The 57,671-nt window shown below is 59.1% G+C and carries 46 protein-coding genes, 4 tRNA genes, 3 rRNA genes and 2 pseudogenes (1 of these 55 running past the window's edge); 24 read left to right on the forward strand and 31 right to left on the reverse strand.

Annotated elements, in window-relative coordinates; all coding sequences use genetic code 11:
* The 5 genes in view from murI to hemA are tightly spaced (each overlapping or abutting the next) and all read right to left on the reverse strand, a layout consistent with a single transcriptional unit that may run on beyond the window.
* Nucleotides 1–713, reverse strand: partial view of a glutamate racemase gene (gene murI, locus AB4N85_RS17080; RefSeq protein ID WP_122747842.1) — the 5' portion only. The gene continues 79 nt to the left of window position 1, outside the view; the window shows 713 of its 792 coding nt (coding positions 1–713); its start codon is at nucleotides 711–713; its stop codon lies beyond the left edge, outside the window.
* Complete coding sequence (locus tag AB4N85_RS17085) at nucleotides 706–1,461, reverse strand: molybdopterin-synthase adenylyltransferase MoeB (protein WP_095181653.1); 756 nt, start codon at nucleotides 1,459–1,461, stop codon at nucleotides 706–708. The genes murI and AB4N85_RS17085 overlap by 8 nt, the downstream gene beginning before the upstream one ends.
* Nucleotides 1,455–2,285 carry a peptide chain release factor N(5)-glutamine methyltransferase gene (gene prmC, locus AB4N85_RS17090; RefSeq protein ID WP_041480004.1) on the reverse strand — a complete coding sequence of 277 codons (831 nt, stop codon included), beginning with the start codon at nucleotides 2,283–2,285 and terminating at the stop codon, nucleotides 1,455–1,457. Before prmC ends, AB4N85_RS17085 begins: the two co-directional genes overlap by 7 nt.
* Complete coding sequence (gene prfA / locus AB4N85_RS17095) at nucleotides 2,286–3,368, reverse strand: peptide chain release factor 1 (RefSeq protein WP_016773210.1); 1,083 nt, start codon at nucleotides 3,366–3,368, stop codon at nucleotides 2,286–2,288.
* Complete coding sequence (gene hemA, locus AB4N85_RS17100) at nucleotides 3,365–4,651, reverse strand: glutamyl-tRNA reductase (protein WP_016773209.1); 1,287 nt, start codon at nucleotides 4,649–4,651, stop codon at nucleotides 3,365–3,367. The genes prfA and hemA overlap by 4 nt, the downstream gene beginning before the upstream one ends.
* A gap of 182 nt (nucleotides 4,652–4,833) precedes the next feature.
* Here hemA and AB4N85_RS17105 point away from each other — a divergent pair, with 182 nt between their 5' ends.
* The 8 genes from AB4N85_RS17105 to ychF all read left to right on the forward strand — a co-directional run bounded on the left by AB4N85_RS17105 (nucleotide 4,834) and on the right by ychF (nucleotide 11,756).
* On the forward strand, nucleotides 4,834–6,558 hold the full coding sequence (locus AB4N85_RS17105) for a tetratricopeptide repeat protein (protein WP_236168896.1): 1,725 nt from the start codon (nucleotides 4,834–4,836) through the stop codon (nucleotides 6,556–6,558).
* A gap of 3 nt (nucleotides 6,559–6,561) precedes the next feature.
* On the forward strand, nucleotides 6,562–7,179 hold the full coding sequence (lolB, locus tag AB4N85_RS17110) for a lipoprotein insertase outer membrane protein LolB (protein ID WP_016773207.1): 618 nt from the start codon (nucleotides 6,562–6,564) through the stop codon (nucleotides 7,177–7,179).
* Nucleotides 7,180–7,182: 3 nt separating this feature from the next.
* Nucleotides 7,183–8,034, forward strand: coding sequence for a 4-(cytidine 5'-diphospho)-2-C-methyl-D-erythritol kinase (gene ispE / locus AB4N85_RS17115; RefSeq protein ID WP_122706695.1), 852 nt, complete (start codon nucleotides 7,183–7,185; stop codon nucleotides 8,032–8,034).
* Nucleotides 8,035–8,071: 37 nt separating this feature from the next.
* Nucleotides 8,072–8,146 (forward strand) — tRNA-Gln (locus tag AB4N85_RS17120).
* A gap of 45 nt (nucleotides 8,147–8,191) precedes the next feature.
* Complete coding sequence (locus AB4N85_RS17125; RefSeq protein ID WP_003171603.1) at nucleotides 8,192–9,133, forward strand: ribose-phosphate pyrophosphokinase; 942 nt, start codon at nucleotides 8,192–8,194, stop codon at nucleotides 9,131–9,133.
* Nucleotides 9,134–9,274: 141 nt separating this feature from the next.
* Nucleotides 9,275–9,877, forward strand: a complete 603-nt coding sequence (locus AB4N85_RS17130) for a 50S ribosomal protein L25/general stress protein Ctc (RefSeq protein WP_056790308.1) — start codon at nucleotides 9,275–9,277, stop codon at nucleotides 9,875–9,877.
* Nucleotides 9,878–10,048: 171 nt separating this feature from the next.
* Nucleotides 10,049–10,633 carry an aminoacyl-tRNA hydrolase gene (pth, locus tag AB4N85_RS17135; protein ID WP_016773203.1) on the forward strand — a complete coding sequence of 195 codons (585 nt, stop codon included), beginning with the start codon at nucleotides 10,049–10,051 and terminating at the stop codon, nucleotides 10,631–10,633.
* 22 nt (nucleotides 10,634–10,655) lie between these two features.
* Nucleotides 10,656–11,756, forward strand: coding sequence for a redox-regulated ATPase YchF (gene ychF / locus AB4N85_RS17140; protein WP_016773202.1), 1,101 nt, complete (start codon nucleotides 10,656–10,658; stop codon nucleotides 11,754–11,756).
* Nucleotides 11,757–11,900: 144 nt separating this feature from the next.
* Here ychF and AB4N85_RS17145 read toward each other — a convergent pair whose 3' ends face one another.
* Nucleotides 11,901–13,118 carry an MFS transporter gene (locus AB4N85_RS17145; protein ID WP_252868284.1) on the reverse strand — a complete coding sequence of 406 codons (1,218 nt, stop codon included), beginning with the start codon at nucleotides 13,116–13,118 and terminating at the stop codon, nucleotides 11,901–11,903.
* Between the two features lie 432 nt (nucleotides 13,119–13,550).
* Between AB4N85_RS17145 and AB4N85_RS17150 the strand changes: the two genes are divergently transcribed.
* The 6 genes from AB4N85_RS17150 to ggt all read left to right on the forward strand — a co-directional run bounded on the left by AB4N85_RS17150 (nucleotide 13,551) and on the right by ggt (nucleotide 19,901).
* Nucleotides 13,551–15,608 carry a methyl-accepting chemotaxis protein gene (locus tag AB4N85_RS17150; protein ID WP_095181651.1) on the forward strand — a complete coding sequence of 686 codons (2,058 nt, stop codon included), beginning with the start codon at nucleotides 13,551–13,553 and terminating at the stop codon, nucleotides 15,606–15,608.
* Nucleotides 15,609–15,723: 115 nt separating this feature from the next.
* A tRNA-Met gene (locus AB4N85_RS17155) sits at nucleotides 15,724–15,800 on the forward strand.
* A gap of 226 nt (nucleotides 15,801–16,026) precedes the next feature.
* Nucleotides 16,027–17,274: an S-type pyocin domain-containing protein gene (locus AB4N85_RS17160; protein WP_460065185.1), complete on the forward strand. Its 1,248-nt coding sequence runs from the start codon at nucleotides 16,027–16,029 to the stop codon at nucleotides 17,272–17,274.
* Between the two features lie 9 nt (nucleotides 17,275–17,283).
* Nucleotides 17,284–17,553 carry a bacteriocin immunity protein gene (locus tag AB4N85_RS17165; protein ID WP_095181649.1) on the forward strand — a complete coding sequence of 90 codons (270 nt, stop codon included), beginning with the start codon at nucleotides 17,284–17,286 and terminating at the stop codon, nucleotides 17,551–17,553.
* Between the two features lie 50 nt (nucleotides 17,554–17,603).
* A complete protein-coding gene (locus AB4N85_RS17170) occupies nucleotides 17,604–17,852 on the forward strand; it encodes a bacteriocin immunity protein (protein ID WP_150638764.1) in 249 nt (82 codons plus the stop codon).
* 216 nt (nucleotides 17,853–18,068) lie between these two features.
* Nucleotides 18,069–19,901 carry a gamma-glutamyltransferase gene (gene ggt, locus AB4N85_RS17175; RefSeq protein ID WP_252868285.1) on the forward strand — a complete coding sequence of 611 codons (1,833 nt, stop codon included), beginning with the start codon at nucleotides 18,069–18,071 and terminating at the stop codon, nucleotides 19,899–19,901.
* 53 nt (nucleotides 19,902–19,954) lie between these two features.
* On the opposite strand, the gene AB4N85_RS17180 is transcribed toward ggt, so the two are convergent.
* The 4 genes and pseudogenes from AB4N85_RS17180 to AB4N85_RS17195 form a co-directional block, all read right to left on the reverse strand.
* Complete coding sequence (locus tag AB4N85_RS17180) at nucleotides 19,955–20,554, reverse strand: flavin reductase family protein (RefSeq protein ID WP_236168893.1); 600 nt, start codon at nucleotides 20,552–20,554, stop codon at nucleotides 19,955–19,957.
* Nucleotides 20,555–20,771: 217 nt separating this feature from the next.
* On the reverse strand, nucleotides 20,772–21,332 hold the full coding sequence (locus AB4N85_RS17185; protein ID WP_460068369.1) for a methyl-accepting chemotaxis protein: 561 nt from the start codon (nucleotides 21,330–21,332) through the stop codon (nucleotides 20,772–20,774).
* Nucleotides 21,312–22,088 (reverse strand): annotated as a pseudogene (locus tag AB4N85_RS17190) (PAS domain-containing protein); the annotation flags it as partial. The pseudogene AB4N85_RS17190 and the gene AB4N85_RS17185, both read right to left, overlap by 21 nt.
* A 114-nt stretch (nucleotides 22,089–22,202) precedes the next feature.
* Nucleotides 22,203–23,514 (reverse strand): annotated as a pseudogene (locus AB4N85_RS17195) (MFS transporter).
* A 342-nt stretch (nucleotides 23,515–23,856) separates the two neighbouring features.
* On the opposite strand from AB4N85_RS17195, the gene AB4N85_RS17200 reads away from it, so the two are divergent.
* A complete protein-coding gene (locus AB4N85_RS17200) occupies nucleotides 23,857–25,275 on the forward strand; it encodes a short-chain fatty acid transporter (RefSeq protein WP_016773194.1) in 1,419 nt (472 codons plus the stop codon).
* A 60-nt stretch (nucleotides 25,276–25,335) separates the two neighbouring features.
* Here the strand turns inward: AB4N85_RS17200 and AB4N85_RS17205 are convergent, their stop codons facing one another.
* Nucleotides 25,336–25,626: a nucleotidyltransferase family protein gene (locus AB4N85_RS17205; protein WP_042609686.1), complete on the reverse strand. Its 291-nt coding sequence runs from the start codon at nucleotides 25,624–25,626 to the stop codon at nucleotides 25,336–25,338.
* Nucleotides 25,627–25,843: 217 nt separating this feature from the next.
* Here AB4N85_RS17205 and AB4N85_RS17210 point away from each other — a divergent pair, with 217 nt between their 5' ends.
* Together AB4N85_RS17210 and AB4N85_RS17215 are read left to right on the forward strand one after the other, a co-directional pair.
* Nucleotides 25,844–27,016, forward strand: coding sequence for a hypothetical protein (locus AB4N85_RS17210; protein WP_236168890.1), 1,173 nt, complete (start codon nucleotides 25,844–25,846; stop codon nucleotides 27,014–27,016).
* A gap of 173 nt (nucleotides 27,017–27,189) precedes the next feature.
* Nucleotides 27,190–27,714 (forward strand): SET domain-containing protein, encoded by a 525-nt coding sequence (locus tag AB4N85_RS17215; RefSeq protein WP_110646141.1) that lies wholly within the window; start codon nucleotides 27,190–27,192, stop codon nucleotides 27,712–27,714.
* A gap of 9 nt (nucleotides 27,715–27,723) precedes the next feature.
* Here the strand turns inward: AB4N85_RS17215 and can are convergent, their stop codons facing one another.
* Nucleotides 27,724–28,368, reverse strand: coding sequence for a carbonate dehydratase (gene can / locus AB4N85_RS17220; protein ID WP_039761245.1), 645 nt, complete (start codon nucleotides 28,366–28,368; stop codon nucleotides 27,724–27,726).
* A 140-nt stretch (nucleotides 28,369–28,508) separates the two neighbouring features.
* On the opposite strand from can, the gene AB4N85_RS17225 reads away from it, so the two are divergent.
* Nucleotides 28,509–28,913 carry a serine kinase/phosphatase gene (locus AB4N85_RS17225; protein ID WP_236168889.1) on the forward strand — a complete coding sequence of 135 codons (405 nt, stop codon included), beginning with the start codon at nucleotides 28,509–28,511 and terminating at the stop codon, nucleotides 28,911–28,913.
* A 120-nt stretch (nucleotides 28,914–29,033) separates the two neighbouring features.
* Here AB4N85_RS17225 and rimI read toward each other — a convergent pair whose 3' ends face one another.
* Entirely contained in the window at nucleotides 29,034–29,486 is a 453-nt protein-coding gene (rimI, locus tag AB4N85_RS17230; RefSeq protein WP_039761243.1) for a ribosomal protein S18-alanine N-acetyltransferase, read from the reverse strand.
* Complete coding sequence (locus AB4N85_RS17235; RefSeq protein ID WP_056790344.1) at nucleotides 29,479–30,225, reverse strand: hypothetical protein; 747 nt, start codon at nucleotides 30,223–30,225, stop codon at nucleotides 29,479–29,481. Before AB4N85_RS17235 ends, rimI begins: the two co-directional genes overlap by 8 nt.
* 242 nt (nucleotides 30,226–30,467) lie before the next feature.
* Between AB4N85_RS17235 and mksB the strand changes: the two genes are divergently transcribed.
* From mksB to mksF, 3 genes are read left to right on the forward strand one after another with little or no spacing between them, the layout of a single operon-like run.
* Complete coding sequence (mksB, locus tag AB4N85_RS17240; protein WP_160768349.1) at nucleotides 30,468–31,748, forward strand: Mks condensin complex protein MksB; 1,281 nt, start codon at nucleotides 30,468–30,470, stop codon at nucleotides 31,746–31,748.
* On the forward strand, nucleotides 31,738–32,439 hold the full coding sequence (gene mksE, locus AB4N85_RS17245; RefSeq protein WP_016773189.1) for an Mks condensin complex protein MksE: 702 nt from the start codon (nucleotides 31,738–31,740) through the stop codon (nucleotides 32,437–32,439). The genes mksB and mksE overlap by 11 nt, the downstream gene beginning before the upstream one ends.
* On the forward strand, nucleotides 32,436–35,276 hold the full coding sequence (gene mksF / locus AB4N85_RS17250; protein WP_041480021.1) for an Mks condensin complex protein MksF: 2,841 nt from the start codon (nucleotides 32,436–32,438) through the stop codon (nucleotides 35,274–35,276). The genes mksE and mksF overlap by 4 nt, the downstream gene beginning before the upstream one ends.
* A gap of 176 nt (nucleotides 35,277–35,452) precedes the next feature.
* Here the strand turns inward: mksF and AB4N85_RS17255 are convergent, their stop codons facing one another.
* From AB4N85_RS17255 to AB4N85_RS17320, 14 genes are all read right to left on the reverse strand, one after another.
* The gene (locus tag AB4N85_RS17255) at nucleotides 35,453–37,756 is read right to left on the reverse strand and encodes a PqiB family protein (protein WP_041480022.1); all 2,304 of its coding nucleotides are present in this window, start codon (nucleotides 37,754–37,756) and stop codon (nucleotides 35,453–35,455) included.
* Nucleotides 37,749–38,372 (reverse strand): paraquat-inducible protein A, encoded by a 624-nt coding sequence (locus tag AB4N85_RS17260; protein ID WP_056790346.1) that lies wholly within the window; start codon nucleotides 38,370–38,372, stop codon nucleotides 37,749–37,751. The genes AB4N85_RS17255 and AB4N85_RS17260 overlap by 8 nt, the downstream gene beginning before the upstream one ends.
* A complete protein-coding gene (locus AB4N85_RS17265) occupies nucleotides 38,359–39,018 on the reverse strand; it encodes a paraquat-inducible protein A (protein ID WP_056790348.1) in 660 nt (219 codons plus the stop codon). The genes AB4N85_RS17260 and AB4N85_RS17265 overlap by 14 nt, the downstream gene beginning before the upstream one ends.
* Before the next feature lie 146 nt (nucleotides 39,019–39,164).
* A 5S ribosomal RNA gene (rrf, locus tag AB4N85_RS17270) occupies nucleotides 39,165–39,280 on the reverse strand.
* Nucleotides 39,281–39,433: 153 nt separating this feature from the next.
* A 23S ribosomal RNA gene (locus AB4N85_RS17275) occupies nucleotides 39,434–42,327 on the reverse strand.
* A gap of 238 nt (nucleotides 42,328–42,565) precedes the next feature.
* A tRNA-Ala gene (locus AB4N85_RS17280) sits at nucleotides 42,566–42,641 on the reverse strand.
* 10 nt (nucleotides 42,642–42,651) lie between these two features.
* A tRNA-Ile gene (locus AB4N85_RS17285) sits at nucleotides 42,652–42,728 on the reverse strand.
* A 123-nt stretch (nucleotides 42,729–42,851) separates the two neighbouring features.
* Nucleotides 42,852–44,388: ribosomal RNA gene (locus AB4N85_RS17290) — 16S ribosomal RNA — on the reverse strand.
* The 16S, 23S and 5S rRNA genes sit together here with 2 tRNA genes alongside, the layout of an rRNA operon.
* Before the next feature lie 541 nt (nucleotides 44,389–44,929).
* A complete protein-coding gene (gene msrQ / locus AB4N85_RS17295; protein ID WP_252868286.1) occupies nucleotides 44,930–45,553 on the reverse strand; it encodes a protein-methionine-sulfoxide reductase heme-binding subunit MsrQ in 624 nt (207 codons plus the stop codon).
* Nucleotides 45,553–46,566, reverse strand: coding sequence for a protein-methionine-sulfoxide reductase catalytic subunit MsrP (msrP, locus tag AB4N85_RS17300; RefSeq protein ID WP_024014317.1), 1,014 nt, complete (start codon nucleotides 46,564–46,566; stop codon nucleotides 45,553–45,555). Before msrP ends, msrQ begins: the two co-directional genes overlap by 1 nt.
* A gap of 63 nt (nucleotides 46,567–46,629) precedes the next feature.
* The gene (pssA, locus tag AB4N85_RS17305) at nucleotides 46,630–47,487 is read right to left on the reverse strand and encodes a CDP-diacylglycerol--serine O-phosphatidyltransferase (RefSeq protein ID WP_016773182.1); all 858 of its coding nucleotides are present in this window, start codon (nucleotides 47,485–47,487) and stop codon (nucleotides 46,630–46,632) included.
* Nucleotides 47,488–47,635: 148 nt separating this feature from the next.
* Nucleotides 47,636–48,652, reverse strand: coding sequence for a ketol-acid reductoisomerase (ilvC, locus tag AB4N85_RS17310; protein WP_003228216.1), 1,017 nt, complete (start codon nucleotides 48,650–48,652; stop codon nucleotides 47,636–47,638).
* Between the two features lie 46 nt (nucleotides 48,653–48,698).
* Nucleotides 48,699–49,190, reverse strand: a complete 492-nt coding sequence (gene ilvN / locus AB4N85_RS17315; RefSeq protein WP_003176102.1) for an acetolactate synthase small subunit — start codon at nucleotides 49,188–49,190, stop codon at nucleotides 48,699–48,701.
* A gap of 2 nt (nucleotides 49,191–49,192) precedes the next feature.
* On the reverse strand, nucleotides 49,193–50,917 hold the full coding sequence (locus tag AB4N85_RS17320) for an acetolactate synthase 3 large subunit (RefSeq protein WP_039761986.1): 1,725 nt from the start codon (nucleotides 50,915–50,917) through the stop codon (nucleotides 49,193–49,195).
* Nucleotides 50,918–51,316: 399 nt separating this feature from the next.
* On the opposite strand from AB4N85_RS17320, the gene AB4N85_RS17325 reads away from it, so the two are divergent.
* A complete protein-coding gene (locus AB4N85_RS17325) occupies nucleotides 51,317–51,733 on the forward strand; it encodes a DUF4124 domain-containing protein (protein WP_056790380.1) in 417 nt (138 codons plus the stop codon).
* Between the two features lie 124 nt (nucleotides 51,734–51,857).
* Here AB4N85_RS17325 and AB4N85_RS17330 read toward each other — a convergent pair whose 3' ends face one another.
* The 3 genes from AB4N85_RS17330 to mrcB are packed head-to-tail and all read right to left on the reverse strand — an operon-like array spanning nucleotide 51,858 to nucleotide 55,283.
* A complete protein-coding gene (locus tag AB4N85_RS17330) occupies nucleotides 51,858–52,193 on the reverse strand; it encodes a YqcC family protein (protein ID WP_041477845.1) in 336 nt (111 codons plus the stop codon).
* Nucleotides 52,193–52,942, reverse strand: a complete 750-nt coding sequence (locus tag AB4N85_RS17335) for a tetratricopeptide repeat protein (RefSeq protein ID WP_041477844.1) — start codon at nucleotides 52,940–52,942, stop codon at nucleotides 52,193–52,195. The genes AB4N85_RS17330 and AB4N85_RS17335 overlap by 1 nt, the downstream gene beginning before the upstream one ends.
* A gap of 16 nt (nucleotides 52,943–52,958) precedes the next feature.
* Nucleotides 52,959–55,283: a penicillin-binding protein 1B gene (gene mrcB, locus AB4N85_RS17340; RefSeq protein WP_095181816.1), complete on the reverse strand. Its 2,325-nt coding sequence runs from the start codon at nucleotides 55,281–55,283 to the stop codon at nucleotides 52,959–52,961.
* Nucleotides 55,284–55,399: 116 nt separating this feature from the next.
* Here mrcB and AB4N85_RS17345 point away from each other — a divergent pair, with 116 nt between their 5' ends.
* Nucleotides 55,400–56,956 carry a bifunctional aminoglycoside phosphotransferase/ATP-binding protein gene (locus AB4N85_RS17345; RefSeq protein WP_041477842.1) on the forward strand — a complete coding sequence of 519 codons (1,557 nt, stop codon included), beginning with the start codon at nucleotides 55,400–55,402 and terminating at the stop codon, nucleotides 56,954–56,956.
* Between the two features lie 91 nt (nucleotides 56,957–57,047).
* On the forward strand, nucleotides 57,048–57,392 hold the full coding sequence (locus tag AB4N85_RS17350) for a pentapeptide repeat-containing protein (protein ID WP_041477841.1): 345 nt from the start codon (nucleotides 57,048–57,050) through the stop codon (nucleotides 57,390–57,392).
* Nucleotides 57,393–57,671 lie beyond the last annotated feature (279 nt).

Genomic DNA, 57,671 nt, shown 5'->3' on the forward strand with positions numbered 1-57,671 from the left:
CTGGTCCAGAACTTCACCGGCTGGCTCGGACGTTGCGCCAGCAGATCACGCTCGGCGAGCAAGCGTTGCAACTGCCGGGCCACGGCATCTCCGGTATCGATCAAGCTGACATCGTCGGCGATCATCGACCTGAGTAGCGGCTTGAGGAAGGGATAATGGGTACAGCCAAGAATGATCGTGTCGCAGTTTTGCGCCAGCAATGGAGCGACGTAACCTTGCAATAAAGTGCGTAATTCGGCGCTGTGCAGATCACCCGTTTCGATCAGTTCGACCAGTCCCGGACAGGGCTGGGTGATGACTTTTATGTCAGCCGCGAAGCGATCGAGCAACGCGGCAAACTTCGCGCTCTGCAATGTGCCGGTCGTGGCCAGGACGCCAACCACGCCGCTTCGTGTGGCCGCTGCGGCCGGTTTGACCGCCGGTTCCATGCCGACAATCGGCCAGTCGGGGAAATCGCGACGCAGATCGGCAACCCCCGCCACGGTCGCGGTATTGCACGCCAGCACCAAAGCTTTGGCCCCCTGCTCGCGAAAAAACCCGGCCATCACGCTGCAACGCTCGCGGATGAATTCCGGGGTTTTCTCGCCGTAAGGAATGTTCCCGCAATCGGCGACATAAAGCAGCGATTCGTTGGGCAGCAAGCGCTGGATTTCGCCGAGGACCGACAAGCCGCCGACCCCGGAATCGAACACGCCGATCGGCGCTTCACGCATGGCGCGCGCCACAGACGCTGCAGCCCGGATCGCGCTTGACGCGAAGCTCACGGAATCGCGAGCCCAAGGCATCGATCAACAACAGTCGCCCCACCAAGGGTTCACCAAAGCCGACCAGCACCTTCAACGCTTCCAGCGCCTGCAAGCTGCCAACCAGACCGACCAATGGCCCGACCACGCCGGCCTCGCTGCAGGTCAGTTCGGCTTCACTGCCGTGACCGTACAGGCAGTGGTAGCAAGGGCTCTCGGCACGCCGAGGATCGAATACCGACAATTGCCCTTCCAGACGAATTGCCGCGCCACTGACCAGCGGCTTGCACGCGGCAACACAAGCGGCGTTAACCGACTCGCGCGTGGAAAAGTTGTCCGAACAATCGAGCACCAGATCCACCGCCGCCACCGCTGCACCGAGAGAATCCTCGTCCAGCGCCTGGCGATGGGCGACCAGTTGAATTTCCGGATTGATCGCGCCCAGGCGCTTGAGCGCCGAGTCGACCTTGGACATGCCGACACTGTCGGTGTCGTGAATGATCTGCCGTTGCAGATTGGTCAGATCGACCGTGTCGAAATCCGCCAGATGCAATTCGCCGACGCCCGCTGCTGCCAGATACAGCGCCACTGGCGCGCCGAGACCGCCGAGGCCGACGATCAGCACGCGGCTGGCCTTGAGCTTCAGCTGCCCGTCGATGTCGATGTGTTGCAGCAGAATCTGCCGGCTGTAGCGCAGCAATTCCTGATCATTCAGCACGGCAGGCGCCCCAGACTGATGCGTTGATGGCCGCCCAGATCGGTGCGGCTGTGGACTTCTTCAAAGCCACGGGTAAGCAGCAGATCACGCACGGCTTCGGCCTGATCATAGCCGTGTTCGAGCATCAGCCAGCCTCCGGTTTCAAGATGATCCGGCGCCTGCGCAACAATCAGGCGCAGATCATCGAGGCCATCTTCACCGGCGACCAGCGCACTGGCCGGTTCGAAGCGTACATCGCCCTCGACCAGATGCGGATCGGCGGCGGCAATGTACGGCGGGTTGCTGATGATCAGTTGAAAGCGCTGGCCTGCAAGTGCGCTGAACCAATGGCTGTTCAGCACCGTAGCGTTGTTCAGGTGCAGACGCTGGCGATTGCGTTCGGCCAGGGCCACGGCTTCAAGCACACGATCCACGGCAGTGACTTTCCACGCCGGCCGTTCGCTGGCCAAGGCCAAAGCAATCGCGCCACTGCCGGTGCCCAGATCAAGAACCTTGGCCGGAGTTGCCGGCAGCAGCTCAAGGGCTGCCTCCACCAGCAATTCGGTGTCAGGACGCGGAATCAGCGTGTGCGGCGCGACTTCCAGATCCAGCTTCCAGAAGCCCTGCTGGCCGAGAATATAAGCCACCGGCTCACCGCTACGCCGCCGTTGCAAATACTCGGCAAAGGTCAGCGCAGCCTCGCTCGGCACGATGCGCTCGGGCCAGGTGTGCAGGAAGCTGCGCGACTTGCCCAGTGCGGCGGCGAGAAGCAATTCAGCGTCCAGACGCGCAGTCGGCGAGTCCGGCAACTCGGCGGCGCGCAACAGGCTGGCGATGATGGTCATTTATTCACCTATCGCTGCGAGTTGGTCAGCCTGATATTCGGCCAGCAAGGGCTCGATCACAGCTTCGACGCCACCGGCGAGAATTTCATCCAGCGAATACAGGGTCAGGTTGACGCGATGGTCGGTGACCCGGCCCTGGGCGTAGTTGTAGGTGCGGATACGCTCGGATCGATCGCCGGAGCCGACCAGCAACTTGCGCTCACTGGCAATCGCGTTGGCTGCCGCTGCGTTTTGCTGATCGTTGAGCTTGGCCGACAGCCACGCCATCGCCCGGGCACGGTTCTTGTGCTGGGAGCGTTCTTCCTGACACTCGACGACGGTGCCAGTCGGAATGTGGGTGATGCGGATCGCCGAATCGGTGGTGTTGACGTGCTGACCACCAGCCCCGGAGGAACGGTAAGTGTCGACGCGCAGATCCGCCGGGTTGATCTCGATGGCTTCGCGCTCGTCCGGCTCGGGCAATACCGCCACGGTGCAGGCCGAGGTGTGGATCCGGCCCTGGGATTCGGTGGCCGGCACGCGCTGGACGCGGTGTGCGCCGGACTCGAATTTCAACTTGCCGTAAACGTTGTCGCCTTCAATGCGCGCGATGACTTCTTTATAGCCACCGTGTTCGCCTTCGTTTTCCGAGAGGATCTCTACGCGCCAGCCACGCCGCTCGGCATAACGCGAGTACATGCGGAACAGGTCGCCGGAGAAGATCGCCGCCTCGTCGCCACCGGTGCCGGCGCGAATTTCGAGGAAGACGTTGCGCCCGTCATTCGGATCTTTAGGCAGCAGCATGCGCTGCAGATCGGATTCCAGCGTGACCAGCAACTCCTTGGCTTCGCGAACTTCTTCCACGGCCATTTCGCGCATGTCCGGGTCGTTGTCCTTGAGCAGCGCCTGCGCGCCTTCAAGATCGCTTTGTACGCCGAGCAGCTTTTTATAGGCGGCCACTACCGGCTCGAGTTCGGCGTACTCCTTGGAATAGGCGCGGAACTTGGCCTGATCGGCAATGACTTCACCGTCGCCGAGCAGCGCGGTCAGTTCCTCGAAACGGTCCTGGAGAATGTCCAGCTTGTTGAGCAGTGACGCTTTCATTGCGGTTTTTTATCCGAAAAACTATCCGGTGAGCCCTCAAGGGCAAAGAGTTCCTGGGCCATGGCCAGCGCATCGAGGCGGCCTTCGGCAGACAGCTTTTTCAACTGCACGCTGGGCGCATGCAAGAGTTTGTTGGTCAGGCCACGGGCCAGTTGCCCGAGCACGTCTTCGGCGTTGCCGCCGTTGGCCAGCAGACGCAGGGCCTTCTGCAATTCCTCGTCCCGCAGGCGTTCGCTCTGTTGACGATAGGCCTTGAGCACATCGACTGCCGCCAGTTCGCGCAAGCGCACCATGAAATCGTCGGCGCCGACCGAGACCATCTCCTCCGCCGCTTGCGCAGCGCCCTGGCGGCTCTTGAGGTTCTCGGCGACCACTTCGTGGAGATCGTCGACGCTGTACAGATAAACGTCGTCGAGCTCGCCGACTTCCGGTTCGATATCCCGCGGTACGGCAATGTCGACCATGAAGATCGGCTTGTGCTTGCGCAGCTTCAGCGCACTTTCCACCGCGCCCTTGCCGAGGATCGGCAGCTGACTGGCGGTCGAACTGATGACGATGTCGCTGCGCACCAGCTCCGCCGGAATGTCCGAGAGCAGCACCGCGTGGGCGCCGAACTGTTCGGCCAGTTGACTGGCGCGCTCCAGCGTGCGGTTGGCAACGACGATGCGCTTGACCCCCAGCTCATGCAAATGGCGCGCGACCAGCGTAATCGTCTCGCCGGCACCGATCAGCAGCGCCTGGCTGCGTTGCAGATCGCTGAAAATCTGTTTCGCCAGGCTCACCGCAGCAAACGCCACCGACACCGGGTTCTCGCCGATCGCAGTATCGGTACGCACCTGCTTGGCGGCATTGAACGTCGCCTGAAACAGCCGCCCCAGCAGCGGGCCGATGGTGCCGGCCTCGCGGGCCACGGCGTAGGCCGATTTCATCTGGCCGAGAATCTGCGGTTCGCCCAGCACCAGCGAGTCGAGCCCGGAAGCGACGCGCATCATGTGACGAACAGCCGCATCGTCTTCATGCACATAGGCACTGGCGCGCAGCTCGTCCAGGCTCAGATGGTGATAATCGGCGAGCCAGCGCAGCACGACATCGGCCGAGAGCTGATCCTGTTCTATATAAAGCTCACTGCGATTGCAGGTGGAGAGGATCGCGGCTTCGCGGCTGTCGGTCAGTCGGCAGAGCTGCTGCAAGGCCTCCACCAGCTGCTCAGGGGTAAAGGCCACGCGCTCGCGGACGTCTACTGAAGCAGTCTTGTGGTTAATACCGAGTGCAAGGAAGGCCATTCAAGGTCGCTGGTGGTGACGTGAAGCCGGCAATTGTCCTACTTCGAAAGATTCAGAACAACTACCGCTGACTATTGTCCCAATCGTCAGCCCCTATAATGGCCACAATTGAGTCTCGGTTATGTTTGGCCGAAGGCTTGTGTCATGATGATCCGACCGCAGGTTAGTCGTCCTCTTCCTATATGAATAGATCCTCCGCGTTGCTCCTCGCTTTTGTCTTCCTCAGCGGCTGCCAGGCCATGGCGCCCGTTGCGCCGGACGGCACCCCGCCGGTCGAAGACACCACGCCCGCGCCTGAAAAGCCCAAGGTTTACGGCTCGTTCAGCGAGGAAACCGTGTTCAGTCTGCTGAGCGCCGAACTCGCCGGCCAGCGCAATCGTTTCGACATTGCCTTGGACAATTACGTGACCCAGGCCATCAACACCCAGGATCCGGGCGTTTCCGAGCGTGCGTTCCGCATCGCCGAATATCTGGGCGCCGATCAACCGGCCCTCGACACCGCGCTGATCTGGGCGCGCAACGCTCCGGATGATCTCGAAGCGCAACGCGCCGCTGCCGTGCAACTGGCCCGCGCCGGGCGTTACGACGACTCCATGGTCTACATGGAGAAAGTCCTGCAGGGCAAGGGCGACACCCATTTCGATTTCCTCGCGCTGTCGGCCGCCGACACCGATCAGGAAACCCGCAACGGCCTGATGAAAAGCTTCGACCGTTTGCTCCAGCGCCACCCGAACAATAATCAGCTGATTTTCGGCAAGGCTCTGCTGTTGCAGCAGGACGGCGACAATCAAGGCGCGCTGACTCTGCTCGAAGACAACCCACCGGAAGACGGCGAGATCGCACCGATCCTGCTGCGCGCGCGCCTGCTTCAATTGCTCAACCGTGGCGACGAAGCGCTGCCGCTGTTGCAGAAAAGCATCAGGAAATACCCGGAAGACAAACGCCTGCGCCTGACTTACGCGCGCATGCTGGTCGAACAGGACCGCATGGACGACGCCAAGGCCGAATTCTCCACGCTCGTTCAGCAATACCCGGAAGACGATGAACTGCGTTACTCGCTGGCACTGGTGTGCCTGGAAGCCAAGGCGTGGGATGAAGCCAAGGACTATCTGGAAGACCTGATCGCTCGCGAAAGCCACGTCGATTCAGCGCATCTGAATCTCGGCCGGATTGCCGAAGAACGCAATGACCCGCAAGGCGCGCTCATCGAATACGCCCAGGTCGGCCCGGGCAATGACTATCTGCCGGCACAGCTGCGTCAGGCCGATATCCTGATGAGCAACGGCAAAACCGTCGAAGCGCAGAGCAAGCTGGCGGCCGAGCGTGACGAGCAACCGGATTACGCGATCCAGCTGTATCTGATCGAGTCGGAAACCCTGTCGGCCAATAAACAGGACGACAAGGCCTGGAAAGTTCTGCAACAAGCGCTGCAGAAATACCCGGACGATCTCAATCTGCTCTACACCCGCGCCATGCTCGCGGAAAAACGCAATGATCTGGCGCAAATGGAGAAAGACCTGCGCCTGATCATCAAGCGCGACCCGGACAACGCCATGGCGCTGAATGCGCTGGGCTACACCTTGTCCGATCGCACCACCCGCTACGCTGAAGCAAAAACGCTGATCGAGCAGGCGCACCAGATCAATCCGGAAGACCCGGCGGTACTCGACAGCCTCGGCTGGGTGAACTATCGCCTGGGCAATCTGGACGACGCGGAGAAATACCTGCGCCAGGCGCTCGAGCGTTTCCCTGACCACGAAGTCGCCGCGCACCTGGGCGAAGTCCTCTGGGCCAAGGGCAATCAGCGCGAAGCCAAACAAGTGTGGGGCAAGTTCCTCAAGGATCAGCCCGACAGCACCATTCTGCGCAGCACCATCAAGCGCCTGACCGGATCCGAGAATCTTTAAACCATGCTTTTGCGCCACGTTATTGTTTTCAGCTTCATCGCCCTGCTCGCCGGCTGTTCGGGTTTCGGCACTCGCGAATCGGTCGAGGGCCACGGCAGCCCGGCCCAGTGGGCGGCGAATAAACAGCAACTGACCGGCCTCGATGGCTGGCAGATCGACGGCAAGATCGGCATCCGCGCGCCGAAAGATTCCGGCAGCGGCACGCTGTTCTGGCTGCAGCGTCAGGACTACTACGACATTCGCCTGTCCGGCCCGCTGGGTCGTGGTGCGGCACGCCTGACCGGGCGTCCGGGCAAAGTATCACTGGAAGTCGCCAACCAGGGCCGCTACGAATCGCAATCTCCTGAAGCCCTGCTCGAAGAACAGCTGGGCTGGAAACTGCCGGTGTCGAATCTGGCCTGGTGGGTTCGCGGCCTGCCAGCCCCGGAAAGCAAGAGTCGCTTGAATCTGGACGCCGACAGCCGTCTGGCCAGCCTTGAGCAGGACGGCTGGAAAGTCGAATACACCGCCTACACCGAACAGAATGGTTACTGGCTCCCCGAGCGCATCAAGCTGCACGGCACCGACCTCGACGTGACGCTGGTGATCAAAACCTGGCAACCGCGCAAGTTGGGGCAATAAAGCATGACCGCTGCACGCCTGACCCTGCCCTCGCCGGCCAAACTCAACTTGATGCTGCACATTCTCGGTCGCCGTGAAGACGGTTATCACGAATTGCAGACGCTGTTTCAGTTCCTCGATTATGGCGATGAAATCACTTTCGCCGTGCGCGATGACGGCGTGATTCAGCTGCACACCGAGTTCGCCGGCGTGCCCCACGACAGCAACCTGATCGTGCGCGCGGCGAAGATGTTGCAGCAACAGTCCGGCTGCGCGCTCGGCATCGACATCTGGATCGACAAGGTGCTGCCCATGGGCGGCGGCATCGGTGGCGGCAGTTCGAATGCGGCGACGACTTTGCTCGGCCTCAACCATCTCTGGCAGTTGGGCTGGGATGAAGATCGTCTGGCGCAACTGGGCCTGTCACTCGGTGCCGACGTACCAGTGTTCGTCCGTGGCCATGCGGCATTTGCCGAGGGCGTCGGCGAGAAACTGACCCCGGTCGACCCCGAAGAACCGTGGTATCTGGTGCTCGTGCCGCAAGTCGCTGTTAGTACGGCAGAAATTTTTTCCGATCCTTTGTTGACACGTAACACACCGCCCATTAAAGTGCGCCCCGTTCCCGAGGGAAACAGTCGAAATGACTGCTTGCCGGTGGTCGCAAGGCGTTATCCAGAGGTACGTAACGCATTGGATTTGTTAGGTAAATTTACCGAAGCAAAGCTCACCGGAACTGGAAGTTGTGTGTTTGGGGGCTTCCCAAGCAAAGCTGAAGCTGATAAAGTCTCGGCCCTTCTGACAGAGACCCTTACAGGGTTTGTAGCGAAAGGAAGCAACGTTTCGATGTTGCATCGCAAGCTGCAAAGTCTGCTCTAAAGGAATCAAGTGCCCGGCACTTGAAAGCAACAGATACAGGGGCGTCGCCAAGCGGTAAGGCAGCAGGTTTTGATCCTGCCATGCGTTGGTTCGAATCCAGCCGCCCCTGCCATTTTCTCTACTCATCCAGGTTACCCTCAGCCTCTAGGTACTGCGCGTGTCCAAGATGATGGTCTTTACGGGGAATGCCAACCCCGATCTGGCTCGGCGTGTCGTACGTCAGCTGCATATCCCTCTCGGTGACATCTCTGTCGGCAAGTTTTCCGACGGCGAAATCACAGCCGAGATCAATGAAAACGTTCGCGGTAAAGACGTCTTCATTATTCAGCCGACCTGCGCTCCGACCAACGATAACCTGATGGAACTGGTAGTGATGGCTGATGCCTTCCGCCGCTCCTCAGCTACTCGTATCACTGCTGTTATTCCTTATTTTGGTTATGCCCGTCAGGATCGCCGTCCGCGTTCCGCACGTGTGGCTATCAGCGCGAAAGTCGTTGCTGACATGCTTACCGTAGTCGGCATCGACCGTGTTCTCACGGTTGATCTGCATGCTGACCAGATTCAGGGCTTCTTCGATATTCCGGTAGATAACATCTACGGCTCCCCGGTTCTGGTGGATGACATCGAAGATCAGCGCTTCGAAAACCTGATGATCGTGTCCCCGGACATTGGTGGCGTCGTGCGTGCACGGGCTGTTGCCAAGTCGCTGGGCGTCGATCTCGGGATCATCGACAAACGCCGTGAGAAAGCCAATCACTCTGAAGTGATGCATATCATCGGTGATGTCGAAGGGCGTACCTGTATTCTGGTCGATGACATGGTCGATACCGCCGGCACCCTGTGCCACGCGGCCAAGGCCCTGAAAGAGCATGGCGCAGCCAAGGTCTTTGCCTACTGCACACACCCTGTGCTGTCGGGCCGGGCCATCGAGAATATCGAAAATTCCGTGCTGGACGAGCTGGTGGTCACTAACACCATCCCGCTGTCCGCTGCAGCACAAGCCTGTGCACGTATCCGTCAACTGGATATCGCACCGGTTGTTGCCGAAGCGGTTCGCCGCATCAGCAATGAAGAATCGATCAGCGCGATGTTCCGTTAAGGGCCCTGCCCTTCGCGAAATGTCTCGTTGACGAAAAGCGCCCCGCCCCGGCATTCCTGTCGGGGCGGGGCTTTTTTGCCCATACCGTGTTCGGCGCTGGTCGCAAACGCCACTCGGTCATGGCTATTTTGGAGATACAAAATGAACGATTTTACTCTGAATGCTGAAGTGCGTTCCGACCTGGGGAAAGGTGCGAGCCGCCGCCTGCGTCGTCTCGCCGCTCTGGTTCCAGCTGTTGTTTACGGTGGCGACAAAGCCCCTGAATCCATCAGCATGCTGGCCAAAGAAGTTGCCAAACTGCTCGAAAACGAAGCGGCTTACAGCCACATCATCGAGCTGAACGTTGGTGGCACCAAGCAGAACGTCATCATCAAGGCGCTGCAGCGTCACCCGGCCAAAGGCCACGTGATGCACGCTGACTTCGTACGCGTTGTTGCCGGCCAGAAACTGACCGCCATCGTGCCTGTACACTTTGTTGGCGAAGAAGCTCCAGTGAAGAAAGGCGGCGAAGTTTCGCACGTTGTTGCTGAAATCGAAGTGACCTGCCTGCCAAAAGATCTGCCTGAGTTCATCGAAGTCGATCTGTCGAAAGCAGAAATCGGCACCATCATTCACCTGTCGGACCTCAAAGCTCCTAAAGGTGTTGAGTTCGTTGCTCTGGCACACGGCGATGACAAGGCTGTTGCCAACGTCCACGCTCCACGTGTTGCTGCAGAACCTGCCGAAGAAGGCGAAGCAGAGTAATTCACTCTGTCATGCCGGAGTGAGCAAGTAACATCGCGGACTGGAACGTAGCGAGAAAGCGGGCGAGAACGCGGAGTTTACATCCATGGTAAATGAGCATTTTTCGTCCACTTTCGCCGCTTTCCCCGATCGCGGCGATGTTATCCACCACTCCAAGGAAGGGCCCCTATCGTGACTGCCATCAAACTGATCGTTGGCCTGGGAAATCCAGGCGCTGAATACGAACAGACCCGGCATAACGCAGGGGCCCTTTTTGTTGAGCGCATCGCCCACGCACAGAATGTGAATCTTGTGGCCGATCGCAAATATTTCGGCCTGACCGGGCGCTACTCGCATCAGGGTCAGGATGTTCGTCTGCTGATTCCCACCACCTACATGAACCGCAGCGGCCAGGCCGTGGCGGCACTCGCCGGTTTCTTCCGCATCAAGCCTGAAGAAATCCTCGTGGCGCATGACGAACTCGACTTGCCTCCGGGCGTTGCCAAGCTCAAGCAGGGCGGCGGCCATGGCGGTCACAACGGGTTGCGCGACATCATTGCGCAACTGGGCAATCAGAATACGTTCTACCGTCTGCGGCTTGGCATCGGCCACCCAGGCGTTGCCAGTATGGTTTCAAATTTCGTCCTGGGTCGTGCGCCACGCGCCGAACAGGAAAAACTCGATGCCAGCATCGACTTTGCCCTCGGCGTGCTGCCGGATATCCTCGCCGGGGAATGGAACCGCGCGATGAAAAACCTGCACAGCCAGAAGGCCTGACTTTTACCCGAGGGGAAACACCATGGGATTCAATTGCGGCATCGTCGGCCTGCCTAACGTCGGCAAGTCCACCCTGTTCAACGCCCTGACCAAATCCGGTATCGCGGCGGAGAACTTCCCCTTCTGCACCATCGAGCCGAACAGCGGCATCGTGCCGATGCCTGATCCACGCCTGGAAGCGCTGGCGGCCATCGTCAATCCCAAGCGCATCCTGCCGACCACCATGGAATTCGTCGACATCGCCGGCCTCGTCGCCGGTGCCTCGAAAGGTGAAGGCCTGGGCAACAAGTTCCTGGCCAACATCCGCGAAACCGACGCTATCGCTCACGTGGTGCGCTGCTTCGAAGACGACAACGTGATCCACGTGTCCAACAGCGTCGACCCGAAACGCGACATCGAAATCATCGACCTTGAACTGATCTTCGCCGACCTCGACAGCTGCGAGAAACAACTGCAGAAAGTCGCGCGCAACGCCAAGGGCGGTGACAAGGACGCCGTGGTTCAGAAGGCTCTGCTCGAGCAACTGATCGCGCACTTCACCGAAGCCAAACCGGCACGCAGCCTGATGAAGAACATGAGCGCGGACGAGAAAGCCGTGATCAAGGGCTTCCACCTGCTGACCACCAAGCCGGTCATGTACATCGCCAACGTGGCTGAAGACGGTTTCGAGAACAACCCGCACCTGGACGTGGTCAAGGCCATCGCCGAAGAAGAAGGCGCCATGGTCGTTCCGGTGTGCAACAAGATCGAAGCGGAAATCGCCGAGCTCGATGATGGCGAAGAGAAGGACATGTTCCTCGAGGCCCTGGGCCTGGAAGAGCCTGGCCTGAACCGCGTGATCCGCGCCGGTTACGAAATGCTCCACCTGCAGACCTACTTCACCGCCGGTGTCGAAGAAGTCCGCGCCTGGACCGTCAAGGTCGGTGCCACCGCACCACAGGCCGCCGGCGTGATCCACACCGACTTCGAAAAAGGCTTCATCCGTGCCGAAGTCATCGCCTACAACGACTTCATCCAGTACAAGGGCGAAGCCGGCGCCAAAGAAGCCGGCAAGTGGCGCCTGGAAGGCAAGGATTACATCGTCAAGGACGGCGACGTGATGCACTTCCGCTTCAACGTCTAAGCAACAGCCGCACAAGAAAAAGCCGCGTTTGATACGCGGCTTTTTTGTGCCCGAAAGATTGTTAAAAGATCGCAGCCTTCGGCAGCCCCTACAGATGTACATCTATCCCCTGTAGGAGCTGCCGAAGGCTGCGATCTTTTGATCTCAAGCTTTTTTAGTACGCGGGAGAAAGATCGCCAACACACCAAACAACGGCAGGAATGAGCAAAGGAAATACACGTACTCAATCCCGTGCACATCCGCCAGATGCCCGAGCAGCGCTGCGCCAATCCCGCCGAAACCAAACATCAGTCCGAAGAAGATCCCGGCAATCATCCCGACATTGCCTGGCACCAGTTCCTGCGCGTACACCACGATCGCCGAGAATGCCGACGCCAGAATGAAACCGATCACCACGCTGAGAATGCTGGTCCAGAACAGATCGACATGCGGCAGGATCAGGGTGAATGGCGCCACCCCCAGGATGGAAAACCAGATCACTGCCTTGCGCCCGATCTTGTCGCCGATAGGCCCGCCGAAGAACGTCCCCGCCGCCACTGCGCCCAAAAACAGGAACAAGTGCAATTGTGAACTCGCCACCGACAGGTCGAACTTCTCGATCAGGTAGAAGGTGAAGTAGCTGGTGAAACTGGCCATGTAGAAATATTTGGAGAACACCAGCAGCCCCAGGACCACCAAGGCACTGGTCACCCTGCCCTTCGATAAGCCGTGCGTCGCGGCTTGGCCGGCCTTGAGCTTGAACAGGTTCAGGTGGTTGGCGTACCAACGGCTGATGCGGTACAGCACGAACAGCGCAAACACTGCGAACAGACCGAACCACGCCACATTGCCCTGGCCGAAGGGAATGATGATCGCCGCCGCCAGCAATGGGCCAAGCGCGGAGCCGGCATTGCCGCCGACCTGAAAGGTCGATTGCGCCAGACCAAACCGGCCGCCCGAGGCCAGCCGGGCAACACGCGAGGCTTCCGGATGAAAGGTCGACGAGCCAATGCCGATCAGCGCCGCCGCCAGCAGAATCAATGGGAAGCTGCCGACCACCGACATCATCAGAATGCCGATCAAGGTACACACCGTGCCTGCCGGTAACAGCCACGGTTTGGGGTGGCGATCAGTGTGATATCCGACCCACGGCTGCAACAGCGACGCGGTCAACTGAAAGGTCAAGGTGATCAGGCCGACCTGGGTAAACGTCAGGCCATAGTTGGCCTTGAGCATCGGGTAGATCGACGGCAGCACCGACTGGATCAGGTCATTGATCAGATGCGCCAGCGCCACCGCGCCGATGATGCGCATCACCAAAGGGCTGCTTTGCGGAGCAGCGGTCGCCGAGGCAGCGGCGGTCTGGACGTTGCTGATAGCCATGGAAAATTCCGGACAGCAGATGGGTGCCCGCAGGCAGGTGCGTCAATGTGCCATTTTTCGGTGCGCCAGCGCTATCCCCTTAGCCAGCTAACTAACCAACATTCCTATCTCGCGTAGGAGCTGCCGAAGGCTGCGATCTTTTGATCTTGCTTCTAAGCATCAAAGTCAAAAGATCGCAGCCTTCGGCAGCTCCTACAGGGGATCGTTGGTGGCGAAGGTGATAGCGCAACGCCATGGTCTGAATCTTGCCTTGCTTCTGCCCTTGAACACGATCGCCTTACAAAGGCGCTCGACAATGGGAAGTTTCGCTACAGAGCCGGCCTACAGAGCGGGCGAGGATGAACTTTCGAGGCCTTTTAGAGGGCACAGGTCGCAGCCGAAAGGTTCGCGATGCACGCCAATGGTGCGTGGTGTCCAGAGGAGTCATGAGGCATGCAGGCTTTCCTTTCACCGGGGATCAAATTGCTGGGGCGGTTTGGCTTCGCAGGTAAATTCCAATTGTTGTTTCTGCTGTTCATTCTGCCGCTGGCCGGCAGCCTGTTGATGATCGGCCATGACTATCGCGAGAAGCTCAATCTGATCTCCGGCGAACGTGCCGGCGTGCGTCAGTTGCTCGCGCTGGATGCGCTGGACAACCTGCTCGCCGCTCAACGCGACCGCGCCGCCCGCTGGCGCGCCACCGAGACCAATCGTCAGCCGACACCGGCCACTCTCGCCGCCATGGCCGCCTTCGACGGCGTGCAACCGGCGGTGCTGCAAGCCACCACGGAGCTGGGCAATGCCCTGAACCAGCAAGGCGCCGACGGCGCAATCCTCGAGCGCTTTCAGGCGCTGCAAACCGCACTCAATGGCCTTGATTCGAAAAGCTTGAGCAGTGTCGGCTGGTGGCCGGACGGTTATGACCGCTTCACCAATGCCTTGGGCGCGCTGCAAGCCTTGCGCGAGCAGATCGTCATGGACAATCGCCTGACCCTTGCACCGTGGCTGGAAACCTACCTGCTGACGCAGATTTCCACGCAGCACGCGCCGGACCTGATCGAGCGGGTCGGCCGTCTCGCCGCAGTCGGCCAGGCTTCGGTCGTCTCCGGTCAGTTCACCCTGCAGAGCCGCCTGCAGTTGCGCGACCTGCGCAGCCGCATTGGTGACGCCCGCGAGCAACTGGTGAAAACCGCCGGCCTGCTGGAGGCGCGTCTGCCAGCCGAGCTGCAAGCTTGGGCCGGCCAGTATCACGACAGCCTGAAACACCTCGACAGCGGCCTGAAAGTCCTCGACGACGGTGTGTTTGGCGGCAGCATCAACCTCAAGCCAGAGGACTTCGAACGCAGCCTCGACGCGCTGCTCACCGACCTCGCTTCCCTGCGCCAGCAATCCCTGGTCGCGCTGGATCAGCGGCTCGATGCGTATTACAGCTCGGCGATCCGCCAGTTCATTGTTGTCGCCGCAATCTTCGGTTGCCTGCTGTTGGCCGCGTTATACCTGTTCGTTTGCCTGCAAGCCTCGATCCGCCGTAGCGCCAGCGGCATCACCTTGCTCGCCGAAGCCTTGCGCGACGGTAACCTGAGCCTGCAAGTGCCGGTGGTGGGGCGCGATGAGCTGGCAGCGATCAGCACCGCGCTCAACGTCGCTGTGGTGCAATTGCGCAGCAGCATGCTCGGCGTCGACCACGAGACCTCGCAGTTGAGCAACGCGGTGCGCAGCCTCAACCAACACTCCAGCGGCGCCCTGAGCGAAGTCGAAGCGCAGCAATTGCAGATCAGCCAGATCGCCGCTGCCGCCACGCAATTGGCCGCCACCTCGCAAGGCGTCGCGCAGAGTTGCGAACAGGCCTCCGGCAGCGCCCAGCAAACCCGGCGCATCGCCGCCGACAGCAGCCGCGACAGCCAACGCACCACGGCGAGCATTCAGCAGCTCAATCAGCGCCTTAACGATACCGCCGCCGCGCTTGGCCGGGTCAGCGAGCAAGGCCAGCAGATTCAACTGGTCGTGGATACCATTCGCGGCGTCGCCGAGCAGACCAACCTGCTCGCGCTCAACGCCGCCATCGAGGCCGCCCGCGCCGGCGAACAGGGTCGCGGCTTTGCCGTGGTCGCCGACGAGGTGCGCAGCCTCTCGCAGCGCACGCAATCGTCCACCGCGCAGATCGCCGGCACCGTCGACAGCCTGCGCGCCACGGTCAACGAAGCGGTAAGCCTGATGGAAGCCGCCTGTGGTCAGGCGCAATCGGATGCCGAAGCAGTCACCGGACTCGGCGAACGCCTGGGAGAAATCGCCAGCGCCGTACAGAGTGTCACCGACACCCTGGCGCAAATCGCCACAGCGGTTGAAGAACAGGCCAGCACTGCCGACGAAGTCAGCGGCAATATCCAGCAGGTCGATCAAGCGGCGGTGCGTTTGCTCGAAGGCGCACGCGCCGTAAACCTCGCGGCGGACACCTTGAGCCAGGGTAGCGAGGCACTGAGCGCCAATACCGCCAGATTCCAACTGCGCTGACGCCCTCCCCGGCCCCGATTTTCGGGGCTGGAGGATAAGCAGTTGAAAACAGGAAGAAATATTTTCGATTTACGCTTGACGCTTTGCCATTTCAGGGGAATAATGCGCGCCACTTGGCTACATAGCTCAGTTGGTTAGAGCATAGCATTCATAATGCTGGGGTCCGGGGTTCAAGTCCCTGTGTAGCCACCAAGTACTAAAAACGGCTTACCGAAAGGTAGGCCGTTTTTTTATGCCTCGAGAAAAGTCCTTTTCCTCCCGCTCCCTGCATGCAATTCAGATGCCTCCGTAAGAAAAAAGTAGATCTCTGGTACGAAACGGATCTTTCGTAGCATCAGCCACCTGTCGCTCTCTCCCCGAATCGCTCCTATACCGACAAGCTCCCCTGGCTCGACTCAGCGCCATACAGGGAGTTGGCATGCCTCAATACAAATACCTTCTCGACGATGACTGGTTATTAAATCCGTATAGCGGTGGCAGGGCCTGGTTTACTTTGCTTCCACCGAAAGCGCCGGAGCCGGTGCACATCGAGAAGGATGAGTGGCCTGCGCCCAAGCCACGCGAAGACAGGGTCTTTGCCAAGTCCTGCACGCCGGACAACTGGTGTCGCACGGACGCTGGCACTGCCGAGGAGCCAGCCAGCAACTTCGGCAAGATCATGGTCGCCGGCGCCATGCTCATGCCCTCCGCCAGTACCGCTGTAGCGACGGCGATAGGTGCCGACCTGGCTTTGGGGCGTCTGGCCGGCGGCGGGATTTTGCAACAGCGCCTGAACTGGGCCATCCGTGGCGCCGGCGGGCCGGCCAGCGTGTTCGTGCTGGGAATGCTGCCGAGCAAAATGGCCGACGGCACGCTTCACACCGACGAAGAACTACGCCGCATGAGCCGCGCCACCACGCGCGTGCGCTTCCAGTTTCGTCGTGATGCCGAAGGTGTTCTGCGGGTTTACGGCATCCATTCCGGCGCCTCTGGCGACGACGCCGTACGCACGGTGAACGTCAAGTGGAACGCCGACAAGACCGCCATGGAGGCCAAGCTCAACGGCATCACCATTCTCTGGACGCCGCAACGCGGGCCGTTGGGATCGATGCCTCCGCTGGTTTATCCCGACCACGGTGAGGCACTCGACCCGATCCTCGTCCACCCGATCCCGGACAACACCGATAGCCAGATTGAGGGTCTGCCGGGCGAGGATGTAACGGCCGAGGATTGTATTCTGGTGTTCCCGGCGGACACCGGGCTGAAGTCGTTGTATGTGGTTTATTCAAGGCCGGCGAGGCTGACGCCGGGGATCGTTACGGGGGTGGGTGAGGATGTGGGCGGTATTTGGCTTGACCATGCTCAAGCTCAGGGTGGCGCCCCTATTCCGACCAGCATCGCGGATAAACTCAGAGGGAGCGAATATTCTAGTTTTGATTCGTTTAGGCGGGCTTTTTGGGCCGTTGCCTCAAAAGACAGCGCAGTGGCACAACAGGTCAGCGAAGATAATCTACGACGTATGCGCAACGGAAATGCGCCCCGCGCCCGCTTAGGTGATGCAGCAGGGAAAAGGATCTCTCATGAGATTCATCATGTGGAACCGATATCCGAAGGTGGTGATATCTACAACGTAGATAACCTAAGGGTCTACACACCCAAAAACCATGTCGACGTACACCGTAAATAAGGGCATAGCATGAGCGACCCATTCATCAAAAGCAGCTTTTCCGACTATACCGAGCAGGATTTCATTGATCTCATAGATGAAATAAGAAAGGAGGATATAGCGCCGACAGATCTCCGTGCAGATGCATTGATTATGCACTTCAACAAGATAGTAGGACATCCGAGCGGGATGGATCTGATCTACTACCCCGAGCCCGGAGCAGATACAACATCTGCCGGAATAGCTCGTACAGTCATGGCATGGCGCGAAGCGAATCGACTACCTGGGTTCAAGACATGAATCCTGCCGCCCGTTTCATTTGAACTGTGGAACTTCAACTTGAGAACGTTATGACTAACATATCCGACTACACCGAAGCAGAATTCTTGAAATTTGTGCAATCTGTTCTTGCAGCCAACACAAGCCCAGACGAGATTCTCGATCCGCTGTTGTTTGAATTTGTACGTCTGTGTGAGCACCCAGCGGGCACTGACCTTATCTATTGGCCCGAGGATATGAAACAACAAACAGCCGAGAGCATTACCGAAATCGTGAAAAAGTGGCGCTCTACCCATGGTCTGCCGGGCTTCAAGCAATGAGTTTCTGACTCACTAACCCTGCATCACTCTCAAGAAGATCGCACCACCCGAGCTACCGCTTTCGCGAGCAGGCTCGCTCCCACAAGGGCATCGTTTTCGGCCGATCGATTGGCGCGGCCGCTGAGCGGGAGGGCTGTAATCCCCACGCAGTTTGCACCCCGCCGGCCCACTCGATAAAGTCCCCGAAGACTTCTACCCCACGGACGGAGAGCCCGCGTGTTTCCAGCCCAGCCCTTGAAGCGCTTTCACCTGCCAGCCCTGACACTGCTTGTCAGCGCTCTGACCCTCACCGCATGCAACGCCCCGCCCTCTTCTTCGTTGCCGCTGGCACCGGAAGCCGCTTCCGGTTACCGCACTGATCTGCAAACCCGTCATGCCAATAAACACATGGCCGCTGCTGCCAATCCACTCGCGGCCGAAGCCGGGCGGGAGATGTTGCGTCAGGGTGGTTCGGCGATTGATGCGGCGATTGCGATGCAGGCGGTGTTGACGCTGGTTGAGCCGCAGTCTTCCGGGATCGGTGGCGGGGCGATGATTGTGTTGTGGGATGGCAAGCAGGTGCGCACCTATGACGGCCGCGAAACGGCGCCGGCCGGGGCCACCGAGAAGCTGTTCCTGAAGGCTGACGGTAAACCGATGGCCTTTACGCAAGCGCAGATCGGCGGGCGCTCGGTCGGTACGCCCGGGGTATTGCGGGCGCTGGAGCTGGCGCATCGACAACACGGTCGCTTGCCTTGGGCGAAGCTGTTTGAGCCAGCGATCAAACTGGCCGAGCAAGGCTTTGCGATTTCCCCGCGCCTGCATTCGCTGCTGACTGCCGATCCACTGATACGCCAGTCGCCAGACATGGCCGCGTACTTCCTCAATGACGATGGCAGCGTCAAAGCTGTCGGCACACGCCTGCAAAACCCGAAATTGGCTGCCGTGTTCAAACGTATCGCCAGCGAAGGTGCCGATGCGCTGTACAAAGGTCCGATCGCCGAAGAGATCGTCGCCAGGGTTCAACAGCACGCCAACCCCGGCAGCCTGTCGCTGAACGATTTGCAGCGTTATCAGGCCAAGGAGCGCGCGCCGCTGTGTACCGACTACAAGCGTTGGCAGGTCTGCGGCATGCCGCCACCGTCGTCGGGCGGGATCGCCGTGGCGCAGATTCTCGGCACGTTGCAGGCGCTGGAGACTCGCGACCCACGCCTGTCGCTGACCCCGCTCAAACCAACGAAAACCGATAAGCCGGCCGGCATCGAACCGGTGCCGCAAGCAGTGCACCTGATCGCCGAGGCTGAACGTCTGGCCTATGCCGATCGTGCGCAATACGTGGCCGACACCGACTTCGTCCCGGTACCGGTCAAAGGTCTGCTCGATCCGGCCTACCTGGCCAGCCGCGCCAGCCTGATCGGCGAGCGCAGCATGGGCAGCGCCAAACCGGGCACACCGCCGGGCGTGCAGGTTGCCTACGCACCGGACCGCTCGCCGTTGCGCATCTCGACCTCGCAAGTGGTGGCGGTGGATGATCTCGGCGGCGCAGTATCGATGACCACCACCATCGAAGCCGCGTTCGGCTCGCACCTGATGGTTCAGGGTTTTCTGCTGAACAACCAGATGACCGACTTCTCGTTCATCCCCGAAGAGAACGGGCAGAAAGTCGCCAACCGCGTCGAACCCGGAAAACGCCCACGTTCGTCGATGGCGCCGACGCTGATCTTTGATCGCAACACTGGTGAATTTGTCGCCACGGTCGGCTCGCCCGGCGGCTCGCAAATCATCGAATACGTGGCGAAAACCACCATCGGCCTGCTCGACTGGAACCTCGATGCACAAAGTGCAATCAACCTGCCCAACTTCGGCAGCCGCAACGGTCCCACCGAACTGGAACAGGGACAGTTCAGCCCGGTGCTGATTCAGGCGTTGAAAGACAAAGGGCACACGGTCAGTGAAATCGACATGACCAGCGGCACCCAAGCGATCGTGCGGGTGAAGGATGCGCAGGGCAAAGCGACCTTGACGGGGGGTGCCGATCCTCGGCGTGAGGGAGAAGCGTTGGGGGACTGAAACACCGCATTGAAAAAGGCCTGCCGAGCAGCAGGCCTTCTCCCGGGAGTAAATCAGACCGCCAACGTCTTGCCATCCACCCCGTCCCCAATCTTCAGGAAATGCCCCCCCGCCACGTGGTGCAAGGTACGCAATCCATCCTGCCCTTCGAAATGCCAGCGCCCATCGCTGAACACACGCTCATCGGCCTGGGCGGCGATGACTTCGGCGAGGAACAGGTCGTATTGCTCGTGATTGCGCGGCTCTGGCAGCAGGCGGCATTCGAGCCAGGCAACACAACCCTCGAGCAGCGGCGCTTCAACCTGTTCGCCGGCAAAGGTGTGCAGGCCGTACGCCTGAAATTTGTCGTGCCCCTGGTTACGGGTGATTTCCAGGCCGGACGTATTGCCGACGGTTTGCACGATATCGGCCTGATTGACGCAAGGCACGTTCAGCACAAATGTGCCGGAGGCTTCGAGCAACTGGCGGGTCCAGGTGGATTTGTCGAGGACGACGGCGACTTTCGGCGGTTCGAAATCCAGCGGCATGGCCCAGGCGGCGGCCATGATGTTGCGCTGCCCGTCGTGAGCGGCACTGACGAGAACGGTCGGCCCGTGATTGAGCAGGCGATAGGCTTTGTTCAGGGGTACCGGACGGCGTTGGGAGTCGCTCATGGGGATCTGCTCCGGGGGAAAAGGAGCCGATTGTAGCGCTGTCACTGGCGAAACACAGAACCTGTGGGAGCGAGCAGATGCGGCGCTGCCCCTCGGTGATCGTTCCCACGCTCTGCGCGGGAATGCATCCTGTGACGCTCTGCGTCACGCCAGCGAAGGAACGCGGAGCGTCCCGGACGGCATTCCCACGCAGAGCGTGGGAACGATCAGTGCGGTGTCAGTGAGAGAGCTGATTGGCAAACTGCCCCACCGCATCCACCACTTTCTGCGCACCGTCCTGAATCTCGACAATCACCGTGCCCGCCTCCGCCGCCAGCGCCAGGCCCTGTTCGGCCTGAAGCTTGCCGTCGGTCATCAGCGCCACGGCATTGCGGGCCATTTCCTGGTTCTGCCGTACCACGCCGACGATTTCGTCCGTCGCCTGGCTGGTGCGCGAGGCCAGTTGCCGGACCTCGTCCGCGACCACGGCAAAACCACGGCCCTGCTCGCCGGCCCGGGCGGCTTCGATGGCAGCGTTGAGCGCCAGCAGGTTGGTCTGTTCGGCAATGCCGCTGATGGTTTTGACGATCGTGCCGATCACCAGCGACTGCTCGCTCAGCGCCTCGATACCTTCGCCGGCGGCTTGCATGTGACGCGACAAATCACGCATCACGTTCACCGCTTCGGTGACGACCGTGGTGCCCCGTTGCGCGGTGCTGTCGGTTTGTTGCGAGGTGCTGTAAGCGATGCTGGCCGCGTCGGCAACCGCCTGCTCGCGGTTGACCTGATCAGTAATCACCGTGGCGAACTTCACCACTTTGTACAGTCTGTCGTTGGCATCGACCACCGGGTTGTAGGACGCTTCCAGCCACACCGTACGACCATGGCTGTCGATACGCTTGAAGCGGCCTGCGACGAATTCGCCACTGTTCAAGCGCCGCCAGAAGTTCTGGTACTCGGCGCTGTTGTACTCTTCCGGGGCGCAAAACGTGCGGTGATGTTTACCCTTGATCTGCGCCAGGCTGTAACCCATGCCGTTGAGGAAGCGATCATTGGCGCTGAGCACATTGCCGTTGAGGTCGAATTCAATCACGGCGGTGGAACGCACCAGCGCACCGATCAGGTTCTCATGCTCGCGGGAGGCTTCGATGGTGCGGGTCAGGTCACTGGCGTAGAAGGAGATGTGTCTGATCCGCCCATCAGACGAGCGCACCGGTTGCACGATTGAACGCAGCCACGCCTCGTCGCCATTGCCACGCAACAGGCGCACGGCGCCGGCGAAGTGCTCGCCACGGCTCATCGAGTTTTTGAAGCGCTGATGGAATTCGTCGGTTTTGACGTGGGCCGGCACGATGTCTTCGATTGCCCGGCCGATCAGGTCCTGGCTCTTGTAGAACATTTCATCGAGAAAATTCTGGTTGACCGAACGAATCCGCCCGTCGGGCTCAAGGGTCAGCGCGAGCATTTCGCTTTCCAGGCTTTCCTTCACTTGTACAAGGCTGGAGAGTTCTTCGCGCAGAGCGGCCAGCTCTTGCTTCAAGCGTTTATTGAACATGGGAAAGCACCGATGGCAGGGTAGTTAGCGGATACAACCTTGCCATCGGCCTTGCGCAGCTTTTCTGAAGCCAGCTCCAGACCCGTCAGTCGAAAATAATCCGGCGCTTGCGGATCAGGCAGCGCCGGCCGCCTGACACGGTCCGGTACGTGGCATGCGCGCACCGAAATACGCCGCCGTCACACCCCCCACCGCGCCCATCACTGCACAGAAGATCACGCAGATCCATGGGCTCCACGGCATCAGACCAATCAGCAACAGCGGTGTGATACTTGCCCAGGCGGCGTAGGCAATGTTGTAGGTGAAGGAAATGCCCGACACGCGAATCCGCGCCGGGAACAACCCGACCATCACCGAAGGCACCGCACCTACTACCCCACAAGCCAGGCCGGCGACCGCATAGGCCATGCCGATCCAATGCCCGCCCATGATCAGACAGCCATACAACACGCCAATGCCCAGCGGCAGTAACAAGCTGTAGAGCATGACCGTGCGCCAGGCGCCGATGCGGTCGACCAGCAGTCCGGCGATCACGCAGCCGATATTCAGAAAAACGATGCCCAAGGCACTGAGGCCGAAGGTGTGGCTGGCGGTCATGCCGAAGGTTTTCTGCATCATCGTCGGGGTGATGACCACGAACACCACCACCGCCGAGGTCAGCACACACGTGAGCAACATGGCCGGCAGCATGGCCAGACGATGTTCACGCAGCACCGTGCGCAACGGCAGTTCGACCCGCGCCTCGCGCTGCGCTTCCATGGCCATGAACACCGGGGTTTCGCTGAGCCAGCGGCGCAGGTAAACGCCCACCACGCCGAACACGCCGCCGAGCAGAAACGGATAGCGCCAGGCGTAATCGAGAATTTCGGCAGGCGTGAAAATCTGTGCCAGGAAGGTCGCAGTGAGTGCGCCGATCAAGTAACCGAACGTCAGGCCGGCCTGCAGAAAGCCCAAGGCGTAACCGCGATGGCCGGTCGGCGCATGCTCGGCGACGAACACCCAGGCACTCGGCACCTCCCCCCACCGCTGCGCCTTGCAGGATGCGCAGCGCCAGCAACAGCAAGGGCGCGAAATAGCCGATCTGTGCGTAGGTCGGCATGATCCCGATCAGCAGACACGGCAGCGCCATCATCAGGATGCTCAAGCTGAACACCTTTTTGCGGCCCAGACGGTCGGCGAAATGCGCCATCAGAATCCCGCCCAGAGGCCGCGCCAGATAACCGGTGACGAAGATGCCGAAGCTTTGCAGCAGACGCAGCCACTCGGGCATTTCCGGGGGAAAGAACAGCTGGCTGAGGGTCAGCGCAAAGAATACGAAGATGATGAAATCGTAGATTTCCAGCGCCCCGCCGAGCGCCGCAAGGCCGAGGGTCTTGTAGTCGGCACGGCTGAACGGCGCCGGTCGGGCTGGGGAGTTGGCAGTCATGACAAAGAACTCAGGCATCGGCAAAAACCAAGGCGCTCATGGTCTACGCAAATGCGCGGATCGACAACCCGTCAGACCATAGTCTCGGTTTGCGAAAACCTGCTCAACAAAAGGGCGGCGCTTGATTTACTGTTAGCGCCTGTCCAAGGGACCACGCCAACACCGACCAGCCGCCCATATGGGAGCGAGCCTGCTCGCGAAAGCGTCAGTTCAGACAACCTGATGCTGAATGTGCCGACGTCTTCGCGAGCAGGCTCGCTCCCACAGGGGTCTCTGTGGCTGTCGAGCCGGGCGACTGCTCCCACGGATCAAAATAACCATAAAAAATCCGAGGTACTTCCCGTGGCCGTTGATATCGAAGATAGCCGCTCCGCGCGCTTTGCCCTGCGCTGTTCCAGTTTTGCCGAACGCTGGTTTCCCGATTCCTGGGTATTCGCCGCGTTGGCCGTGATCATCGTTGCGCTGGCCACCCTGGCCATGGGCGCCAAACCCACCGCTGCAGCGATGGCCTTCGGCGACGGCTTCTGGAGCCTGATCCCGTTCACCATGCAGATGGCCTTCGTGGTGATCGGCGGCTACGTCGTCGCCAGCTCTCCGCCCGCAGTCAAACTGATCGACAAACTGGCACGCATCCCGAAAAACGGCCGCTCCGCCGTGGCCTGGGTGGCATTGATCTCGATGGTCGCCTCCCTGCTCAATTGGGGTCTGTCGCTGGTATTTGGCGGGCTGCTGGTACGCGCCCTCGCCCGCCGCACCGATCTGAAGATGGATTACCGCGCCGCCGGTGCCGCTGCTTACCTGGGCCTCGGCGCGGTGTGGGCGCTGGGCTTGTCATCGTCGGCCGCACAGTTGCAGGCCAACCCGGGCAGCCTGCCGCCGTCGATCCTGTCGATCACTGGCGTAATCCCGTTCACCGAAACCATTTTTCTCTGGCAATCCGGGGTCATGCTGCTGGCGCTGATCGTGATCTCGATCATCATCGCCTACGCCACCGCGCCCGGGCCGAATTCGGCACGCGACGCCAAGGCCTGCGGCATCGATCCGGCGTTCAACCTGCCGCCGCTGCAACCGCGCACTCGCCCCGGCGAATGGCTGGAACACAGCCCGTTGCTGATCATCGTATTGGTGCTGCTCGCAGCAGGATGGCTGTTTCACGAGTTCTCGACCAAACCAGCGATTACCGCGATTTCCGGCCTGAACACCTACAACTTCCTGTTCATCATGCTCGGCGCGCTGCTGCACTGGCGCCCGCGCAGCTTCCTCGATGCGGTGGCCCGTGCGGTGCCGACCACCACTGGCGTGTTGATCCAGTTTCCGCTGTACGGCTCGATCGCCGCGCTGATGACCACGGTCAAAGGCGCCGATGCGCAAACCCTCGCGCATCACATCTCGACTTTCTTTGTCAGCATCGCCTCCCACGACACCTATGCGCTGCTGATGGGCGTGTATTCGGCGATTCTCGGTTTCTTCATCCCGTCCGGCGGCGGCAAATGGATCATCGAAGCGCCCTACGTGATGCAAGTGGCCAATGACCTGCAGTACCACCTCGGCTGGGCGGTGCAGATCTACAACGCCGCCGAAGCCCTGCCGAACCTGATCAATCCGTTCTATATGCTGCCGCTGCTGGGCGTGCTCGGGTTGAAGGCGCGGGATTTGATAGGCTTCTCGTTTGTGCAACTGCTGGTGCACACGCCGCTGGTGCTGCTGCTGTTGTGGGCGCTGGGGACGACATTGGCGTATACGCCGCCGGTGATGCCGTAAGTCGATAAAAACGCACCTGCTCAAGGGCAGGTGCTCTCAAAACTTGGTTTGATCGCTGCTTTAGACGGGTCGCGCCTGATCAAGCACCTGCTGACGAAATTTCACTGGCAGGTCGCCGGGGGTCAGCACCTCGACCGCAACACCCAGCAGGTCTTCAAGCTCAACCTGAAGTCCGCCCAGATCAAAAAGCGTCGTGCCGGGCAGCGGGTCAACCAGCAGATCGAGATCGCTACCGTCCAGATCCGTCCCCAGCAATGCTGAACCAAATACACGCGGGTTGGCCACGCGAAAGCGCCCGATCACTTCGCGGACGGCGGACCTTTGCATGTCGAGAGCAGTAGAAGGCTTCATGACTCACCCTTGGAAAATTCGATGTCGCTGCAGTCTAGCAGTGCGGACGCGCACCAGGCAGCGTGCTTGTTGGCACAGCCGTAACAATATGTGCGCTGCTTGGGTAATACCGCATTCAGGCAAGAATCCACACTCAACCGCTTTTCTGTCAAACACCACTGATCCACTATGAAGCGCCCCCAAATCGAGGGGAACCCACGCTGAAAAGGATCTGAGCATGTTCAAACTCGCAGGACTTACCCTCGTTGCACTGACGCTAAGCGCCGCCGTCCACGCCGATGTCGACGTAAAACTGGGCAGCACCGAGCGCGTCACCCGCCTCTTCGCCTACCCCAACAATTGCAGCGTGATCTGCTTTCGCAATTGGACGCTGGAGCAGACCGTCGCTCATTACTTGAGCCAGAGCGTACAGCGCGATGGTTACGCCGATGCCAAGGTGCTGGTGAAAACCGACAACGATCAGCTCTACGCCGAGATCACCGGAGTGCCGGACGGCTATGACAAGCCGCTGTCGGCGTTGCTCGACGCCGGCGACCTGGCTTATGCCGGCGCCAGCAAGCTGAATGCCGATGGCAAATGGGCCTACAGCTGGTATCTGTTCCTGCCGTTGGGCATGGCCTTGGAAAATCGCAAGAGCGTCGAGTTGCTGCACTTCCCGCCTGACTACTCGCTGACCCAGGCGCAGGACTATCTGCGCTCGAACACCACCGATCGCTGGGCGACGTTGCTGACCGATAACGGCATCCCCGCCGGGCAGACGCCGGCTTACCAGACCATCATCGACATCGCGCCGATCGCCGCGCCGTCCAATGCCGGCGGGGATCTGGAGGATGTCTACGACTACTTCAAGGATTACCAGACCACGCTGGTCAAGCAGTTCAGCCAGACCGCCAGCGGCACGACGCTGCCGATGGTTGCGTTCGGGGCGCCGGTGCGCAACTGGATCAAGGAACAATACGGGCCGACCGTGGGGGTGCTGGGGCTGGCGAGCATCAGCCCGGCCGAAGGGGTGAATGTGCCAGTGCTCGGTTCCAACCATCCGAGCTATATCTGGTACGCCGCCGATCCGAAAAGCTATACCGGCGACGATGCCCAGGCGAAGGCAGACGCGGCGGGCTTGAAAGTCATGGGCCAGGATTTGAGCGCGGCTTGCTGGCAGGCCGGGATGGGCAGCAAACCGGGCAGCGATGCACAGGCCACGCTGAACAGTTGCACACAAACATGGCAGGTGACGCAAAAGGTCAAAACCTGCGAGTTGTTCTATACCTCGATCCGCAACCTCAGCGCTGAACAAGCGGTTGCCAAGTGCGCCACGCCATCGGTCAAGACACAACTGCGACAGCTGAAAGCGCCACTGCCTGCGGCCGCCGTGCCCGCACCAACTCTGTAATCGCTGCTGAAGTCCCCCGTGTCAGCCAATGCTGACGCGGGATAACGGTGATCGCGCCTGTCAGGTTTGACAGTAGACCGGTACCTTCAATTGCGCGACGCTTGGATCCAATCATGCTTCGCCTGGCGGGCGTGGGGACAACCCGGAGGCAATACTCACCAACAAGGATCGTTATGAACAATCAAGCCATGGGCCGGCACCTGCCGCGCGATACAGAAGGCATCTATCCGTTCGCCGGACTTCCCGTACGGCTGGGCTTCCCATCCTGCCAGGACTTTCAGATTATCCACGACGAACGTGGCATGGCCACGGCGGTGGTCGCGCGTCGCGAATTTCTGCGTATCAGCCGAATGTGCCGGGTTTCCGGGCAATTGCTGCCCTATCGCTGTCGACAGACCCGTCAGCTGCAAACCGGCATCCACGTTTACGATCCGCGCTTTTGCGGGGTGCTGGAACACGCCTGCGACCCGAATGTATTTCTCGACATGAGCGAGTTGTGGCTGTGGGCCTTGAAAGATATCCACAGCGGCGAACATTTGAGCATCGATTACGCATCGACCGAAGACAAACTGCTACGCCAGTTCGCCTGCGATTGCGGCTCGTCGCGCTGCCGTGGGTGGATCACCGGTTACGACGAACCACCCACGCCTGAAGGCCAGCGCTTTTTACAGCGCTGGCGGCATCCAGGCCGTAACTGAACGCCGCGGTTACGGCGCGCCGACCGGACGTAAGCGGTATTGCGGCGGCAACTGTTCGAAACCGCTTATGGTGGTATTGAGACTTTTCCAGCGGCCGTCCTTGATCCCGTAGATGCAGCCGTGGATCGACAGCGGCTGTCCGCGATGCCAGGCGTTCTGAATGATGCTGGTATGCGCAACGTTGGCCACTTGCTGGATCACGTTGAGTTCGCACATGCGATCGACCTGCTCTTCTTCGGTCGCCAGCTTGGCCAGTTCTTCGCGTTTCTCGTAGTACAGGTCGCGGATCGACCGCAGCCAGCCGTCGATCAGGCCGAACTGGCGATCCTGCATCGACGCGCGCACACCGCCGCAGCCGTAGTGGCCGGTGACGAGGATGTGTTTGACCTTGAGCACATCCACCGCGTACTGGATCACCGAGAGGCAGTTGAGGTCGGTGTGCAGCACGACGTTGGCGACGTTGCGGTGTACGAACAGATCGCCCGGCAACATCCCGACGATTTCGTTGGCCGGTACGCGCGCGTCGGAGCAGCCGATCCATAGATATTCCGGGGTCTGCTGGCGCGCCAGTTTGGCGAAGAAGTCCGGGTCTTCCTTGGTGATCGCGTCAGCCCAACGCTCGTTGTTATCAATCAGGTCTTGTAGATCGTGCATGGATAAGGCCTCAAGAAAGATGCGCAGGTTTGATAGACGACCACCCGTCGAAGTCACGCCGCCAGCGCAAAGTGTTTTCGTTGGAATTCTCGCGCGCCCGGTGAGTCCACTCAGTAAGGCCCACAGTATGAGGAATTGCCATGACTGATTCACGACGCCCTTATGATGCGGTGCAACCGGAACCCATCGACGATAACGAAGACCGCATGGGCTCGGTGCACGAGCTGGATTTCGACGACGAAGAGCCCAGCGCGAAAATCGGAGATGAACTGCCCGAGCGTGAACGCGAACAATTGATGCCGGCTGAGCGAGTGCGTGAGGCGGGTATGACCGGGGCTTCGGTGGATGATCATCAGCCGACCGACGATGACCTGAGCCCGGAAACGTTGATTCGCGAGGACGGCGCGCGCGATGCCGATGAACTCGGCGAGGGCAATCCGGCGGATTGGGATTTGAGCGAGGTCAGTGAAAACGACATCGGCGGCGGTGACGGGCTGGATGAAGCGGAACTGGCGGACCTGGATCCGCTGAATGGCAAGCGCTGATCCGCTGACTTGAAATTCGCCCCCTGTAGGAGCTGCCGAAGGCTGCGATCTTTTGATTTTGCTTTGGATCTTACAAAAACAGGATCATAAGATCGCAGCCTTCGGCAGCTCCTACAGAGCCTAATCCACCAAGGTACAGGCCATCACCACCGCATCTTCACGCCCACCCACCGCCGGATAATAATCGCGACGCCGGCCGATCTCGTTGAAGCCATACCGCTCATACAACTTGAACGCAGCCGTGTTGCTGTCGCGCACTTCGAGAAAGCACTCCCGCGCTTCAGCCGCATACGCCCGCGACATCAAATGCTCAAGCAACGTCAGGCCCAACCCGCGCCCCTGATTTTCCGGCTTGACCGTGATATTGAGCAGGTGCGCCTCATCAAGAATGATCTGCACCACGCCATGGCCAACCTGTTGCTGGCCTTCGAACATCAGCCAGATCTGGTATTTGCCCAGGCCATCGAGAAAAATCCCCCGGGTCCACGGATGGCTGTACGCGGCGTATTCGATCTTCAACACAGCGTCCAGGTCCGCCTCGGTCATCGGGCGAAAGGTTACAGCCTCACTCATCGGATTGTTTCCAGCGCGCCATCAGCCGACGCATGGCTTGCCACACAGCGGCCTTGCGCTGTGGCTCTTCCATTAACAGTTCCAGACCGGGAATCGCCCAGGCCAGGCCCAGACCTTCGATCTGCAATTCACTATTGAACGCTTCAGCGTCCGCCTCCCCGGCAAACTTCAGCGCCGGCAGGCCGATCAGCCACAGACAGGCGCAGGGCGCCGCTTCCATCTGCACCGAGAGGAAACCCTGCACAAAGTCGCGCGCCGCTTCCGGCCCCTGATCCAGCGTGCCGCGATTGAGCCACGGCCAGCGCACCGGTTCGCCGACGATTTGCGGCGCATCCGGCAGACCGGCGGCGCGCAGCATGTCCTTGAGCAGCAGGTAGGCCGGATCGCGACTTTGAAACGCTTCGCCTGTGGGTAACTCGACCAGCAGCAGGCAGCGCCCGGCGCGCAGCAGTTGCAGGGCAAAACGCGGCGGCGGCACTGGCGCAGGCTTGACCACCACCGGCGTCTCGTCGATCTCTTCCACCGGTTTGGCGCCGTTGCGGGTACTGGCCAGCGACGGACGCGGCACCTCGATTTTCGGTCGCTCGGCCTGACGCGCGGCAGGCTGCGCCGGTGCTTCGGCCTGAGGCGCCGGAGCAACCGGTACCTCGAGCTCGGGCTCGGGCATCTCCAGCAGCTCGGGCCGCGACGGTGCGGCGAAAGGCAGTTCGGTGCGCGGCAGCCAGTTGACCACCTGCATGGCGTTCAAATAGGCGCGGCGGCGGGACTCGATAAGCAAAGGTCGGCCACTTGTGGATAACGGAAAGTGCGCTGATTCTACCGCCCTTCGCACAAGATCGCTCGCTGTTGATCGATACCCCGCGCTGCGCTGCGCCGCTGCCCTTTGGCCAAAGAATGCGACAGCCCGTCCCGAGAGTGAATCGCCGCGCCTGTGATGCAGTACAATCGCCGCTTTTAATCGCCAACCAGCCGGCCATTCCGATGATCGAACCCAAGCGCGTCTTGCGCGCCCTCGCTGAACACTGGGCACTTCTGGAGCCACTGTGCGAGCACTTCGACCAAGGCACCCTGAGCCTCAACGAACTGCGCACGCAACTGGCCGCCCAACAACTCGACAGCACGCCACAGGACATCACCAGCCTGCTCGACGTGTGGATTCGCCTCGATATTCTGGTTCCGGTGGCGAAAAGCCCGAACCGTTTCGAGCTCAACGCGCAGATCCACGACTTCCTCGCCTACCTGCGCCGCGAACACCGCCTCGGCCTGTGCCTGGAAATCGAAGCCTACCTGCGTCACCTTGAGCGTCTGGCCGGTTATATCCAGGACGCTTTCGACGTCCGTGACGGCAACGATCTGGCGCGCCAGTTGCGTTTGCTCGACATGCGTGTGCGCGACGTACTGAAGAAACTCGACAACGATGAACAGGCCCTGGTGGCCGTGGCCGAACGGGCGAAGACCAGCGACCGGCAGATTCCGCTGCGTCAGCGTTACGCCGAAGTCCTGGCGACGTGGGACGAATACGTCGAGCCGATGATCGATCTGGTCAACGCCGATGGCGCCTTCGAACAAGGCGTGCGCAAGGTCGAAACCGTGCTGCTGAAGATGCTCAGCGAACAGCAGCGCCTCGGCCATCTGGTCGATGACGACATGCTCCTGCGCACCCACGCGCGCATCCTCGAAATGCAGACCAGCGCGCAACTGACCCTGCGCCATGCCCGCGAACTGCTGCTGCCATTGCGTGAAGAAGCGCGTCGGCATAACGCCGTGACCCGTGGCGCCGCACTGGCGCTGGCGGCGATCCGGCGTAAAGGCATCGACGCCGTGCCGCAAGCGGCGATGCCACTGTTCACCCGCCCGCAAAGCACCTTCCTGGGCAGCGCCAGTCAGGTCGAAGCCTACGTCTACGCGCTGGCGCGTTTCGAGCCGAAACCGGCGCGCTTCCCCAAGGCGCACAAAACCCAGAAGGCTGGCGACGCCCCACGTGCACCGCGCACCGTGCGCGAGATGGTCGATCGTTGCGAAGAGTCCCTGCCGATGCCGGACCTGATGACCTGGCTGCTGGAGCAGGAACCGGACGGCGCCACCGACGAATTGCTTTACTGGTTCTCGCGCCTGTCGCGGGAAAAACGCTTCAAGCGCGAGCGTCTGGAACGCCGCGAATACCATACTCACGAGCACCAGGTCAGCCTGCGCTCCTTCGCCCTGCTCTCGGCCAGCGATACCGCCGCCGAGGATTCTGCGAGCATCCCAAATGCATCTTGATCTTTCCGAACTGTCGCAACTGGCGCCGATCTTCCGCGAGTTGTTCAAGGGTTACCACGTCAGCCGCCGTGATCCCGAGCTGTACGCACAACTGTCGAATTTCCAGGACCAGTACCGCACGCTGTTCAAGGCGCTGGGCTTTGAACTGGTCTGCGACACCCGTGGTTTCTACTACTTCGTGCCGGACATGGCCGCCGCAGCGGTGAACAAGACCGCCCAGCGTCTGGCGCTGTTCACCTTCATCCTCGTTGAGCACCTGGCCGATCAGGGCCGCGACCCGATTGCCGTGCTCGACGGCGGCAGCCTCGGCCGCGAAGAGTTGCCGTCGCTGCTGGACAAGTACCGCGACCTGTTCATCCAGGCCGAAGTGCAGACTGTTGAAGAACTCGAAGAAAAAATCATGCGCCGCATGACCCAGCTCGGTTTTGCCGGCGAAGAAAACGGCGTCTACCGCTTCCTGCCGCCGATGCACCGTTTCCTCGACGTGTGCCTGTCGGTACAGCAGGACCGCGACCTGGCAGCCAGCGTCCACAGCGTTCTGCCGCTGCCGGCGCCGGTGCTGATCGACGAAGAAGCCGAAGCGAAATTCCTCGAAACCGACGATCCGCTCGATCTTTCCGAATTTGAAGAAGAAAGCGAAGAAGACGCACTGGCCCGCGCCATTGCCGAAGAACAGGAGTCCGATGCATGAGCCAGGAACGCTACGGCATCCGCCGCTTTGCCCTTTTGAACACCGCCGGTTACAGCCTCGGTCTGTTCCCGCTGGAAGAACCGTTGTCGGTTTACGGCGCGAACAACCTCGGTAAATCAGCGTCGATCAACGCCTTGCAGTTCCCGATTCTGGCGCGCATGTCGGACATGAGTTTCGGCAAGTACAGCCTCGAACAATCGCGGCGCTTCTACTTCGCCTCCGACACCAGTTACATCCTCGTCGAAGTCAACCTGCCCCACGGCCCGCACGTGATCGGCGTGGTCGGTCGCGGCCCGGGCGGCGGTTTCGGTCACCAGTTCTTCGCTTACGCCGGCAAGCTCGATCTGGCGCATTACCAGAAAAACGACACCTGCCTGCGCCAGAAAGAACTGTTCAGCAATCTCGAAAAAGAAGGCCTGAAAGCCTACGAACTCAAGCCGGATGAACTGCGCCGCTTGCTGGTTGGCGGCCATACGTCGATCCCGCTCGACCTAACGCTGATCCCGCTGCGCTCCACCAGCGAGCAGAGCCTGAAGACCTTCCGCGCGCTGTTCATCAACCTGCTGCACATGCGCGAAATCACCGCGGCCAAGCTCAAGCAACTGTTCCTCGATGCTTTCGAACACAGCTTGCGTTCCGGCAGCGTCGACTACATTGCTGCCTGCGAAGAAGCCTTCCGCGATGTGCGGCGCATGGAGCAGGACTACAACTCGCTGGTCGCTGCCGGCCCGTTGGTTGAAGCGCTGGCCAACGGCGTGAAACAGCGCGATGTGCTGCGCGGCAAACTGCATCGCCTGTCGCCGCTGCTCGACTCCTTGCTCGGCACCTGGTCGGACTACGCCACGGCGCGCAAGGAAGAGCTGACCATCCAGGCCGAGCACTACCGTCGCGAGCAGGACGACCTGCAGAACGATCAACGCGGTGGTACTCAGGAACTGATGCGTCTGGAACGGGAAATTTCCGGTATTCAGCGCTGGCTCGGCGAGTTGTCGGTGCTGAAGAACCGCTTCGCCCTGGTCGATGACGTCAAAGTGCTCGAGCAACAATTGCTCGCGGCCAAGGATGCACACGACGAACTGGCCGGTGCCTTGGCGCAGTCGCGTCAGTTCAGCGCCGAAGATCTCGAAGAGCGTCTGCGCGATCTGGAAAAACGCCTGAAGTCGGTGAAGCAACAACTCGATCACGCCGACAACAACAGCTACGCCCGCCTGCGCGAAGAGTTCTCGCAGCAGGACGTCGAGCGCCTGATGCGCCTGTTCAACAGCGCGCTCTTCAGCCTGCCGCTGGGTGAACACGGCATCACCCTCGACGAGAACGGTGAGTGGGTCAAATCGGTCGAGCTGATTCTTGATGGCTTCAAGGGCGAGCGCTTCGAAGTGCCGGGCCTGTCGATCGACATCTCGCACATTGAGCCGCCTGCCTTGCAGGCGCTGGCTGACCGCGCCGCGTTGCGCGATCAGAAAGAGCGTCTGGAAAAAGAGCTCAAGCAACTGAAAACCCAGCAGGCCGTGGCCGCCGACCGCGCCGCGAGCAAGACCCAGACCGAAGCGCTGTACCAGCAGGTGCTGGACGCACAGAAGGCGCTGGAAGATTTCCGTCGCACCCAGACGCTGAGCGCCGAAGAAAGCGACAAGCTTGAGCAACTGGCGCAGATGGAAGCCGCGCAGGACGAACTCAAGCGCTCCAGCGATGCGTTCACCGAGCGCGTCCAGCAACTGTCGGCCAAGCTGCAACTGGTCGGCCGGCAGATCGCCGATATGGAGGCCAAGCAACGCACCCTCGACGACGCGCTACGTCGTCGTCAGTTGCTGCCAGCGGATCTGCCGTTCGGCACGCCGTTCATGGATCCGGTCGATGATTCGATGGACAACCTGCTGCCGCTGCTCAACGATTATCAGGACAGCTGGCAGGGCCTCCTGCGTGCCGATGGCCAGATCGAAGCGCTGTACGCGCAGGTGCGTCTGAAAGGTGTGGCCAAGTTCGACAGCGAAGATGATATGGAGCGGCGTCTGTCGCTGCTGATCAACGCTTACGCGCACCGCACCGATGAAGCCCTGACCCTCGGCAAGGCGCGGCGCGCGGCGGTCACCGACATCGCACGGACCCTGCGTAACATCCGCAGCGATTACGACAGCCTCGAGCATCAACTGGCGTTGTTCAACCGCGAGATCAACAAGCGTCAGGTTTCCAACCTGCAGAGCTTCCGCATCGTCCTCGCACCAAACAAGGAAGCACTCAAGCACATCGACCAGATCATCCACAGCGCCGGGCAATATGAGGAAGGCGAAACCCTGTCGGTGTTCGATCTCAGCCAGAGCGCCGAGCAGGACAACAAGAACGAAGAGGCCAAGGAATATCTGGCGCGGCTGGTGGCAGCGAACCACAACCAGCTCGGCCTCAAGGACTTGTTCGAACTGGCCTTCGAGATCACCAAGGTCAACGGTCAACCAGTCATCCACACCGACATCGACGGCGCGGCCTCCAACGGTACGACCATGACCATCAAGGCACTGACCAACATGTACTTGTTGCTGCACTTGATGGATCGCGATCTGGCCGGCCGCGTGCGTCTGCCGTACTACCTCGACGAGGCGGCGGACATCGATGAGAAGAACCAGGCGGCGCTGCTGGAAACCAGTCTGCAACTGGGCTTCGTGCCGATTCTCGCAAGTGTGAAGCCGCAGGTCTGCGCCAGTGTCGCAATCGACCTGGAAGGCGGCAGCGGCCCGGCCGGGATCTACATCGATGAAGCGGACTGGAAGTACATCCGCCGCCATGATGTGGTCAAGGCCACGCTGAATGTGCAGGCGGATGAGCCGGAGCTGGATGCGGTTTGATCGGCGGTAGCTGAAGCAAAAAAAGGGCCGCGATCTGATGAGATCGCGGCCCTTTTTTATGGTCTGGATTTTGTGTTGATGTGGCTGGCCCCTTCGCGAGCAGGCTCGCTCCCACAATTGGAATGCGTTCCCCTGTGGGAGCGAGCCTGCTCGCGAAGGCTATTCAATAGGCGCCACTACTTACCCAGCTGAATCTTCGGCGCCCAGGTCAGCCATTCATCCTCGAACTTGTCGAACAACGGGAACGTCTGCTCGGCTCGCGCCGGATTGCCCATGCGCTCGCCATCCGGGGTGGCGAAGGCAATCCCGCCCTGAATCAGTGTCTCCAGCGACTCGGTGCGCACCGTCACGCCCTTGAACAACCCATAATCGAAGCCCACGCCGCTGGTGTTCCAGAAGCGGCTGCCACTACGCACCAGTGGCGCGTACTTCGGCTCGATCAGGATGTGCACCAACACACGGTCAGCTGTCTGGCCCAATTCATAACCGGTCACCTTGCCAACCGTAATTTCACGGTAGGTCACTGGTACGCCGGGCTTCAAGGAACCGCGACGTGCGGCGCTCAACACCAGACTCAGACCCGCTTCCTGCCTGGTGACTTCCGGCGCTTCGGCCAAGGCAACGAAGTTCTTCTGCGGGCCGAGATTCTTCGCCGCCGGCTGGACTTCGATGTATTTGCCGGTGACCAGCGTTTCCAGATTCTGCGTCTTGATCAGACCCAGTTCCGGCTTGACCACCCAGAACTGACTGCCGACTCGCGCGATCTTCTCCGGCACTTCAGTGATGCGAGCGGTGAGGATTACCGACTGCATGTCATCGGTCAGATCGACGCTTTCAATCTTGCCTACGTCCAGCCCCTTGAAACGCACTGGCGTACCGCTGCTCAAACCGTCGGCGCGATCGACTTTAATGGTAACGACCGCACCTTTCTTGTTCGCCTCATCGTGATCGGCGAACAGACGGAAGCGCGGGATGCGTTTCTTCAACGGCGCATTGGCTTGTGGGGTTTCGAAGGCGATACCGCCGGCCATCAGGGTTTGCAAGGATTCACTCTTGACCTGAATGCCGCCGGTCAAGCCACCCGTGAGGGTAATGCCGCTGACATTCCAGAAGCGCGTCGAAGCGTTGACCAGGTTTTCATATTCCTTCTCGATGTGCACGCCGATAACCAGCTGCTTCTTGGTTCGGGAGAACTGGTAGCTCTGTACCGAACCGACCTTGACCTGCTTGTACAGAATCGGACTGCCGACATCGATCGAGCCCAGCGAATCGGTAAACAACACCAGATGCAGGCCCGGCGAACGCAGATCCAGCGGCGGAGCTTTCGGTCGCGCTTCGAACTCGCGTTTCGGCGCAGCGCCCTTGTCGCCCGGACGCACGGCGATGTAGTTACCTTTCACCAGCGCTTCCAGGCCGGTAATACCGGCAAGGGATATCGACGGTTTGACCACCCAGAACTGCGTGCCCTCAACCAGATAGTCTTCGGCCAACGGATCCAGAGTCAGCTCGGCTGTGGCGCTGTTCAGGTCCGGATCGACCTTTAGCGCTTTCAGGTTGCCGACCTGAATACCTTTGTACATCACCGGCGTGCGACCGGCTTGCAGGCCCTCGAAATCGCTGAGTTTGACCTTCACGCGAATCCCGGCAGCGGCAGCGTCGAAGTCTTCATAGAGACGGAATGGCAGGCTCGGATCGGTCGCCGGACTGTCCTTGCGATTCTCCGGCGTCGCGAACGCGATACCACCGGCGACGATACTAGCCAGGGATTCACTGCGCACTTTCACGCCGGACAGGTTAGCGTCGATGCTGATGCCGCTGGCGTTCCAGAAACGAGTATGTTTGCGCACCAGTTTGGCGTAGGTCGGCTCAATGAACACCTTAAGTTCAACGGTGCTCTGATCCTCGGACAGCACGTAGCTTTTGACCTGACCGACCTTGATCTGTTTGTAGAACACCGGGCTGCCGCGATTCAGCGAGCCGAGGCGATCGGCCTTGATGGTCAGGTGCAGACCGGGCTTGGCGTCGGACAGCGGCGGCTCTTCGGCGAGTGCCTTGAACTTGCGCACGGGCTCGCCTTCACCGGGACTGATCGCGACATAGTTACCCGAGACCAATGTCTCCAGACCAGTGATACCGGCCAGGGTCACGCTCGGTTTGACCAGCCAGAACCGCGTGCTGGTCTTCAGGTACTGCTCAACGTCCTTGTTCATTTCGATGGTGGCGATCACCCCTTTCGAGTTGCCCTCATCGTCGAGCTTGAGCGTCTTGACCTTGCCGACCGGCATGCCTTTGTAGACCACTTCAGTCTTGTTGGCCTGGATGCCTTCGCCGCTTTCAAAGCGCACCTGAATCTCGATACCGGTCTCGGAATAAGCACGCCAGCCGAGCCAGCCGCCGATGATCAGCGCGATCAGAGGCAGCACCCAAATGGCCGACCAGTTCGAAGCCGGTCGGGTTTTCGCTACAGGCAAATCAGTCATGGTCGTCGTCCGACTCCGTGTTATCCCAAATCAGTCGGGGATCGAAAGTAACTGCGGCGAGCATCGTCAGAATCACCACAGAGGCGAAGGCGACGGCGCCCAAATTGGCTTCGACACTGGCTATCCGGCCGAAGTTGACGACCGCCACGAGAATGGCGATCACGAAAATATCGAGCATCGACCAGCGGCCAATGAACTCGATGAAACGGTACATCCAGATACGCTGACGGGCCGACAATGGCTGCCGACGCTGCACGGAAAACAGCAGCAGCGCGATGCCAACCAGTTTGAACGTGGGCACCAGAATGCTGGCGATGAACACCACGGTGGCGATCGGGATCATGCCGTGCTGAACCAGTTCAATCACGCCGGACATGATGGTGCTCGGTTCACCCTGGCCCAGAGAACTGACCGTCATGATCGGCAAGACATTCGCCGGAACATAGATAATGGCTGCCGTGATCAACAGCGCCCAGGTGCGGGTCAAGCTGTTGGGGCGGCGAGCGTGAACCTGCGCGCCGCAGCGGGTACAGCTCTGCTCGTCGACGTCAGCTTCCTGCTTGTTCAGCTCGTGGCATTCGGTGCACACCAGAATGCCCGCATCAATCGCCCGCATGGGCATCCTCTCCTGATAATGCCTGCCAGATCTGATGCGGTGACATCACCACCTCCAGCCAGACTTGTACCAATAACAAGCCAATGAAACATGCCAGCCCGAGGCCGACGGTGATTGCTGCCATATCCGCCAGCTTCACGATCGCGACGAGGACGCCCATGAGGTAGACCTCGAGCATGCCCCAGTCTCTGAGGTGGTGGTAAATACGATAGAGCAGCAAACCGTAGCTGCGGCCGACATCGAAACGAATCGTCAGTAACACAAACAGCTGGCACAACAACTTGAGTAACGGTATGGCCATGCTGCAAAGGAAGACGACGATCGACACACCTTGCATGTCGGTGCTGAACAGGCCGACTACGCCACTCCAGACCGTATCCTGCGAGGATTGCCCGAGGATATTGAGTTGCATGATGGGTAAAAAGTTTGCCGGCACGTAAAGTAATAACGCGGCAATCACCAGGGCGAGGCTGCGCTGCACCACGTTATGGCGATGGGCGTACAACTCATAACCACAACGCGGGCAGAGTGCTTTCTCACCATGGGCAAGTGTCGGCTTGCGCATCAGCAGGTCGCACTCGTGGCAGGCTATCAAGTCTTCCAGCGGTAAATCTGACAGCCCGGGGGCGTCAACCGATTCTGACATACAGGCTCTGGCTCCGATAAAGATGGGGCTATTCTAGTGTTCTGCTTCGAAAATAACTGTGCAATTTTGTTCGCCATAGCGCTGAAACTTTCTCGCAGGCAAAACAAAACCCCAACTGCTTTCGCAATTGGGGTTTCGGAATTTAATCTTGACGATGACCTACTCTCACATGGGGAAACCCCACACTACCATCGGCGATGCATCGTTTCACTGCTGAGTTCGGGATGGGATCAGGTGGTTCCAACGCTCTATGGTCGTCAAGAAATTCGGGTACTGACTCGGGACCAGATGGCCTCGCTTCAGCAAATTGGGTATGTGACAGCTGGTGTTTGTGCGTTTCGAACTTTCGGTTCGTTTCGTCTTCACACACCGCAATCTGGCGCCTTTTCAGGTCAGCAAATTGCTTGGGTGTTATATGGTCAAGCCTCACGGGCAATTAGTATTGGTTAGCTCAACGCCTCACAGCGCTTACACACCCAACCTATCAACGTCGTAGTCTTCGACGGCCCTTCAGGGAACTCAAGGTTCCAGTGAGATCTCATCTTGAGGCAAGTTTCCCGCTTAGATGCTTTCAGCGGTTATCTTTCCCGAACATAGCTACCCGGCAATGCCACTGGCGTGACAACCGGAACACCAGAGGTTCGTCCACTCCGGTCCTCTCGTACTAGGAGCAGCCCCTCTCAAATCTCAAACGTCCACGGCAGATAGGGACCGAACTGTCTCACGACGTTCTAAACCCAGCTCGCGTACCACTTTAAATGGCGAACAGCCATACCCTTGGGACCGGCTTCAGCCCCAGGATGTGATGAGCCGACATCGAGGTGCCAAACACCGCCGTCGATATGAACTCTTGGGCGGTATCAGCCTGTTATCCCCGGAGTACCTTTTATCCGTTGAGCGATGGCCCTTCCATACAGAACCACCGGATCACTAAGACCTACTTTCGTACCTGCTCGACGTGTCTGTCTCGCAGTCAAGCGCGCTTTTGCCTTTATACTCTACGACCGATTTCCGACCGGTCTGAGCGCACCTTCGTACTCCTCCGTTACTCTTTAGGAGGAGACCGCCCCAGTCAAACTACCCACCATACACTGTCCTCGATCCGGATAACGGACCTGAGTTAGAACCTCAAAGTTGCCAGGGTGGTATTTCAAGGATGGCTCCACGTGAACTGGCGTCCACGCTTCAAAGCCTCCCACCTATCCTACACAAGCAAATTCAAAGTCCAGTGCAAAGCTATAGTAAAGGTTCACGGGGTCTTTCCGTCTAGCCGCGGATACACTGCATCTTCACAGCGATTTCAATTTCACTGAGTCTCGGGTGGAGACAGCGCCGCCATCGTTACGCCATTCGTGCAGGTCGGAACTTACCCGACAAGGAATTTCGCTACCTTAGGACCGTTATAGTTACGGCCGCCGTTTACCGGGGCTTCGATCAAGAGCTTCGCGTTAGCTAACCCCATCAATTAACCTTCCGGCACCGGGCAGGCGTCACACCCTATACGTCCACTTTCGTGTTTGCAGAGTGCTGTGTTTTTAATAAACAGTCGCAGCGGCCTGGTATCTTCGACCGGCATGAGCTTACGGAGCAAGTCCTTCACCCTCACCGGCGCACCTTCTCCCGAAGTTACGGTGCCATTTTGCCTAGTTCCTTCACCCGAGTTCTCTCAAGCGCCTTGGTATTCTCTACCCAACCACCTGTGTCGGTTTGGGGTACGGTTCCTGGTTACCTGAAGCTTAGAAGCTTTTCTTGGAAGCATGGCATCAACCACTTCGTCACCCAAAGGGTAACTCGTCATCAGCTCTCGGCCTTAAGATCCCGGATTTACCTAAGATCTCAGCCTACCACCTTAAACTTGGACAACCAACGCCAAGCTGGCCTAGCCTTCTCCGTCCCTCCATCGCAATAACCAGAAGTACAGGAATATTAACCTGTTTTCCATCGACTACGCTTTTCAGCCTCGCCTTAGGGACCGACTAACCCTGCGTCGATTAACGTTGCGCAGGAAACCTTGGTCTTTCGGCGTGGGTGTTTTTCACACCCATTGTCGTTACTCATGTCAGCATTCGCACTTCTGATACCTCCAGCAAGCTTCTCAACTCACCTTCACAGGCTTACAGAACGCTCCTCTACCGCATCATCCGAAGATGATACCCGTAGCTTCGGTGTATGGTTTGAGCCCCGTTACATCTTCCGCGCAGGCCGACTCGACTAGTGAGCTATTACGCTTTCTTTAAAGGGTGGCTGCTTCTAAGCCAACCTCCTAGCTGTCTAAGCCTTCCCACATCGTTTCCCACTTAACCATAACTTTGGGACCTTAGCTGACGGTCTGGGTTGTTTCCCTTTTCACGACGGACGTTAGCACCCGCCGTGTGTCTCCCATGCTCGGCACTTGTAGGTATTCGGAGTTTGCATCGGTTTGGTAAGTCGGGATGACCCCCTAGCCGAAACAGTGCTCTACCCCCTACAGTGATACATGAGGCGCTACCTAAATAGCTTTCGAGGAGAACCAGCTATCTCCGAGCTTGATTAGCCTTTCACTCCGATCCACAGGTCATCCGCTAACTTTTCAACGGTAGTCGGTTCGGTCCTCCAGTCAGTGTTACCTAACCTTCAACCTGCCCATGGATAGATCGCCCGGTTTCGGGTCTATTCCCAGCGACTAGACGCCCTATTAAGACTCGCTTTCGCTACGCCTCCCCTATTCGGTTAAGCTCGCCACTGAAAATAAGTCGCTGACCCATTATACAAAAGGTACGCAGTCACAGAACAAAGTCTGCTCCCACTGCTTGTACGCATACGGTTTCAGGATCTATTTCACTCCCCTCTCCGGGGTTCTTTTCGCCTTTCCCTCACGGTACTAGTTCACTATCGGTCAGTCAGTAGTATTTAGCCTTGGAGGATGGTCCCCCCATATTCAGACAAAGTTTCTCGTGCTCCGTCCTACTCGATTTCATGACTAAGAGATTTTCGCGTACAGGGCTATCACCCACTATGGCCGCACTTTCCAGAGCGTTCCGCTAATCTCAAAGCCACTTAAGGGCTAGTCCCCGTTCGCTCGCCACTACTAAGGGAATCTCGGTTGATTTCTTTTCCTCAGGGTACTTAGATGTTTCAGTTCCCCTGGTTCGCCTCTTGCACCTATGTATTCAGTACAAGATAACCATCTTATGATGGCTGGGTTCCCCCATTCAGACATCTCCGGATCAAAGTCTGTTTGCCGACTCCCCGAAGCTTTTCGCAGGCTACCACGTCTTTCATCGCCTCTGACTGCCAAGGCATCCACCGTATGCGCTTCTTCACTTGACCATATAACCCCAAGCAATCTGGTTATACTGTGAAGACGACATTCGCCGAAAATTCGAATTTCTCAACTAAGAGAACTCACAAATTTTACCTTAGCCTGATCCGTTACCAGTGAAAGTAACGTTCAGTCTATCTTTCTATCACATACCCAAATTTTTAAAGAACGATCTAATCAAAAGACTAGAAATCAATATTCAGCTCGAATATTCATTTCTAAACTCTCAAACTTCGAAGCAGTTTATGGTGGAGCCAAGCGGGATCGAACCGCTGACCTCCTGCGTGCAAGGCAGGCGCTCTCCCAGCTGAGCTATGGCCCCATAACAAAATTGGTGGGTCTGGGCAGATTCGAACTGCCGACCTCACCCTTATCAGGGGTGCGCTCTAACCAACTGAGCTACAGACCCAATTTCGAGCTTGTAACTGTTAGCTCAGAGCTATCAGCTTGGAGCTTAAAGCTGCTTCTATCGTCTTCTTCAATGAATCAAGCAATTCGTGTGGGAGCTCATGCAGCAGCTGATGTCGTCGATTAAGGAGGTGATCCAGCCGCAGGTTCCCCTACGGCTACCTTGTTACGACTTCACCCCAGTCATGAATCACACCGTGGTAACCGTCCCCCCGAAGGTTAGACTAGCTACTTCTGGTGCAACCCACTCCCATGGTGTGACGGGCGGTGTGTACAAGGCCCGGGAACGTATTCACCGCGACATTCTGATTCGCGATTACTAGCGATTCCGACTTCACGCAGTCGAGTTGCAGACTGCGATCCGGACTACGATCGGTTTTATGGGATTAGCTCCACCTCGCGGCTTGGCAACCCTTTGTACCGACCATTGTAGCACGTGTGTAGCCCAGGCCGTAAGGGCCATGATGACTTGACGTCATCCCCACCTTCCTCCGGTTTGTCACCGGCAGTCTCCTTAGAGTGCCCACCATTACGTGCTGGTAACTAAGGACAAGGGTTGCGCTCGTTACGGGACTTAACCCAACATCTCACGACACGAGCTGACGACAGCCATGCAGCACCTGTCTCAATGTTCCCGAAGGCACCAATCCATCTCTGGAAAGTTCATTGGATGTCAAGGCCTGGTAAGGTTCTTCGCGTTGCTTCGAATTAAACCACATGCTCCACCGCTTGTGCGGGCCCCCGTCAATTCATTTGAGTTTTAACCTTGCGGCCGTACTCCCCAGGCGGTCAACTTAATGCGTTAGCTGCGCCACTAAGAGCTCAAGGCTCCCAACGGCTAGTTGACATCGTTTACGGCGTGGACTACCAGGGTATCTAATCCTGTTTGCTCCCCACGCTTTCGCACCTCAGTGTCAGTATCAGTCCAGGTGGTCGCCTTCGCCACTGGTGTTCCTTCCTATATCTACGCATTTCACCGCTACACAGGAAATTCCACCACCCTCTACCATACTCTAGCTTGCCAGTTTTGGATGCAGTTCCCAGGTTGAGCCCGGGGATTTCACATCCAACTTAACAAACCACCTACGCGCGCTTTACGCCCAGTAATTCCGATTAACGCTTGCACCCTCTGTATTACCGCGGCTGCTGGCACAGAGTTAGCCGGTGCTTATTCTGTCGGTAACGTCAAAATTGCAGAGTATTAATCTACAACCCTTCCTCCCAACTTAAAGTGCTTTACAATCCGAAGACCTTCTTCACACACGCGGCATGGCTGGATCAGGCTTTCGCCCATTGTCCAATATTCCCCACTGCTGCCTCCCGTAGGAGTCTGGACCGTGTCTCAGTTCCAGTGTGACTGATCATCCTCTCAGACCAGTTACGGATCGTCGCCTTGGTGAGCCATTACCTCACCAACTAGCTAATCCGACCTAGGCTCATCTGATAGCGCAAGGCCCGAAGGTCCCCTGCTTTCTCCCGTAGGACGTATGCGGTATTAGCGTTCCTTTCGAAACGTTGTCCCCCACTACCAGGCAGATTCCTAGGCATTACTCACCCGTCCGCCGCTGAATCCAGGAGCAAGCTCCTCTCATCCGCTCGACTTGCATGTGTTAGGCCTGCCGCCAGCGTTCAATCTGAGCCATGATCAAACTCTTCAGTTCAAACATCTTTGGGTTTTTAAGAAACCCTAAACTTGGCTCAGCAATCGTTGGTTACATCTTTGATTTCTCGCGGAGTAACTTGTGATGCTGATAATCTTGTTGACTATCAGTCTGACTGCACAAGCACCCACACGAATTGCTTGATTCAGTTGTTAAAGAGCGATTGGTTAAGATCTTTCGTCTCAACCGAGGCGCGCATTCTACAGCAGCCTCATTTGCTGTCAAGTGATTATTTTCAGAAGTTTTCGAAGAATTCTTCAACAACTTCAACCACTTGCGCTTCCGATCTCTCGTTAGCGGGAGGCGAATTCTACAGCGTTAATCGCTGCTGTCAACACCTCTTTTTCTCCGCTTTCGACCGAGAAGATCGAACCGTTAAAAGAGCTACACATCACTGCTCTTTCAACTCCTTCCAGGCTTCGATGATCTGAAGCAAGCCGCTGTCGAAAGCTGCGTAACTCTTTGAATCTCAAGGAGTTTTCCGTTTCGACTGCGCCGGAAGTGGGGCGAATTATAGACCTCTGGAATCTGCCGTCAACCGTTAATTTCGCTTTTCTTGCAGATTCTGCTTTTTACCCAGTAAACGCGGGATTCGTCTCATCACCGGCGGTAGACGAAGCAGCAAAAGCACACCACCTATAAAGGCATAAATCGCCCACTCCTCCAGATCAGCCCGCACGATCCAGAGCATATGCAGCAAACCCAGCCCAAGTATCACGTAAACCAAGCGATGCAGCTTCTTCCAGCGAGCACCCAAACGACGCTGACTATAACGATTCGACGTCACTGCCAGTATCAGCAATCCGAGAAAGCCCAGTGCACCGACAATAATGTAAGGCCGCTTGCGTAGCTCAACACCCAACTGCGACCAGTCGAACCCAAGGATAAACGCCATATAGCTGAACAGATGCAGCGTCACATAAGCAAAACACCAAAGCCCCAACTGCCTGCGCACCGCGATCCACCCCGCCCAGCCGCTCAGCTTTTGCAACGGCGTCATGCTCAGCGTAATCAACAGAAACACCAGCGTGCCAAGCCCGAGACGATCAACCAGCACCTTGCCCGGATCAGGCCCGAGCAGATCGGCGAAAGCCTGATAGATCCACAGCAATGGCCAGAACGCCGCAGCAATGAACACGCCCACTCGCCAGAACGGATAGCGCATCAGTAGTTCTTCCGCAGATCGAGCCCTGTATATAAAGAAGCGACTTCATCCGAGTAGCCGTTGAACATCTGCGTATCGCGCACGTTCGGTTTGAACAGACTGTTTGGCAAGCGCCGCTCGCGCGCCTGGGTCCAGCGCGGATGGTCGACCGTAGGATTCACATTCGCGTAGAAGCCATACTCATCGGCAGCAATGCTTTGCCAAGTGGTCTTCGGCTGCTCGCTGACCAGACTGATGCGCACAATGGATTTCACGCTTTTGAAGCCGTACTTCCACGGCACCACCAGACGCAAAGGCGCGCCGTTCTGGTTCGGCAGTTCGCGTCCATACATGCCCACCGCGAGGATCGCCAAAGGATTCATCGCTTCATCGAGACGCAAACCTTCGACGTACGGCCAGTCGATCAAGGCAAAACCGGAACGCTGGCCGGGCATGCTCTTGGGATCCTGCAGGGTTTCGAAGCGGATGTACTTGGCCTTGGAAGTCGGCTCGACCTGCTTGAGCAAGGCCGAGATGGGAAAGCCGATCCAGGGAATGACCATCGACCACGCCTCGACGCAGCGCAGACGATAAATACGTTCCTCCAGTTGATACGGTTTCATGAAGTCTTCCAGCGCATAACGCCCCGGCTTACCCACCTCCCCGTCAATGACCACGCTCCAGGGTTCGGTTTTCAGGTCGCCAGCGTTCCTCGCGGGATCGCCCTTGCCGGTACCGAATTCATAAAAGTTGTTGTAGTTCGTGGCGTCTTTATAAGGCGTGATCGCCTCGTCCTTGACGTTGACCGCACCCCATTGAGTAGAAGGAAGCTTTTCGGCAAACCAGGCCGGAGCCTTGCCGGATTCAACATCAGAGTAGCGAGGGGCATCAGCGGCACTGGCCCAGCGTGGCAGGCTGCTCACGGCAATACCGGCAGCAGTGGCGCCGAGCAATTGGCGACGGGAGAGATAAATGGCTTCAGGCGTGACATCCGACTCATGGCAGTCGGATGCTTTGGGGATCTTGATCAACATGACAACTCCGCAGCTTTGGAGGACAGGTGCACCCATAGACTGCGGAGTATGCGGGAAATTACATCACTCGGCGTTTTTGTGACGACGAAGACGCAATAGATACTGTACCGGACCGGACGCCGCATAGGCGAGGAACACCAGCAGCAGAATGCGCGGCGGATCACTGAACACGACAGCGAATACCAGCACCACCGCCAGGATCGCCACGAACGGCACGCGACCTTTGAGATCCAGCTCCTTGAAGCTGTTGTACTTGATGTTGCTGACCATCAGCATGCCGGCCGCCGCCACCATCAACGCCACCAGGAACGACATCTTCGAACCCTGAATGCCGTAATCGCTGAACGCCCAGACAATGCCGGCCACAACGCCTGCCGCCGCCGGGCTGGCCAGACCGATGAAGTAACGTTTGTCCGCCGTGCCAACCTGGGTGTTGAACCGCGCCAGACGCAACGCCGCACCCGCTACATAAATGAAAGCGACCATCCAGCCGACCTTACCCATATCGCCCAGCGCCCAGCCGAAGGCCAGCAATGCCGGCGCGACACCGAAGGCGACCATGTCCGACAGCGAGTCATACTCGGCGCCGAAAGCACTTTGCGTATTGGTCATGCGTGCCACGCGACCATCGAGACCGTCGAGCACCATCGCCACGAAAATCGCGATCGCAGCGAAGGCGAAATACTTGCTCGCATTCACCGAGTCGCCGGCGCTCAACGCGGCCTGCGCGCTCATCGAGTTGATGATGGAATAGAAGCCTGCGAACAGGTTGGCAGTGGTGAACAGGTTCGGCAGCAGATAGATACCACGATGCCGGACTTTACGACCTTCAGCGTCGTGCCCTTCTTCGATGTGTTCATCGATGGGCAGCAGGCTTTCGGCGTCGGAAGCCTTGTTCGGCTCTTCGGGACGTTCGCTCATGGACATTACCTTGCAACGGTTTGGAAAAAATTCGACAGAGGCTTGAGGACGACAGTTCGGCCACAAACGATGCAGCTTTATACCAGAAGCACCGGCCCAAACGAAAAAACGCGGCCTAGGCCGCGTTTTTCGTACAAGAGACGACGACTTAGTTTTTGGCTTTGTCGACGATCTTGTTGGCACCGATCCACGGCATCATGGAGCGCAGTTGCTCGCCGATGATTTCGATACCGTGAGCGGCGTTGTTACGACGCTTGGCGGTCATCGAAGGGTAGCCGGTTGCGCCTTCGCTGATGAACATTTTGGCGTATTCGCCGTCCTGAATACGTTTCAGGGCGTTGCGCATGGCCTGACGGGATTCGGCGTTGATCACTTCCGGGCCGGTCACGTATTCGCCGTACTCGGCGTTGTTGGAGATCGAGTAGTTCATGTTGGCGATACCGCCTTCGTACATGAGGTCAACGATCAGCTTCAGTTCGTGCAGGCACTCGAAGTAGGCCATCTCCGGCGCGTAGCCAGCTTCAACCAGGGTTTCGAAACCGGCTTTTACCAGTTCAACGGTACCGCCGCACAGAACGGCTTGTTCGCCGAACAGGTCGGTTTCGGTCTCGTCCTTGAAGGTGGTTTCGATGATGCCGGTACGACCGCCACCGACGCCAGCGGCGTAGGACAGTGCAACGTTTTTGGCGTTGCCCGAGGCGTCCTGGTAGATCGCGATCAGGTCAGGGATACCGCCGCCTTTGACGAACTCGGAACGCACGGTGTGGCCCGGGGCTTTCGGCGCGATCATGATCACGTCGAGGTCAGCACGCGGAACAACCTGGTTGTAGTGAATCGCGAAGCCGTGGGAGAAGGCCAGGGTGGCGCCTTTCTTGATGTTCGGCTCGATTTCGTTCTTGTACAGCGAGGACTGGAACTCGTCCGGGGTCAGGATCATGACCAGGTCGGCAGCGGCAACAGCGGAAGCAACGTCGGTCACTTTCAGGCCGTGAGCTTCGGCTTTGGCAACGGTGGCCGAACCTTTACGCAGACCGACGGTAACGTCGACACCGGAGTCTTTCAGGTTGCACGCTTGAGCGTGGCCCTGGGAGCCGTAACCGATGATGGCAACTTTCTTGCCCTGGATGATCGACAGGTCGCAGTCTTTATCGTAGAAAACTTTCATGAATTTCCCCTTATATCCGGCCGTTCAGGCCATGCGCTAATTTGGTTTAGATGCTGAGAACTTTGTCGCCGCGAGCAATGCCGGTCACGCCGCTACGGACGGTTTCCAGAATCGATGCGGTGCCGATGGACTGAATGAAGCTGTCGAGCTTGTCGCTGGTACCGGTCAACTGAACGGTATACACGCTGGCGCTGACATCGACGATCTGCCCACGGTAGATATCGGTAGTGCGTTTGATCTCGGCGCGCTGGGCGCCAGTGGCCTTGACCTTGACCAGCATCAGTTCACGCTCGATGTGAGCGCTTTCCGACAGGTCCACCAGCTTGACCACTTCGATCAGCTTGTTCAGGTTTTTGGTGATCTGCTCGATCACTTCATCGTGGCCCACGGTGGTCAGCGTCAGACGCGACAGGGTCGGGTCTTCGGTCGGCGCCACGGTCAGGCTTTCGATGTTGTAGTTGCGCTGCGAGAACAGGCCGACTACACGAGACAGAGCGCCGGGTTCGTTTTCCAGAAGCAGGGAAATAATGTGCCGCATGATTAAGTACGCTCCGTCTTGCTCAGCCACATATCGCGCATGGAGCCGTCTTTGATCTGCATCGGGTAGACGTGCTCGCTGGTGTCGACCGCAACATCGATGATCACCAGGCGATCCTTCATGGCGAACGCTTCGGCCATCTTCGACTTCAAATCTTTCGATTCGGTGATGCGTACGCCCACATGGCCGTAGGCTTCAGCCAGCTTGATGAAGTCAGGCAGCGATTCCATGTAGGAGTGCGAGTGACGGCTGCCGTAGCTCATGTCCTGCCACTGGCGAACCATGCCCAGCACACCGTTGTTGAGGATGACGATCTTTACCGGCAAGCCGTATTGCAGGCAGGTCGACAGCTCCTGGATATTCATCTGGATACTGCCTTCGCCGGTGACGCAGGCAACGTCGTCGTCCGGGAAGCTCAGCTTGATGCCCATCGCGGCTGGCAGACCGAAGCCCATCGTGCCCAGACCACCGGAGTTGATCCAGCGGTTCGGCTTGTTGAACGTGTAGTACTGCGCAGCGAACATCTGGTGCTGACCCACGTCGGAGGTCACAAAGGCGTCGCCCTTGGTCACTTCGCAGAGGGTTTCGATCACGGTCTGCGGCTTGATCTTGCTGCCGTCGCCCTTTTCATAAGGGAACAGGCCGCGATCGCCACGCCATTCATCGACCTGCTTCCACCAACTGGCCACGGACTCCTTGTTCGGGGTCTCGCCGATTTCCTTGAGGATCGCGACCATTTCGGTCAGGACGCTCTCGACCGGACCCACGATTGGCACGTCAGCCTTGATGGTCTTGGAGATCGACGCCGGGTCGATGTCGATGTGGATGATTTTGGCGTTCGGGCAGAATTTCGCTGGACCGTTGATCACCCGATCGTCGAAGCGTGCGCCCACTGCGAGGATCACGTCGGCATGGTGCATCGCCAGGTTCGCGGTGTAGCTGCCGTGCATACCCAGCATGCCGATGAACTGACGGTCAGTGCCAGGGAAGGCGCCCAGACCCATCAAGGTGTTGGTCACCGGCAGGTTGAGCATTTTCGCCAGTTCGGTCAGTTGCGCGGAGCCATTGCCGAGAATCACGCCGCCGCCGGAGTACAGCACCGGGCGCTTGGCCGCCAACAACATTTCCGCTGCTTTGCGGATCTGCCCGGAGTGACCGCGAACGGCCGGGCTGTAGGAACGCAGCTTGGCTTTCTTCGGGAAAACGTATTCGAATTTCTCGGCCGGATTGGTCATGTCTTTCGGGATGTCGACCACGACCGGACCCGGACGACCGGATTGCGCCAGGTAGAAGGCCTTCTTCATGACTTCCGGGATTTCCGAGGCGTGCTTGATCATGAAGCTGTGCTTCACGATCGGCCGGGAGATACCGATCATGTCGGTTTCCTGGAACGCGTCGGTGCCGACCATGGTGCTTGGCACCTGACCGGAAATGATCACCATCGGAATCGAGTCCATATAGGCGGTGGCGATACCGGTGATGGCGTTTGTGGCGCCTGGACCGGATGTCACCAATACCACGCCGGCTTTACCGGTGGCACGGGCGTAGCCGTCAGCCATATGGGTAGCCGCTTGTTCGTGACGAACCAGGATGTGGGTCACTTCCGGTTCTTTGAACAGGGCATCGTAAACATGCAGAAGAGCACCACCCGGGTACCCGTAGATATATTTGACGCCTTCGTCACGCAAAAAGCGGACGAGCATCTCACCGCCAGATAAAAGCTCCACGTTGTTCACCTCTAAAACGCCAGAATACCGTCCACAAAAAAGGGGCGGGTCTTAATAGGTTTACTTCTCGGCAGAGCATGAGCGACGGTGGTCGCCGACTACGTCAGCACTGACTGAGCAAGTATTGGGATCGTCCCAAGTGTTGCGGGCCTTTCCCACCCAGCGCGAGGTAACGCGTTGCGGGTGTAACAGGTCGGCGCGGATGTGCGCCTCATGATCTACCGAGTGGGTCTGCTTCTGGCAGTCCCTCTACAGCGGACTTTGGATTCTTCTGTTTCGCCCTCTGCAAGTCAAGTCGTCTGTGGGGTTAATTGTGGGTAAGCACATGAGAACGCAAGAAAAAACCTGAAAAGCGCTACTCTGTTAGCGTCAATTGCGCATTTTTGCCAAGGAATCAGCATGCGAACGCTCCTCCTCACTTTGCTGATCGGTCTCAGCCCATGGTGCTCGGCCGCTCAAATCTACAAATGGGTCGATGCCCAAGGCGTCACACATTTCGATGCACAACCGCCGCAGGGCCAACCGGCGACGACCCTGCAAACGCCCTCCTCACCCGCGCCGAAAGCCGCGCCGCTGCCGGGCGGCGGCGTACTCGGCGATCAGAAAGCCATTGATGCCAAGGTGAAGAAACAGGTCGCCGAGCAGCAGGCGCAGCTCAAGGCCTTTTGCGAACAGGCACGCACGAACCTGGCGCAACTGCAGAACAATCCGCGCTTGCGTGAGGAGGTCGAGGGGGATTTGCGCAGGCTCGACGATACACAGCGTCAGGAACGCATCGTCGAAGCGAAGAAGCAGATTGCCGAGAATTGCTCGTAATCGCTACGTCGGAACTTGTAGGAGCTGACGAGTGCAACGAGGCTGCGATCTTTTGATCCTGCTCGTCTAAAATCAAAAGATCGCAGCCTTCGGCAGCTCCTACAAAGCTCCTACACAACCGCGCTCAGCGGGAGGCAGTGATCAGCAGGTCAAACTCTTTGAGCAGCACCTGCAACTGCCGATCCTTGCCGCCAAGGTTGCGCTGGGCGAAGACCATTTCCGCCATTTCCTGAATGCCCGAGGCGTTCGGCAAGGGCAGATCCTGTTCGAGGATCATCTTCATGCGCGGCAGGAAGATCCATTGCAGCCATTGCTCGAAGTCCAGCGTGTCGACCGAAAACGGCTCGACACTGCTCAGGGCTTCGACCGACGGCTGAACCTCATCCCACCAGCCCTGGGTGCGCAGCTCGCGTTCAATCAACAACAGCTGATCGGCGATTTTCGGGAAACGCACGTCCATCACAGGGAAACCTTGGCCTTCTGACGGGCCAGCGCGGCGCCGGCGGAATCGCCTTGTTTCTCACGAGATTGAGCGATGATTTCCCACAGGCTGGCTTGCAGATCCGGACGACCGTTGGCCATGGTCAGCGCACGACGGGCAAACTGCTCGGCTTGCGGCGCATCGCCCTGGGCCATGCGCACCTGCGCCAGACGGTAAAGCACTTGTGGCTCCCGGGGGGCGACACGTTGCGCCCGCTCCAGGCTGGAAGAGGCACCGTTGAGGTCGCCGCCGGCCTGCTGCTGTTGCGCGGTGGTCAGCAAGGCGAGTACCGGACCGTCCAGTTGCTCATCCGCCGACAGCCCGCCACCGCTGCTGGCCGAAGGAATGCCACTTGGCGTCGACGGCATGCTGTAGCTGCCGGAGTTGATCGGCGCCGACTCAACCGCCGATGGGTTATACGGCCCCGACGTGATACCGCCAGATGCAGGCCCCGGGACGATCGGCGAAGAACTGATCGGTGTTGACACCGCAGCACCGCCGCCCGGCACCATCACCACCACGCCGGTATCGCCTTGCGGAATCGCCTGAGTCTGGCCCTGCGCCGGGCGCTTGACCGTGGTCTGGCGGAAACCGCCATTGGCGCCGATGCGTTCGCTATTGGACACGGCCGTACCCGAATCCACTACCGGAATCGAACCACGCTGTACGGTGGAGCAGCCGCTGAGCAAAGCCACGGCGGTCACCGCTGGAATCAACCACTTGTTCACTTGAAACCCTCTTTGCTTAATTCATCCAGCCCTTGACCCAGTCCATCACCGATTCCGGCGAGGCAGGTGTTTCGCTTGCACACGCGGCGCCGGGTGGCGGCTCGCTGCCGCGAATATACGGCATCTGTACCGCGCCGGGGCAGTTGGCATCGGAACCCTGGCCGGTGCGCGAATCGACCCACGCTTGCACGACGTTGTCCGGCTGCGGCATGTCCAGCGGCAGCGGATCGGCCTTGCGCATGAAACTGGTCCAGACCTGCAACGCACCGGTGGCCCCGGTGAACGGCGTCTTGCCGTTGTCGTCGCGGCCGAGCCAGACCACTGCCAGCAGATCCTGACTGAAACCGGCAAACCAGCTGTCGCGCGAATCGTTACTGGTACCGGTCTTGCCCGCCAGTGTCAGGGTCTTGGGCAGCACGTTATAAACCGAACTGCCGGTACCTTCACGCATCACCCGCTGCATGGCGTTCTGGATCAGGTAAATCGAGGCAGGGTCGAAGCGCTGTTCGATCTGGAACGGATAACGCTTGAGCGGCTCGCCCTCGGCGGTCAGCACGCTGCGAATGCCGCGCATCGGCGTATTGAAACCACCGTTGGCCAGCGTCTGGTACATGGTCGCCACTTCGATCGGCGTCATACCGCCAGCACCGAGCAGCATCGACGGGAACGCCGGGAATTCACGGGTAACTCCCAGACGACCTACGGTCTTGAGCACGTTCGGCACGCCGACTTCCAGGCCCAGACGCGAGGTCGACAGGTTGTAGGAATGCGCCAGGCCCTGATAGAGGAACACTGTACCGTGGGAGCGGCGATCGTAGTTCTGCGGTTTCCACACCTGACCGTTGGCGCCCTTGACCGACAGTGGATCGTCCGACAGCCAACTGGTCAACGTGTACTGGCTCGGTTTCTCCAGCGCGGTCAGATACACCGCCGGTTTGATCAGCGAGCCGATCGGGCGTACCGCATCGAGTGCGCGGTTGAAACCGGCGTAACTGGCCTGACGGCTGCCGATCATCGCCTGGACTTCACCGGTTTCCGGGTTGGTCACGACCATCGCCGCTTCGACGTCATCCGAGCCCTTGCGCCCGGCCAGACGCTTGAATGTGTCGTTGACCGAGGCTTCGGCTTTCATCTGCAGAATCGGGTCGAAACTGGTGAAGATGCGCAGGCCTTCTTCGGTCAAGTCTTCGTCGCGGTAGTCTTCGCGCAACTGACGTTTGACCAGGTCGATAAAGCCCGGGAACGAGCTGTCGGCGAGCTTGCCGCGAGTCGTTACACCGAGCGGCATTTTCTTCGCCGCTTCGACCTGTTCGGGGGTTGCCACGCCTTGCTGCGCCAGCACGTCGAGGACCAGATTGCGCCGCTCCAGCGCGCGTTCCGGGTTGCGGCGCGGGTTGTAGTAGGACGGTCCCTTGACCATGCCGACCAGCATCGCAACCTGATGCAGTTTCAGCTCGGACAATGGCTGGCCGAAGAAGAACTGACTGGCCAGACCAAAACCGTGCACCGCACGCTGGCCATCCTGACCGACGAAGACTTCGTTGAGGTAGGCCTCAAGAATTTCCTTCTTGTCGTAATGCAGTTCCAGCAGCAACGCCATCATCGCTTCGGTGAGCTTGCGGGTCAGGCTGCGTTCGCTTGTCAGGTAAAAGTTCTTCACCAACTGCTGGGTCAGCGTACTGCCGCCCTGGGTCATCTTGCCGCCGGAGGTGTTGATCCACACGGCGCGGGCGATCGATTTCGGCGACACGCCCCAGTGGCTGTAGAAGTCGCGGTCTTCGACGGCGATCAGGGTTTCGAGCAGGTACGGCGGCACCTGATCGAGTTTGATCAGGATGCGGTCTTCGAGATTTTTCGGGTAAATGCCGCCGATCATCAGCGGCTCGAGGCGCACCACCGACAGTTTCGAACCGTTGGTCGAGGACAGTTCGGCGACGTAGTCGCCGGAGAAGCGCACACGCACTGGCTGCGGCTTTTCCAGACCTTCATAGAACTGGAAGCCACGAGTGTTCAGGTCAACCGTATTGCCGCTGACGGCGGCGGCGCCGGGGCCATTGCTCACGGCTTCGCGGCGATAGCCGAGGGCATCGAGTTCGGTGAGGAAATCGTCCTTGCTGAGCTTCTGTCCGACGAACAGCTCAAGCGGGCGCGCGTACACCTTGGCCGGGATGGTCCAGCGCTTGCCGGAGAACTTCTCCTGCACCACGGCATCGAGGTAAACGGCAAAGCCGGCCAGCACTACAAGGCCGACCAGGCTGAGTTTAATGGCCCAGCTCAACCATGGGCTGAGGCCCTTGGCTGGTGGTTTTTTCTTGGTACGGGGGGATCGGGATCGAGTCATGGCGGCGGATTATACGCACTTTATCGATCCTCAACAGGCACGCTCGGAGGTTTGCGTCAGGCGGGCAAGCAGCCATAATGGCCGCCTCGAATTCCCCCGCCTCTGAAGGATCGCCCGTGAGCCAGTCCCTGATCGCTGCCCTGCAAAACCCGGCCCTCTACCCGCATCCCGTCGAAGGGTTTCAGGTCATCGAAACCCACATCTCGTGGGTGATTCTCACCGGCCCCTTTGCCTATAAAGTGAAGAAGCCGGTGAATTTCGGCTTCCTCGACTTCACCAGCCTCGACGCACGTGCGCATTTCTGCGCTGAAGAGCTGCGTCTGAACCAGCGTCTGACCGCTGATTTGTATCTCGACGTGTTGCCGATCACCGGCAGCGTCGAAGCACCACAACTGGGCGGCGACGGCCCGGCTATCGAATACGTGCTGAAAATGCGCCAGTTCCCGCAGAGCGGGTTGCTCAGCACCCTGCAAGCCAATGGCGAACTGACCACTCAGCACATCGATGCGTTGGCCGAACAGATCGCCCATTTCCATCTCAACGCCCCGAAAGTCCCGGCCGAACACGACGCCGGCACGCCGGACAGCGTGATGGCGCCGGTCGCGCAAAACTTCGAGCAGATCCTGCCGTTCCTCAGCGACAAGAACGATTTGCTGCAACTTGAGGCATTGAAAGCCTGGGCCGAAAGCAGCTTCGAGCGCCTCAAGCCCCTGTTCGCCCAGCGCAAGACGCAAGGTTTCACCCGTGAATGCCACGGCGACATCCATTTGGGCAACGCCACGGTCATCGACGGTAATGTGGTGATCTTCGACTGCATCGAGTTCAACGAGCCATTCCGTTTCACTGATGTCTGGGCCGACACCGGCTTCCTCGCCATGGACCTGGAAGACCGTGGCCTGAAATCGTTGGCGCGTCGCCTCATCAGCCAGTATCTGGAACTGACCGGCGACTATGAGGGCCTGGAAGTGCTGAACTTCTATAAAGCCTACCGCGCGCTGGTGCGGGCCAAGGTGGCATTGTTCAGCATGCCGGCGGACGCGACTGCGGTGCAGCGCGCCACCACCCTGCGCCAGTACCGCAACTACGCCAACCTGGCGGAAAGCTACAGCACCATTCCTTCGCGCTTCATGGCCATTACCCACGGTGTTTCCGCAGTCGGCAAGAGCCATGTGGCCATGCGCCTGGTCGAAGCGCTGGGCGCAATTCGCCTGCGTTCCGATGTCGAGCGCAAGCGCCTGTTCGGTGAGCAGACCGTTGCCAACGACGTGCAGGCCGGCATTTACAGTGCCGACGCCAGCACCGCGACCTACGCACGTCTGCATGAAATCGCCGAGGTGATCCTGCACGCCGGCTTCCCGGTGGTGATCGACGCGACTTACCTCAAGCGTGAACAGCGCGACAACGCGGCGAAGATTGCCGAAGCCACCGGCACGCCGTTCCTGATCCTCGACTGCAACGCCCCGCAAGCCGTGATCGAGAGCTGGCTGGCGATGCGCCAGGCCGATCAGAAGGATCCGTCCGACGCCACCCTGGCAGTGATCGAAGCGCAGCAGGCCAATCGCGAAGCGCTGACCCCGGAGGAGATTCTGCGCAGCAAACGCGTGCAGACCAATGAATCCGGCACGCTGGACACCGTGGTTGCGCAGATCCGTCAGCGCCTGCCGGGCCTGTAAAAAACTATTTCGGCCGTGAAGCCCTCGCTCGCTTCACGGCCGGCAAATAGTGGCACTATACTGGCGTCATAAAACCAACAGGTGATCTGACATGAGCCAGCCTAAACTGCTCGACACTCCGCTTTACGCCCTGCTGCACAAAGATGACGTTGCAGGCTTCAACAAAGAACGTCCACAGGATGGTCTGATCGACATGGTCGGCGGCGATTTCCGTGGCCTCGACCTGCGTGAACTGAACGCCGATAACGTGGATTTCCGGGATGCGTATTTCCGCTCCGCCGATTTGCGTGGCATCGATTTCCGCAAGGCTTCGCTCGAAGGCGCCAGCCTGGCCCATGCACAGATTTCCGGTGCGTACTTTCCGCCGGAGCTGAGTGCCGACGAGATCCTGATGTCAATGAATTTCGGTACACGATTGCGCTATCGCACTCGCTGATATCCGGAAATCTTCCTGACACCACGCCTTGCCCCTATGGGAGCGAGCCTGCTCGCGACGGCGTAGTGTCAGTCGATATTGATTGTGTCTGATACGCCCTCTTCGCGAGCAGGCTCGCTCCCACATTGATAATCGTTTACCTCCCTTCCCTCTGCGTTCGCAGGTCCTTTACCCCCCTTTCTTAGAAGCTTTTGCGTCGAATCCGACCAAACAACCACGCTTTTCCTACTGATGGCTACACTGCTGAGAAGCTCGCCCACGCACCATTCGGCCGTCGCA

The organism is Pseudomonas sp. H1_G08 (assembly GCF_054681355.1).

What these genes read in the sequence shown, in the direction of transcription:
- can (WP_039761245.1), bottom strand. Translation starts at nt 28,368, where the DNA reads ATGCACGATCTACAAGACCTGATTGATAACAACGAGCGTTGGGCTGAC.
- AB4N85_RS17225 (WP_236168889.1), top strand. Translation starts at nt 28,509, where the DNA reads ATGACTGATTCACGACGCCCTTATGATGCGGTGCAACCGGAACCCATC.
- lolB (WP_016773207.1), top strand. Translation starts at nt 6,562, where the DNA reads ATGCTTTTGCGCCACGTTATTGTTTTCAGCTTCATCGCCCTGCTCGCC.
- AB4N85_RS17170 (WP_150638764.1), top strand. Translation starts at nt 17,604, where the DNA reads ATGACTAACATATCCGACTACACCGAAGCAGAATTCTTGAAATTTGTG.
- AB4N85_RS17180 (WP_236168893.1), bottom strand. Translation starts at nt 20,554, where the DNA reads ATGAGCGACTCCCAACGCCGTCCGGTACCCCTGAACAAAGCCTATCGC.
- AB4N85_RS17130 (WP_056790308.1), top strand. Translation starts at nt 9,275, where the DNA reads ATGAACGATTTTACTCTGAATGCTGAAGTGCGTTCCGACCTGGGGAAA.
- AB4N85_RS17235 (WP_056790344.1), bottom strand. Translation starts at nt 30,225, where the DNA reads ATGCAGGTGGTCAACTGGCTGCCGCGCACCGAACTGCCTTTCGCCGCA.
- ychF (WP_016773202.1), top strand. Translation starts at nt 10,656, where the DNA reads ATGGGATTCAATTGCGGCATCGTCGGCCTGCCTAACGTCGGCAAGTCC.
- AB4N85_RS17215 (WP_110646141.1), top strand. Translation starts at nt 27,190, where the DNA reads ATGAACAATCAAGCCATGGGCCGGCACCTGCCGCGCGATACAGAAGGC.
- AB4N85_RS17260 (WP_056790346.1), bottom strand. Translation starts at nt 38,372, where the DNA reads ATGCGGGCGATTGATGCGGGCATTCTGGTGTGCACCGAATGCCACGAG.
- ilvC (WP_003228216.1), bottom strand. Translation starts at nt 48,652, where the DNA reads ATGAAAGTTTTCTACGATAAAGACTGCGACCTGTCGATCATCCAGGGC.
- AB4N85_RS17325 (WP_056790380.1), top strand. Translation starts at nt 51,317, where the DNA reads ATGCGAACGCTCCTCCTCACTTTGCTGATCGGTCTCAGCCCATGGTGC.
- ispE (WP_122706695.1), top strand. Translation starts at nt 7,183, where the DNA reads ATGACCGCTGCACGCCTGACCCTGCCCTCGCCGGCCAAACTCAACTTG.
- AB4N85_RS17105 (WP_236168896.1), top strand. Translation starts at nt 4,834, where the DNA reads ATGAATAGATCCTCCGCGTTGCTCCTCGCTTTTGTCTTCCTCAGCGGC.
- msrP (WP_024014317.1), bottom strand. Translation starts at nt 46,566, where the DNA reads ATGTTGATCAAGATCCCCAAAGCATCCGACTGCCATGAGTCGGATGTC.
- mksB (WP_160768349.1), top strand. Translation starts at nt 30,468, where the DNA reads ATGATCGAACCCAAGCGCGTCTTGCGCGCCCTCGCTGAACACTGGGCA.
- AB4N85_RS17255 (WP_041480022.1), bottom strand. Translation starts at nt 37,756, where the DNA reads ATGACTGATTTGCCTGTAGCGAAAACCCGACCGGCTTCGAACTGGTCG.
- AB4N85_RS17165 (WP_095181649.1), top strand. Translation starts at nt 17,284, where the DNA reads ATGAGCGACCCATTCATCAAAAGCAGCTTTTCCGACTATACCGAGCAG.
- mksF (WP_041480021.1), top strand. Translation starts at nt 32,436, where the DNA reads ATGAGCCAGGAACGCTACGGCATCCGCCGCTTTGCCCTTTTGAACACC.
- prfA (WP_016773210.1), bottom strand. Translation starts at nt 3,368, where the DNA reads ATGAAAGCGTCACTGCTCAACAAGCTGGACATTCTCCAGGACCGTTTC.
- hemA (WP_016773209.1), bottom strand. Translation starts at nt 4,651, where the DNA reads ATGGCCTTCCTTGCACTCGGTATTAACCACAAGACTGCTTCAGTAGAC.
- AB4N85_RS17265 (WP_056790348.1), bottom strand. Translation starts at nt 39,018, where the DNA reads ATGTCAGAATCGGTTGACGCCCCCGGGCTGTCAGATTTACCGCTGGAA.
- msrQ (WP_252868286.1), bottom strand. Translation starts at nt 45,553, where the DNA reads ATGCGCTATCCGTTCTGGCGAGTGGGCGTGTTCATTGCTGCGGCGTTC.
- mksE (WP_016773189.1), top strand. Translation starts at nt 31,738, where the DNA reads ATGCATCTTGATCTTTCCGAACTGTCGCAACTGGCGCCGATCTTCCGC.
- ilvN (WP_003176102.1), bottom strand. Translation starts at nt 49,190, where the DNA reads ATGCGGCACATTATTTCCCTGCTTCTGGAAAACGAACCCGGCGCTCTG.
- AB4N85_RS17150 (WP_095181651.1), top strand. Translation starts at nt 13,551, where the DNA reads ATGCAGGCTTTCCTTTCACCGGGGATCAAATTGCTGGGGCGGTTTGGC.
- AB4N85_RS17330 (WP_041477845.1), bottom strand. Translation starts at nt 52,193, where the DNA reads ATGGACGTGCGTTTCCCGAAAATCGCCGATCAGCTGTTGTTGATTGAA.
- AB4N85_RS17205 (WP_042609686.1), bottom strand. Translation starts at nt 25,626, where the DNA reads ATGAAGCCTTCTACTGCTCTCGACATGCAAAGGTCCGCCGTCCGCGAA.
- pssA (WP_016773182.1), bottom strand. Translation starts at nt 47,487, where the DNA reads ATGAGCGAACGTCCCGAAGAGCCGAACAAGGCTTCCGACGCCGAAAGC.
- mrcB (WP_095181816.1), bottom strand. Translation starts at nt 55,283, where the DNA reads ATGACTCGATCCCGATCCCCCCGTACCAAGAAAAAACCACCAGCCAAG.
- AB4N85_RS17350 (WP_041477841.1), top strand. Translation starts at nt 57,048, where the DNA reads ATGAGCCAGCCTAAACTGCTCGACACTCCGCTTTACGCCCTGCTGCAC.
- AB4N85_RS17210 (WP_236168890.1), top strand. Translation starts at nt 25,844, where the DNA reads ATGTTCAAACTCGCAGGACTTACCCTCGTTGCACTGACGCTAAGCGCC.
- rimI (WP_039761243.1), bottom strand. Translation starts at nt 29,486, where the DNA reads ATGAGTGAGGCTGTAACCTTTCGCCCGATGACCGAGGCGGACCTGGAC.
- prmC (WP_041480004.1), bottom strand. Translation starts at nt 2,285, where the DNA reads ATGACCATCATCGCCAGCCTGTTGCGCGCCGCCGAGTTGCCGGACTCG.
- AB4N85_RS17160 (WP_460065185.1), top strand. Translation starts at nt 16,027, where the DNA reads ATGCCTCAATACAAATACCTTCTCGACGATGACTGGTTATTAAATCCG.
- AB4N85_RS17145 (WP_252868284.1), bottom strand. Translation starts at nt 13,118, where the DNA reads ATGGCTATCAGCAACGTCCAGACCGCCGCTGCCTCGGCGACCGCTGCT.